This window comes from Alicyclobacillus sendaiensis NBRC 100866 (genome assembly GCF_001552675.1).
In the GTDB taxonomy this organism is placed as follows: domain Bacteria; phylum Bacillota; class Bacilli; order Alicyclobacillales; family Alicyclobacillaceae; genus Alicyclobacillus; species Alicyclobacillus sendaiensis.
This window is the reverse complement of sequence record NZ_BCRQ01000010.1, coordinates 1-52005: the sequence shown is the minus strand read 5'-3', so window position 1 is coordinate 52005 and position 52005 is coordinate 1. Positions and strand designations below refer to the sequence as shown.

Annotated in this window: 46 protein-coding genes and 1 pseudogene; 44 read left to right on the top strand and 3 right to left on the bottom strand. The window is 64.1% G+C overall.

Translation table 11 applies throughout. The annotated features are described in order from the left end of the window. The first annotated feature begins 165 nt into the window (after window positions 1-165). The 11 genes from rpsB (at window position 166) to AS26_RS03545 (ending at window position 12708) form a co-directional block, all read left to right on the top strand. Window positions 166-867 carry a 30S ribosomal protein S2 gene (gene rpsB, locus AS26_RS03595; protein WP_062306196.1) on the top strand — a complete coding sequence of 234 codons (702 nt, stop codon included), beginning with the start codon at window positions 166-168 and terminating at the stop codon, window positions 865-867. A 99-nt stretch (window positions 868-966) separates the two neighbouring features. Beyond that, the gene (tsf, locus tag AS26_RS03590; RefSeq protein ID WP_012810763.1) at window positions 967-1623 is read left to right on the top strand and encodes a translation elongation factor Ts; all 657 of its coding nucleotides are present in this window, start codon (window positions 967-969) and stop codon (window positions 1621-1623) included. Window positions 1624-1705: 82 nt separating this feature from the next. After that, complete coding sequence (gene pyrH / locus AS26_RS03585) at window positions 1706-2440, top strand: UMP kinase (protein ID WP_062306194.1); 735 nt, start codon at window positions 1706-1708, stop codon at window positions 2438-2440. Further along, complete coding sequence (gene frr / locus AS26_RS03580) at window positions 2427-2990, top strand: ribosome recycling factor (protein ID WP_062306192.1); 564 nt, start codon at window positions 2427-2429, stop codon at window positions 2988-2990. The genes pyrH and frr overlap by 14 nt, the downstream gene beginning before the upstream one ends. Window positions 2991-3016: 26 nt before the next feature. Further along, window positions 3017-3790, top strand: coding sequence for an undecaprenyl pyrophosphate synthase (gene uppS, locus AS26_RS03575; protein WP_062306191.1), 774 nt, complete (start codon window positions 3017-3019; stop codon window positions 3788-3790). A gap of 12 nt (window positions 3791-3802) precedes the next feature. Beyond that, the gene (locus AS26_RS03570; RefSeq protein WP_062306190.1) at window positions 3803-4597 is read left to right on the top strand and encodes a phosphatidate cytidylyltransferase; all 795 of its coding nucleotides are present in this window, start codon (window positions 3803-3805) and stop codon (window positions 4595-4597) included. 23 nt (window positions 4598-4620) lie between these two features. Beyond that, window positions 4621-5772 carry a 1-deoxy-D-xylulose-5-phosphate reductoisomerase gene (locus AS26_RS03565; RefSeq protein ID WP_062306188.1) on the top strand — a complete coding sequence of 384 codons (1152 nt, stop codon included), beginning with the start codon at window positions 4621-4623 and terminating at the stop codon, window positions 5770-5772. Between the two features lie 4 nt (window positions 5773-5776). Continuing rightward, the gene (locus AS26_RS03560; protein WP_062306187.1) at window positions 5777-7045 is read left to right on the top strand and encodes a M50 family metallopeptidase; all 1269 of its coding nucleotides are present in this window, start codon (window positions 5777-5779) and stop codon (window positions 7043-7045) included. Window positions 7046-7065: 20 nt separating this feature from the next. Then, complete coding sequence (locus AS26_RS03555) at window positions 7066-11385, top strand: PolC-type DNA polymerase III (RefSeq protein ID WP_062306185.1); 4320 nt, start codon at window positions 7066-7068, stop codon at window positions 11383-11385. Window positions 11386-11399: 14 nt separating this feature from the next. Beyond that, entirely contained in the window at window positions 11400-11789 is a 390-nt protein-coding gene (locus tag AS26_RS03550) for a VOC family protein (protein ID WP_062306184.1), read from the top strand. A 22-nt stretch (window positions 11790-11811) separates the two neighbouring features. Continuing rightward, window positions 11812-12708: a prephenate dehydratase gene (locus tag AS26_RS03545; protein ID WP_062306183.1), complete on the top strand. Its 897-nt coding sequence runs from the start codon at window positions 11812-11814 to the stop codon at window positions 12706-12708. A gap of 15 nt (window positions 12709-12723) precedes the next feature. Here AS26_RS03545 and typA read toward each other — a convergent pair whose 3' ends face one another. Further along, window positions 12724-14553: a translational GTPase TypA gene (gene typA, locus AS26_RS03540; protein WP_062306182.1), complete on the bottom strand. Its 1830-nt coding sequence runs from the start codon at window positions 14551-14553 to the stop codon at window positions 12724-12726. A gap of 238 nt (window positions 14554-14791) precedes the next feature. On the opposite strand from typA, the gene rimP reads away from it, so the two are divergent. The 27 genes from rimP (at window position 14792) to AS26_RS03410 (ending at window position 43646) form a co-directional block, all read left to right on the top strand. Then, window positions 14792-15265, top strand: coding sequence for a ribosome maturation factor RimP (gene rimP / locus AS26_RS03535; RefSeq protein WP_012810774.1), 474 nt, complete (start codon window positions 14792-14794; stop codon window positions 15263-15265). A 43-nt stretch (window positions 15266-15308) separates the two neighbouring features. Next, window positions 15309-16430, top strand: coding sequence for a transcription termination factor NusA (gene nusA / locus AS26_RS03530; protein ID WP_062306181.1), 1122 nt, complete (start codon window positions 15309-15311; stop codon window positions 16428-16430). 16 nt (window positions 16431-16446) lie between these two features. Further along, window positions 16447-16728, top strand: a complete 282-nt coding sequence (gene rnpM / locus AS26_RS03525) for an RNase P modulator RnpM (protein ID WP_062306180.1) — start codon at window positions 16447-16449, stop codon at window positions 16726-16728. Then, a complete protein-coding gene (locus tag AS26_RS13745) occupies window positions 16682-17197 on the top strand; it encodes a L7Ae/L30e/S12e/Gadd45 family ribosomal protein (protein ID WP_306303046.1) in 516 nt (171 codons plus the stop codon). The genes rnpM and AS26_RS13745 overlap by 47 nt, the downstream gene beginning before the upstream one ends. Further along, complete coding sequence (infB, locus tag AS26_RS03520; RefSeq protein WP_245629585.1) at window positions 17082-19643, top strand: translation initiation factor IF-2; 2562 nt, start codon at window positions 17082-17084, stop codon at window positions 19641-19643. The genes AS26_RS13745 and infB overlap by 116 nt, the downstream gene beginning before the upstream one ends. A gap of 27 nt (window positions 19644-19670) precedes the next feature. Then, the gene (gene rbfA, locus AS26_RS03515; protein WP_062306179.1) at window positions 19671-20027 is read left to right on the top strand and encodes a 30S ribosome-binding factor RbfA; all 357 of its coding nucleotides are present in this window, start codon (window positions 19671-19673) and stop codon (window positions 20025-20027) included. Window positions 20028-20048: 21 nt separating this feature from the next. Next, the gene (locus AS26_RS03510; RefSeq protein ID WP_062306177.1) at window positions 20049-21068 is read left to right on the top strand and encodes a DHH family phosphoesterase; all 1020 of its coding nucleotides are present in this window, start codon (window positions 20049-20051) and stop codon (window positions 21066-21068) included. Next, on the top strand, window positions 21056-21964 hold the full coding sequence (gene truB / locus AS26_RS03505) for a tRNA pseudouridine(55) synthase TruB (RefSeq protein WP_062306176.1): 909 nt from the start codon (window positions 21056-21058) through the stop codon (window positions 21962-21964). The genes AS26_RS03510 and truB overlap by 13 nt, the downstream gene beginning before the upstream one ends. 4 nt (window positions 21965-21968) lie before the next feature. After that, window positions 21969-22946 carry a bifunctional riboflavin kinase/FAD synthetase gene (locus AS26_RS03500; RefSeq protein WP_062306174.1) on the top strand — a complete coding sequence of 326 codons (978 nt, stop codon included), beginning with the start codon at window positions 21969-21971 and terminating at the stop codon, window positions 22944-22946. A gap of 194 nt (window positions 22947-23140) precedes the next feature. Then, entirely contained in the window at window positions 23141-23407 is a 267-nt protein-coding gene (gene rpsO, locus AS26_RS03495) for a 30S ribosomal protein S15 (protein ID WP_062306172.1), read from the top strand. A 109-nt stretch (window positions 23408-23516) separates the two neighbouring features. Continuing rightward, window positions 23517-25724 (top strand): polyribonucleotide nucleotidyltransferase, encoded by a 2208-nt coding sequence (locus tag AS26_RS03490; RefSeq protein WP_083515965.1) that lies wholly within the window; start codon window positions 23517-23519, stop codon window positions 25722-25724. A 60-nt stretch (window positions 25725-25784) separates the two neighbouring features. Then, the gene (locus tag AS26_RS03485; protein ID WP_157068437.1) at window positions 25785-26906 is read left to right on the top strand and encodes a polysaccharide deacetylase family protein; all 1122 of its coding nucleotides are present in this window, start codon (window positions 25785-25787) and stop codon (window positions 26904-26906) included. Next, window positions 26797-28062, top strand: a complete 1266-nt coding sequence (locus AS26_RS03480; RefSeq protein ID WP_157068436.1) for a M16 family metallopeptidase — start codon at window positions 26797-26799, stop codon at window positions 28060-28062. Before AS26_RS03485 ends, AS26_RS03480 begins: the two co-directional genes overlap by 110 nt. Window positions 28063-28076: 14 nt before the next feature. Then, a complete protein-coding gene (gene dut / locus AS26_RS03475; RefSeq protein WP_083515967.1) occupies window positions 28077-28526 on the top strand; it encodes a dUTP diphosphatase in 450 nt (149 codons plus the stop codon). A 124-nt stretch (window positions 28527-28650) separates the two neighbouring features. After that, a complete protein-coding gene (gene dpsA, locus AS26_RS03470; protein WP_062306169.1) occupies window positions 28651-29559 on the top strand; it encodes a dipicolinate synthase subunit DpsA in 909 nt (302 codons plus the stop codon). Next, on the top strand, window positions 29550-30152 hold the full coding sequence (locus tag AS26_RS03465) for a dipicolinate synthase subunit B (protein ID WP_062306167.1): 603 nt from the start codon (window positions 29550-29552) through the stop codon (window positions 30150-30152). Before dpsA ends, AS26_RS03465 begins: the two co-directional genes overlap by 10 nt. Window positions 30153-30181: 29 nt before the next feature. After that, complete coding sequence (locus AS26_RS03460) at window positions 30182-31219, top strand: aspartate-semialdehyde dehydrogenase (protein ID WP_062306166.1); 1038 nt, start codon at window positions 30182-30184, stop codon at window positions 31217-31219. A gap of 19 nt (window positions 31220-31238) precedes the next feature. Next, window positions 31239-32456 carry an aspartate kinase gene (dapG, locus tag AS26_RS03455; protein ID WP_062306164.1) on the top strand — a complete coding sequence of 406 codons (1218 nt, stop codon included), beginning with the start codon at window positions 31239-31241 and terminating at the stop codon, window positions 32454-32456. A gap of 15 nt (window positions 32457-32471) precedes the next feature. Then, the gene (gene dapA / locus AS26_RS03450; protein ID WP_062306162.1) at window positions 32472-33362 is read left to right on the top strand and encodes a 4-hydroxy-tetrahydrodipicolinate synthase; all 891 of its coding nucleotides are present in this window, start codon (window positions 32472-32474) and stop codon (window positions 33360-33362) included. A gap of 20 nt (window positions 33363-33382) precedes the next feature. Next, window positions 33383-34624, top strand: coding sequence for a class I SAM-dependent rRNA methyltransferase (locus AS26_RS03445; protein WP_062306160.1), 1242 nt, complete (start codon window positions 33383-33385; stop codon window positions 34622-34624). 176 nt (window positions 34625-34800) lie between these two features. Beyond that, window positions 34801-36537 carry an acyl-CoA dehydrogenase family protein gene (locus AS26_RS03440; protein WP_245629581.1) on the top strand — a complete coding sequence of 579 codons (1737 nt, stop codon included), beginning with the start codon at window positions 34801-34803 and terminating at the stop codon, window positions 36535-36537. A 7-nt stretch (window positions 36538-36544) separates the two neighbouring features. Then, on the top strand, window positions 36545-37435 hold the full coding sequence (locus AS26_RS03435; protein ID WP_062306157.1) for an NAD(P)-dependent oxidoreductase: 891 nt from the start codon (window positions 36545-36547) through the stop codon (window positions 37433-37435). Window positions 37436-37459: 24 nt separating this feature from the next. Next, window positions 37460-38902 (top strand): CoA-acylating methylmalonate-semialdehyde dehydrogenase, encoded by a 1443-nt coding sequence (locus AS26_RS03430; protein WP_062306156.1) that lies wholly within the window; start codon window positions 37460-37462, stop codon window positions 38900-38902. Window positions 38903-38920: 18 nt separating this feature from the next. Next, window positions 38921-40003: an enoyl-CoA hydratase/isomerase family protein gene (locus AS26_RS03425; protein WP_062306154.1), complete on the top strand. Its 1083-nt coding sequence runs from the start codon at window positions 38921-38923 to the stop codon at window positions 40001-40003. 26 nt (window positions 40004-40029) lie between these two features. Next, window positions 40030-41676 carry an acetate--CoA ligase gene (locus AS26_RS03420; RefSeq protein ID WP_062306152.1) on the top strand — a complete coding sequence of 549 codons (1647 nt, stop codon included), beginning with the start codon at window positions 40030-40032 and terminating at the stop codon, window positions 41674-41676. A 4-nt stretch (window positions 41677-41680) separates the two neighbouring features. Next, window positions 41681-42859 carry a thiolase family protein gene (locus tag AS26_RS03415; RefSeq protein WP_062306150.1) on the top strand — a complete coding sequence of 393 codons (1179 nt, stop codon included), beginning with the start codon at window positions 41681-41683 and terminating at the stop codon, window positions 42857-42859. 28 nt (window positions 42860-42887) lie between these two features. Further along, entirely contained in the window at window positions 42888-43646 is a 759-nt protein-coding gene (locus AS26_RS03410; RefSeq protein ID WP_062306149.1) for a 3-hydroxyacyl-CoA dehydrogenase, read from the top strand. Between the two features lie 56 nt (window positions 43647-43702). Here the strand turns inward: AS26_RS03410 and AS26_RS03405 are convergent, their stop codons facing one another. Further along, the gene (locus tag AS26_RS03405; RefSeq protein ID WP_062306147.1) at window positions 43703-44797 is read right to left on the bottom strand and encodes a Glu/Leu/Phe/Val family dehydrogenase; all 1095 of its coding nucleotides are present in this window, start codon (window positions 44795-44797) and stop codon (window positions 43703-43705) included. A gap of 477 nt (window positions 44798-45274) precedes the next feature. Here AS26_RS03405 and AS26_RS03400 point away from each other — a divergent pair, with 477 nt between their 5' ends. The 5 genes from AS26_RS03400 (at window position 45275) to AS26_RS03380 (ending at window position 51229) form a co-directional block, all read left to right on the top strand. Then, the gene (locus AS26_RS03400; protein WP_062306145.1) at window positions 45275-46930 is read left to right on the top strand and encodes a ribonuclease J; all 1656 of its coding nucleotides are present in this window, start codon (window positions 45275-45277) and stop codon (window positions 46928-46930) included. Between the two features lie 177 nt (window positions 46931-47107). Next, window positions 47108-47887 carry a ClpP family protease gene (locus AS26_RS03395; RefSeq protein WP_062306144.1) on the top strand — a complete coding sequence of 260 codons (780 nt, stop codon included), beginning with the start codon at window positions 47108-47110 and terminating at the stop codon, window positions 47885-47887. Continuing rightward, a complete protein-coding gene (locus tag AS26_RS03390) occupies window positions 47887-48090 on the top strand; it encodes a YlzJ-like family protein (protein ID WP_062306142.1) in 204 nt (67 codons plus the stop codon). The genes AS26_RS03395 and AS26_RS03390 overlap by 1 nt, the downstream gene beginning before the upstream one ends. Window positions 48091-48155: 65 nt before the next feature. Continuing rightward, window positions 48156-50585: an FtsK/SpoIIIE family DNA translocase gene (locus AS26_RS03385; protein ID WP_062306141.1), complete on the top strand. Its 2430-nt coding sequence runs from the start codon at window positions 48156-48158 to the stop codon at window positions 50583-50585. Window positions 50586-50647: 62 nt separating this feature from the next. Continuing rightward, window positions 50648-51229 (top strand): hypothetical protein, encoded by a 582-nt coding sequence (locus AS26_RS03380; protein WP_062306139.1) that lies wholly within the window; start codon window positions 50648-50650, stop codon window positions 51227-51229. Between the two features lie 63 nt (window positions 51230-51292). Here the strand turns inward: AS26_RS03380 and AS26_RS03375 are convergent, their stop codons facing one another. After that, the gene (locus AS26_RS03375) at window positions 51293-51634 is read right to left on the bottom strand and encodes a hypothetical protein (RefSeq protein ID WP_245629583.1); all 342 of its coding nucleotides are present in this window, start codon (window positions 51632-51634) and stop codon (window positions 51293-51295) included. 165 nt (window positions 51635-51799) lie between these two features. Here AS26_RS03375 and AS26_RS03370 point away from each other — a divergent pair. Continuing rightward, window positions 51800-52005, top strand: a pseudogene (locus AS26_RS03370) (hypothetical protein); the annotation flags it as partial.

Genomic DNA, 52005 nt, shown 5'->3' with positions numbered 1-52005 from the left:
CTATCGGCTCCAGACGGTTGCTGCCGTTCCTTTCGCTGTGGTATAGTATGGAGCGGTGCGTACCTTTGAGTCGAATACGCACGGATCGGGATGCGGCGTCCGGTGCCCGATGGGTCGGCGCTGCGGATGATCGGTCCGGAGGGAAAACAAAAGGAGGAAATCAGTTTGGCCATTATCTCGATGAAGCAGTTGCTGGAGGCGGGGGTGCACTTCGGGCACCAGACGCGCCGCTGGAATCCGAAGATGGCGCGCTACATTTTCACCGAGCGCAACGGCATCTATATCATCGACCTGCAGAAGACCGTGCGCAAGGTGGAAGAGGCGTACAACTTCGTGCGGGAACTCGCGGCGTCGGGCGGCACCGTCCTGTTTGTCGGCACCAAGAAGCAGGCGCAGGAGGCCGTGAAGGAAGAGGCCGAGCGCTGCGGGATGTTTTACGTGAACCAGCGCTGGCTGGGCGGCACGCTGACGAACTTCAACACCATTCAAAAGCGCATTCGCCGCCTGCAAGAGCTCGAGCAGATGGAGGAAGACGGCACGTTCGAGGTCTTGCCGAAAAAAGAGGTCATTCTTCTCCGCAAGGAACGCGAGCGGTTGGAGAAGTTCTTGGGCGGCATCAAGGGCATGAAGAAGCTTCCGGACGCGCTCTTCATTATTGATCCTCGCAAGGAGCGCATCGCGGTGGCGGAAGCTCGCAAGCTCGGGATTCCCATCGTGGCCATTGTCGACACCAATTGCGATCCCGACGAAATCGACTATGTCATCCCGGGCAACGACGACGCGATCCGCGCCGTGCGCCTTCTGACGAGCAAGATTGCGGACGCTGTGCTGGAAGGCACGCAGGGTGGCGAAGAAACCACCGCGTGAGGTGAAAGGTGGCGGGTGCGTCGCGCTCTCGTCACCTTTTTTGTGCCGTGTGGCGCAAACGTCATCGATGACACACAGACGCTTGAGGAGGAAACCGTCGTGGCTGAGATCACAGCAGCAATGGTCAAAGAGTTGCGCGAGCGCACGGGCGCTGGCATGATGGACTGCAAGAAGGCGCTGACCGAGGCCGGGGGTGACATGGAACAGGCCATCGTCATTCTGCGCGAGAGGGGCCTGGCGCAGGCGGCTAAGAAAGCGGGGCGCATCGCCGCGGAGGGCGTGGTGGAGGCCTACATTCACGGCGGTGGTCGCATCGGCGTGCTCGTGGAGGTCAACTGCGAAACGGACTTTGTGGCGAAGAACGAGGAGTTCCGGGCGTTCGTGAAGGACATCGCCATGCACATCGCGGCCTCGAATCCGCAGTACGTGCGCCGCGAAGAGGTGCCGCAGGACGTCATTGAGCGGGAGCGGGAGATTTTGCGGGCCCAGACCCTGAACGAGGGCAAGCCTGAACACGTGGTCGACAAAATTGTCGAAGGGCGCCTGGAGAAGTTTTTCAAGGAGAATTGCCTGCTCGAGCAACCGTTTGTCAAGGATCCGGACAAGACGGTGGACACGCTGGTCAAGGAGAAGATCGCGACCATTGGCGAAAACATTTCGATCCGCCGGTTTGCTCGGTTTGTGGTAGGCGAAGGAATCGAACGCCAAGAGACGAACTTCGTGGAAGAGGTCATGTCTCAAGTTCGCTTGTCGTAAGGCTGGTGCATGAGGGGACACCGTCGTGTGTTCCCTTTCATGCCATTATGGCCGCCTATTTTCACGCGATGGAGGGGCCTGTGTGACGATTCCAAAATATCGCCGCATCGTTCTGAAGTTGAGCGGAGAGGCACTGGCGGGGCGCAACGGCTTCGGGATCGATCCGGCCGTGATCCGAGGCATCGCGAAGCAGATTGCCGATGTGGCGAAGCTCGACGTCCAGGTCGCGATTGTCGTCGGGGCGGGAAATATCTGGCGGGGTGCGACGGGCAGCCAGATGGGCATGGACCGAGCGACGGCCGACTACATGGGTATGTTGGCGACCGTGATGAACGCGTTGGCACTGCAGGATGCCTTGGAGAAGCTCGGGGTCGCCACGCGCGTGCAGAGTTCCATTCATATGTCGGAGGTCGCGGAACCGTATATTCGCCGCCGGGCCATTCGGCATTTGGAGAAGGGCCGCGTCGTCATCTTTGCGGGCGGGACGGGGAATCCGTTCTTCTCGACAGATACCACGGCCGCGCTTCGAGCCGCCGAGATCGAGGCAGAGGTCATCCTGATGGCGAAAAATGGCGTGGACGGCGTTTACACGGCGGATCCCCAGAAGGATCCCACGGCGACCAAATACGCGGAACTCGATTTCATGGAAGTGTTGAAGCAAGGGCTTGGCGTGATGGATTCCACGGCGGCGAGCTTGTGCAAGGACAACGACATTCCCATTTTGGTGTTCAACATCAATGAAAAGGGGAACATCCTTCGGGCTGTGATGGGTGAAAAGATCGGCACCTTGGTGGGAAAGGGTGATGGGCATGCATGAGGAATTGATCCAAAATCTTCAGGAGCGGATGGACAAGGCCATTCAAAACCTGCGGCGCGAGTTCGCGACCGTCCGCGCGGGACGAGCCGCTCCGTCGATGCTCGATCACGTCATGGTCGAGTATTACGGCGAGCAGATGCCGGTCAACCAGGTGGCGAGCGTGACCTCGCCAGAGCCGCGCCTGCTGGTCATCTCGCCTTGGGATAAGTCCATGCTCGGCGAGATCGAAAAGGCGATTCAAAAGTCGGACCTCGGGTTGAACCCTGCGAACGACGGCAACGTCATTCGATTGACGATACCTGCGCTCACGGAACAGCGCCGTCAAGAGCTGGTCAAACAGGTGCGGAAGATGGCGGAAGAGGCGCGCGTCGCCATTCGGAACATTCGCCGGGACGGCAATGAGGAGATCAAAAAGCTGGAGAAGGCCGGAGATCTCTCGGAGGACGACGTGCGTCGGCTCATGGAACGGGTGCAGCAGTTGACAGACAAGGCCATTGCACAGGTGGACCGCCTGTTGGAAGATAAGGAGAAGGACGTGACGCAGGTCTGAGTTCCAAGGTAGCTGGATTAAGGGGGATGCCAGCCTTGTTCAAGGGTTTTGGGCGTTCGCAGCGTGCCAGTGCGGCGGCGGTCGAGCAGCCAGCGCTCGACGTCAAGCCCCGGCATATCGGTCTCATCATGGACGGAAATGGCCGCTGGGCGCAAAAACGCGGTCTTCCCCGAATCGCGGGTCACCACGCGGGCATGTTGGCCATGAAGGAAGCCATCCGCGCGTGTGACGATTTCGGCATCGAATGCGTCACGCTGTATGCTTTTTCGACCGAGAATTGGAAACGCCCCGCGGCCGAGGTGGATTACCTCATGCGGCTGCCGGAGCAGTTTTTTCGGAGCGAGATCGACGAGTTGGTGAGGCGCAACGTCCGGGTGCGTTTCATCGGCGACACCGCGCGCCTCCCGGCGCATACGCAGGAAACCGTTCGCCGCGCCATTCAGTGCACGCAGCACAACACGGGGATGATTGTCAACTTCGCCCTCAACTACGGGGGGCGAATGGAGATTGTCGCGGCGATGGAGCGTTATGCGCGCGAGGTCATGGAGGGGCGTGCCACGGTGGGGCAGCTCACGGAGGCCACCTGCGATCGGTATCTCGACACGGCCGGGCTTCCGCCGCTCGATCTCGTCATCCGCACGAGCGGCGAAATCCGATTGAGCAACTTCCTGCTGTGGCAGGCGGCTTACGCCGAACTGTGGTTTACGGATGTGTTGTGGCCGGACTTTACACGCGACGATCTCTATCAGGCGATTTGCGATTATGCGAAGCGCAAGCGGAGGTTCGGCGCGATCGAGTAGGTGTCCATTTCCATGCTGAAGCAGCGGGTCGTCACGGCTGTGATCGCAGGGCTCGTGGTCCTGTTCGTGTTGTTATTCGCGGGGCTGACCGGCTGGCGGTGTCTCGTGTGGGTCGCGACGCTGGCTGGCGTTTATGAGTTTTGTCAGATGTTTGGGCAGCGGTGGTTCGACCCGGCTGCGTGGTTCGGGGCTATCGCGATCACGCTCGCAGACTGGTTCCCGAGACAAGCGTTTCACCCGTTCCTCCTGTTCCTGGCTGTGGCGGTGGTGTTCGCCCTGCCGGTGTTCACGCGAAGGCCGAATGACCTGCGCACCTACGCGGTGACGGCGTTTGGTGCGTTCTACCTCGCCGCGGGGGGCGCGTCGCTCATCGGGCTTCGCGCGCTGCCAGAGGGTTGGTTCTGGATCTGGTTGTTTCTGATCTCCGCGTGGATGTCCGACACGGCGGCGTATTTCGTCGGCCGGTTCATCCAGGGGCCCAAGCTGCTCCCCGCCATCAGCCCGAAGAAGACCGTGAGCGGCGCCCTCGGTGGCTTGGCCGGCGCGGTGGTCGGGGCGGTGGTGTTTGGCGAGATCGCCAAACGGGAACCCAACGCCTGGGTGTTGGCGGCCGTGGGGCTCCTCGTGGCGCTCACGGGGCAGGTTGGGGATCTGGTGGAGAGCGCCTACAAGCGCGCGGCCGGTGTGAAAGACTCCGGCCGGATGTTGCCGGGCCACGGAGGAGTTTTGGATCGAATTGACAGCTTGCTGTTCGCAGCGCCCTTTGCCCTGTGGTTCATCTCCGGCGTGTTGAACGGCTGGATGTAGAGGGGCCTGGTGGGGGAGTCGACATGAAGCGCATCGCCATTTTAGGAAGCACAGGCACCATTGGCGTGCAGGCGCTCGAGGTGTTGTCTCAGTTCGATACATACGAAGTCGTCGCGCTTGCGGCTGGGCGCAACGTGGAGCGACTGGCGCAACAGATTCGGCGGTATCGCCCGAAGCTCGTGGCCGTGGCGGACGACGAGGCGCGGCGTGCGCTGCACGCACTTGTCCCGGGCGAGCCGGTGGACATCGTGGTCGGAGACGAGGGGCTCGTCGCGTGTGCCGCGTATCCCTCGGATGTGGTGTTGAATGCGGTCGTGGGGGCGCGGGGCATTCTTCCGGCGCTGGCCGCGGTCGGCCGAGGCGCGCGGCTCGCGCTCGCCAACAAGGAGTGCCTCGTGGCGGCCGGCGATCTCATCCTGCGCGCCATGCGCGATGCGGGCGGCGAAATCGTGCCCGTGGACAGCGAGCACTGTGCGCTCCACCAGTGCCTGCGATCCGGCCGGCCGGAGGAGATTCGGCGGCTCGTTCTCACGGCGTCCGGCGGTCCGTTTCGATTATGGCCGAAAGCGCGCATGGCGGAGGTCACGGTCCGAGATGCGCTGCGCCACCCGAACTGGCACATGGGGCAGAAGATCACCATTGACAGCGCCACAATGATGAACAAGGGGCTCGAGGTGATCGAGGCGCATCATTTGTTCGGGGTGCCATATGATAAGATAGCTGTGCTTGTACATCCGCAGAGCATCGTGCACTCCATGGTGGAGTTCGTGGACGGCTCCGTGATGGCACAGCTCGCGACCGCCGATATGCGGCTGCCGATTCAATACGCCATCACCTACCCGGACCGACTTCCCGCGCCGTGGCCGCGGCTCGATCTCGCGAGCGTAGGGACGCTTCACTTCGAGGAGCCGGATCTCGACAAGTTCCGATGCCTGCGCTTGGCCATCGAGGCAGGGAGGGCGGGTGGCATCGCGCCCTGCGTCTTGAACGCGGCCAATGAGGTGGCGGTCGACGCCTTTTTGCGCGAAGCCATTTCGTTTTTGCGCATCCCTGAGGTGGTCGAAGCCGTGCTCGAACGCATGCCGAACGAAGTGCCTCAGTCGGTTGACGATGTTCTGCGCGCGGACGCCGAAGCGCGGCGTCTGGCCGAACTCTACGTGTCAAAGGGCGGATGATCAGTTGCCAATCTTAGCGCACCTCGAGTTCTATGCAGAGGCGGCCGTCGCCATTGTGCTCGTGTTTGGCGTTTGCGTGACGCTGCACGAGTTTGGCCACTTTTACGTCGCCAAACGGTGCGGCGTCGCGGTGCCTGTGTTTGCCATTGGATTTGGCCCCAAGGTGGTATCCGTGGTGCGGGGCGGGACGGAGTACTCGCTCAGGCTCATCCCGCTTGGCGGATTTGTGCAGTTGGCGGGCGAGGCCCCGCAAGAGTCGTGGTTCCCCGAGGGCCAATCGGTCGCGTACGAACTCGACGAAGCCGGGCGGATTTCCGCGCTCGGCGAGCCCCGCGACTTGCCCAACGCGCGTGTGGGCGTGGTGCGCGAGGTCGATCTGACGGACGAGATGACGATGACGCTCCAGACGGACGAAGGGCTTCAGCGCTTCCGCGTGAAGGAAGGCGCCCGCGTCATGCTGAGCCGCCGCTCGTCGATTCCCATCGTCCCGAAGGAGCAGCAGATGATTGGCAAGCCACTTTGGCAGCGAGCTGCCATCATTCTGGCTGGACCCGTGATGAACCTGATCTTGGCAGGCGTCCTGTTCTCGGCGGTGAACACCTACACCGGCGTTCCCACGACCACCGTGGGCCACGTCGAGCCGGGCACACCCGCGGCGCACGCGGGCCTCGTGCCGGGCGACACCATTGTGGCCGTCGACGGACGGCCAATTCACTCCTGGGCAGGGCTCGTGCGCGCAGTCTCTCTGGAGGGCGCGCGCGATGGCCATCCGGAGCCGCTTGTTCTCGAGGTCAAGACGGGTGGAGGCACGCGATCCATCGTCGTGACGCCTCGCATGGTCAGCGGTGAACCGATGATTGGCATCGACGCCGAGGTTTCTCACAACCCCATTCACACCGTCCCCGCGGGTTTTGCGGCGCTCGTTCGCGACATCGCCGTGACGATTCAAGGCTACGTGGGGCTGTTTGTCCATCATCAATTCCAGTCGCTCTCCGGCCCCGTCGGGATTGCGCACGTCATCACGGAGCAGGTTCGCTTCGGCATCTGGAACGTGATTGCCGTCACGGGCGCGCTCAGCCTTGGCCTTGGCCTGTTCAATCTGCTTCCCATCCCGGCGCTGGATGGCGGGCGGCTTTTGTTCATGGCCATCGAGCTCGTCCGCGGGCGGCGAGTGGATCCTGAAAAAGAGGGATTTGTGCATTTTGTCGGTTTTGCCATTGTCATGCTGTTCGCGGTCGTCATCACGTATCGCGATGTGACGCACTGGTTCTAGAGGGGAGCGCGAGCGAGACCATGGCGATGACCGAGCGCGCCGTCCGGGAACGGGTGCTCTGCAGGGTACGAAGCGTCCGCGTGCGCAGGGCGACCCAAGAGGTCCGCGTCTGTGTGGAGTCGCCCTTCGCCGGCTCGGCGCTTGACGTTGACGGATTCTCCTCTTTCTATCGCGATCTCGTCGAGATTCACGAGCTCTGCGCCTCTACGTTTGCCTCGTGCTCGTGGAGTGTCGAGGTGTTACCTCCCCAGGTCGTGTCTGCTTCGGAGGCGGAGTGCGCCATGCGCGCGCTCGCGGCTGCGTACGAGGCGCGTTCTCACCTGTCCGGCAAATGGCTGTCGCAGGCGAGGCTGACGGTGGAAGCGGTAGACGAGCCGGAGCGGCTTCGCGCTATCGTCCGCGTGCCGAGCCAACCCATTGCCGATCAGCTGAAACAGAAGGGGGTAGCGGCGTGGCTCGCCTCCGAGGCTCGCCGCGCGTTTGCCCTCGATGTCGACGTCGTCGTCGAGGTGGACGAGACGGCCTGTGAAGACGTGCTCGCGGCGGGTGAGAAGTTGAAGCAGGAGGCCGAGGCGCGCTGGCGGCGCCAGCTCGCGGAGGAGGCGAAGTTGGCGCGAGAACAGGCGAAGGAGTCGGACGGACGGGATGAGGCCGGCGCTTCCCAGGGCGCGGAGCCGCTCGTTGTGGGCCAGATGTACGACGAACCGGCGCCCATTTCCCTCCGGGAGATCGTGGATGAAATGCGCCGCGCCACCGTAATCGGCGAGGTCTTCGGCGTCGAGCGGCGGACGCTGCCCAGCGGCCGAACGCTGATTCAATTCGCCGTCACGGACCACACGGACTCGATTTCCGCCAAGATGTTTGTCCAATCCGATCGCGATCTTCAGGCGACCGCGAACCTCGCGGATGGCGCGTGGGTGAAGATTCAGGGACAGGTCCAATTCGATCCGTACGCCAAGGAAATCGTGTTCATGGTCCAGGCCATGCGTCCGCACGATCCGCCTCGCCGCATGGATCGCGCCGAGGTCAAGCGCGTGGAACTGCACGCTCACACCACCATGTCGGCCCTGGACGGCGTGGTCAGCGCCGCCGCACTTGTCAAGCGCGCGGCGGAATGGGGACATGACGCCATCGCCATCACGGATCACGGCGTGTGCCAGGCCTATCCAGAGGCCTATCAGGCCGCGAAGAAACACGGTGTGAAGCTCGTGCTCGGCGTGGAAGCGTACGTGGTCGACGACGGCGGGCTGTTGGTGTATCGGGAGTGCGACCGTCCGCTCGACGACGAGACGGAATTCGTCGTGTTCGACACGGAGACGACCGGGCTCAACGCGCGCGAGGACACGCTCATCGAAATTGCCGCGGTGAAGGTCAGAGGCGGTCAAATCGTGGACACGTACGCGACGCTCATCGACCCCGAGCGACCGCTCGACGCCAAGATCGTCGAGCTGACCGGGATCACAAACGAGATGGTGGCCGGACAGCCGAAACTGGAAGAGGCGCTCGACGGATTCCGCCGTTTCGCCCGCGGCGCGGTGCTGGTGGCCCACAACGCCGAGTTCGACGTGGGCTTCCTGAACCAGTGTGCTGAGCGGCTGGGACTCGATCCATGGGAGGAACCCGTCATCGACACCCTGGCGCTCGCGCGCGTGCTGTATCCGGGCGAGAAGAACTACAAGCTGAAGACGCTCACCCAGAAATTTTCCGTCGAACTCGTCAATCACCACCGGGCGCTGGCCGACAGCGAGGCGACCGCCAAGGTGTTCGTCCACATGCTCAAGGACGCCAAGGCGCGCGGGATCCACAACCTGCTCGATCTGAACCACCTCCGGGGCCAGATTGACATCTCGCGGGTCCGCCCGTTCCACGCCACCGTGCTTGTTCGCAATCGCGAGGGGCTTCGGAATCTGTATCGGCTCGTCTCCATCGCCCATACCAAGTACCTGCACCGCGTGCCGCGCATTCCCAAGAGTGCGCTCGCTCGGCACCGCGAGGGGTTGCTCATTGGCACCGCGTGCCGGCAGGGTGAATTGGTCGAGGCCTTCTTCCGCGGCAAATCCGAGGACGAGATCGACACGCTGCTCGAGTTCTACGATTACCTGGAGATCCAGCCGGTCAGTCACTACGAGCCGCTGGTGCGAGAGGGCGTCGTGGCGTCGTTCGAGCAGGTGCGCGAGCTGCTGCGCCATATCGTGGAGATGGGCAAGCGCCTGAACAAGCCGGTGGTGGCGACCGGCGACGTCCACTATTTGGACGAGCACGACGCCATCTTCAGGGAGATCTTCCTTCAATCTCAGAAACTGGACACCAAACAGCCGCCGCTTCACTTCCGGACGACCGATGAGATGCTGGAAGAGTTCGCATTCTTGGGAGAAGCGGACGCGCGTGCGGTGGTCATCGACAACCCGCGCCGCCTGGTGGCGCTGTGCGACGACGTGAAGCCGATCCCTGATGAGCTTCACACGCCGGTCATCGAAGGGGCGGAGGAGGAAATCCGGCAGCTCGCCTACGACAAGGCGAAGCGCATCTACGGCGATCCGCTGCCCGAGCTGGTCGAAAAGCGCCTGGCTCGCGAGCTCGACGCCATCATTTCGCACGGGTATGCGGTCATCTACCTGATTGCGCACAAATTGGTGACCAAATCGCTGAGCGATGGGTATCTCGTCGGCAGCCGTGGATCGGTGGGTTCGTCGCTCGTCGCCACCATGACGGATATCACCGAGGTCAATCCGCTGCCGCCGCACTACGTGTGCCTGTCGTGCCACTACCATGAGTTTTTCCTGCACGGGGAGTATGGATCCGGCTTCGACTTGCCGGACAAGACGTGCCCAGAATGCGGCGCGAAGCTGCACAAAGATGGTCAGGATATCCCGTTCGAGACGTTCATGGGCTTTGATGGCGACAAGGTGCCGGACATCGACCTCAACTTCTCCGGGGAATATCAGCCGAGGGCGCACCGGTACACGGAGGAGTTGTTCGGCAAGGATCACGTGTTCCGCTCGGGCACCATCTCCGTCGTCGCGGAGAAGACGGCCTACGGCTATGTGAAGAAGTTTGCCGAGGAGCGCGGCCTGGTTCTGCGCAATGCCGAGATCGAGCGGTTGGTGCGAGGGTGCACGGGCGTGAAGCGGACCACCGGGCAACACCCGGGTGGACAGGTCGTGGTGCCGCACTACGTGGAGATCTACGACTTCACGCCGATCCAGTATCCCGCAGACGATACGTCGTCGGAGACGCTCACGACGCACTTCGACTACCATTCGGGGCTCGAGAATTGCCTGCTCAAGCTCGATATCCTCGGCCACGACGATCCGACCGTCATTCGCATGCTGCAAGACCTTACGGGCGTCGATCCGAAGTCCATCCCGCTCGACGATCCAGACGTGCTGGAGCTGTTCCGAAGCACGCGCCCGCTCGGCGTCACCCCGGAGGAGATCCGTTCGACCACGGGTACGTACGCCATTCCGGAGTTTGGCACGCGCTTCGTGCGGCAAATGCTCGAGGACACCCGGCCGACGACGTTCTCCGAGCTCGTGCGCATCTCGGGGCTGTCGCACGGCACGGACGTCTGGCTGAACAATGCGCAGACGCTCATCCGCGAGCAAGTTGCGACGTTGTCCGAGGTCATCTGCGCCCGGGACGACATCATGCTCTACCTCATTCAAAAGGGGCTCGATCCGGCCCGGGCATTCAAGATCATGGAAGGCATCCGCAAGGGGAAGGGCGTCAAGCCGGAGGACGAAGCGTACATGCGGGAGCACGGGGTGCCGGATTGGTACATCGAGTCGGGCAAGAAGATCAAATACATGTTTCCCAAGGCGCACGCGGCGGCCTATGTGCTGATGGCGGTCCGCATTGCGTGGTTCAAAGTGCACCGGCCGCTCGCGTTCTACGCCACGTACTTCACGGTGCGCGCGGACGACTTCGACGTCGCTGTGATGACCGCGGGCAGGGACGCCATTTTGAAGAAGATCGACGAGATTGAGGCGAAGGGCAACGCGGCCTCGGCGAAGGAGAAGAGCTTCCTCACGGTGCTGGAGGTGGCGCTTGAGATGGTGGCGCGCGGGTATCGCTTCCTGCCCGTGGACCTCTACAAGTCGCACGCCACGCAGTTCCTCATCGACGAGGAGGCGCAAGGGCTGCGCCCGCCCTTTGCCGCGATTCCTGGGATTGGGGAGACGGCGGCGCGCAACCTGTATGAGGCCGCGCAGCAGGGCGAATTCCTGTCCCTCGAGGACCTGCAGTCGCGGGCGCGCGCGTCGCGGGCCGTGATCGACCTGCTCATGGAACTCGGCTGCCTCGACGGGCTTCCGGAGACCAATCAGCTTTCCTTGTTCTGAGGAGGAACGGGCGCATGGCGATGATGAAGCTGGAACACGTAGGTATCATCGTGTCGAATCTGGAGCGATCCATCGCTTTCTACACCGACGTGCTCGGCATGGAGCTTTTGGGCACGCTGGATCACAACACGCCGGGAATCCGGCTTGCCTTTCTGTCGTACCCGGGGCAGAATGCGCAGATCGAGCTCATCGAGGGCTACGCAGAACGGCTGCCGGACGAGGGGCAGGTGCATCACGTGGCCATCACGGTGGACGACATCGAAGCTGAGGCGGCTCGGCTTCGTGGCGCGGGCGTGCGCTTTTTGGACGAAGCCATCACCACGCTTCGAAACGGGGCGCGATACATCTTCTTCGCGGGTCCTGACGGCGAGCGGTTGGAGTTGTTCCAGCCGCCGTGCGGATGAAAGCTGAGGGTGAGGTGGCGCCGTGAGCGCGTGGGAACTGATATTTCTCGGACCGGAAGGCACGCACAGCCATGAGGCAGCGGATTGCATTGCGTCATCGCTGTTCGCGGGCCAGCCGGTGGACCAAGTGGCGATGCAGAGCTTTGACGATATCTTCGAGGCGCCGAGATCCGCGCATCGGTTGGCCTGCGTTCCCATTGAGAACAGCATTCAGGGATCCGTTTGGCAAGTGTGGGACGCGCTCACGCGCGAACATCTCCAGGAGGGCGCGCGTCAAATTCTCGCCGCCGTCACGCTGCCCATTCATCACTACGCGATGTATCGAGACGGGATCGATCTCGACCAGGTCGACGAGGTGGTCTCTCATCCCCAGGCGCTCGCGCAGTGCAAGGAACACATCCGGCGCCACTTTCCTGGCGCCCGCGAGGTGGCGGTCTCCAGCACCGCGGAGGCCGCGCGGCAGATCGCGCGAGGCGAGCGAGCTCGGGCAGTGGCCATCGGCAGTCGTCGGGCCGCCCAGTCGTACGGGTTGTCGGTGGCGCCCGAGCCCTTTGAGGACAGGCCGGGGAACGTGACGCGGTTCGCGCTCGTCGGATCGCCCGACGTCGCGTTTGCTCCGCCTTCGTGGCGTCTCACGGATTGGACGGCGTCCTTGTGTCTTCGGGGCGTGCCGCACCGACCGGGGGGATTGGCGCTGGCCCTCCACACGTTTGCGGCGGCCAACCTCAACTTGACTCGCCTCGAGTCCCGCCCGGTCGGCGACGCCATCGGCAACTACGTGTACTACCTGGACGCCTCCGTTTGGCCGTACGCGGATCGCGGGGAGCGAGTGCTCGCAGTGGTTCGCGAGCTGTTGATGCTGCAGGGCGTCGAAGTTCTCACACTCGGGGTGTATCCGGTCTACAGCCCGTCCGCATGACGAAGCGGCGTCAGGTCAAGCCTGGCGCCGCTTTAGCTTTTCTCGCTCGCTCTTGTGAAGGATTTTCTTGCGAAGCCGAACCGACTGGGGTGTCACCTCGCACAGCTCGTCGTCCTCGATGTACGTGATGGCCTCTTCGAGGGACATGAGGCGCGGCGCCTTCAGCTTCACCGTCTCTTCTTTCGTGGAGGAGCGAATGTTTGTCTGATGCTTTTCCTTCGTGACGTTGACGACGAGATCGTTCTCGCGGCTGTGCTCGCCGACAATCATCCCTTCGTACACTGGGGTGCCGGGCGTGATGAACATCACCCCGCGGTCCTCCAGGTTGCCAAGCGCATACGCCGTTGCGATCCCCGTCTCGCTCGCCACCAGCACGCCCTGTCGCCGCGCCTGGATGGGCCCTCGCCACGGCGCGTACGCCTGAAAGCGGTGATGCATGATTCCATAACCGCGGGTCATGGTAAGGAAGAGGGAGCGAAATCCGATGAGCCCTCGGGTCGGCACCTGAAAGACGAGCCTGACCATGCCGCTTTGGCCCACCGGGTGCATGGCGACGAGCTCGCCCTTTCGCAAGCCGACTTCCGCAATCACGCTGCCTGCGGCATCCTCGGGCACGTCGGCGACGAGCTCTTCGATGGGTTCAAGCCGTTCGCCCGCCTCTTCGCGGACAATCACGCGCGGCTTCGACACGGCGAGTTCGTAGCCCTCCCGCCGCAGGGTCTCGATGAGAATCGAGAGGTGCAGTTCCCCGCGGCTCTTGACGAGAAACGCGTCGGCGTCATCGGTGTCCTCGACCTGAAGGCTCACGTCGGACTCCATTGCCAAATGCAGGCGATCCCGGAGTTTGCGGCTCGTCACGTGCTGCCCTTCGCGGCCTGCAAACGGGCTGTCGTTGACGTGGAACGTCATCTCGAGCGTCGGCAGGTCAATCTCGATGACGGGCAGCGCCTCAGGGCGGTCCGGCGACGCGAGCGTGTCGCCGACGGTGATGTCGGCAAAGCCGGCGATGGCGACGATGTCGCCCGCGGATGCGGATTCGACCTCCATCCGGCGCAGGCCCTGGTACACGAAGAGCTTCTGCACGCGCCCTTCGACGGCGCTCTCCGCATTGCGCAGGCGCACCACCGCCTGTCCCTGCCGGATTTCGCCTCGGTGGACGCGCCCGATGCCGATGCGGCCGAGATACTCGTCGTAATCGATGATGGTGGCCTGCCATTGGAACGGGCCTTCGGCGTCGACGCGCGGGCTCGGGATGTGGGCGATGATCGCGTCAAACAACGGCCGCATATCGCGGCCAAGGTCGTTCGGATCCGTCGACGCTTTTCCTTCGAGCGCCGACGCGTAGATCACCGGAAAGTCGAGTTGCTCTTCGGAGGCGCCGAGATCGATGAACAGCTCGAGCACCTCGTCGATCACGGCCGCAGGGCGCGCGTTCGGCCGATCCATCTTGTTGATGACGACAATCGGGACGAGTTGGGCGGACAGCGCCTTGTCGAGGACAAAGCGCGTCTGCGGCATCACGCCTTCGAAGGCGTCCACCACGAGCAGCACGCCGTCCACCATCCGGAGGATGCGCTCGACCTCGCCGCCGAAGTCGGCATGACCGGGGGTGTCCACAATGTGGATGCGGTACGATTCGTACGGGATGGCCGTGGCCTTCGCGAGAATCGTGATCCCGCGTTCGCGCTCAAGGTCGTTGTAGTCCAGCGCCCGCTCCGCGATGGGCTGGTTGTCGCGGAAGAGGCCGGATTGGCGAAGCATTTGATCGACAAGGGTGGTCTTGCCGTGATCGACGTGAGCGACGATCGCAACGTTTCGCAATCGATCGGGCTTGATAGTACGCATGACGTCCTCCTTTGCTCCGCTGCGGTAATCACGATAACACGTCGGTGTGCGCAAGACAACGAAGAGGGGTGCTTCACGTTGCGAAATCCGGACGGGAGTGATATACTGGCTGCGTCAGGCTTCGTATACCGTGTACGGACAAGAGTGGGGCCCCCCCACTCTTTGATTTATGCTCGGCACTTTTTGGCGTACGCGAGGCGAGGAATGGAGACACAAGCGGCATGTGGGAGGATGACGCGTGACGAGAGATCGCGTGACCGAGATTGTTGAACGCTTAGTGCTGCCCATCGTGGAGCGGGAAGCGGTCGAACTGGTGGACATCGAGTACACGAAGGAAGGGAAGAACTGGTACCTTCGCGTGTACATCGACAAGCCGGGCGGCGTCGATATCGACGACTGCAGCCGCGTGAGCGAGCAACTGTCGGAAGAACTCGACCGCGTGGACCCGATTCCCAACGCGTACTTCCTCGAGGTGTCTTCGCCCGGCGCGGAGCGGCCTCTGAAGAGGCCGGCGGATTTCGAGCGCGCCGTGGGCCGGTACGTGCACGTGTCGCTGTACGAGCCGCTTATGGGAGCCAAGACGCACGAAGGGACGCTCGTCTCTTACGACGGGGAACGTTTGATCCTCGAGATCAAGCGCCGCTCGAAGACCGTCACGCTGGCGGTGCCCATGGAGAAGATTGCGCACGCGCGGCTGGCTCTGGAGTGGTGACCCGAACGCGCCTGAGATTTCGCGAAGGGGAGGTTCCCTAGTCATGAATGTGGATTTTCTCGAAGCGCTGGACCAATTGGCGCGTGAAAAAGGAATTGACAAGGAAGTGCTGCTCGAGGCGATTGAGGCGGCGCTCATCGCGAGCTATCGCCGCAACTTCCATTCGGCGGCCAACGTGCGCGTGGAGGTGAAGCGAGACACGGGCGAGGTCCACGTGTACGCGCGCAAGACCGTCGTCGAGGAGCCCAAGGACACGCGCCTCGAGATCTCGCTGGACGCGGCGCGCGACATCAATCCAAGCTATCAAATCGGAGATGTCGTGGAAATTGAGGTCACCCCGCGCGACTTCGGGCGCATCGCCGCGCAGGCCGCGAAACAAGTGGTCATGCAGCGCGTGAAGGAAGCCGAGCGGTCGGTCATCTACAGCAAGTTCGCAGATCGCGAAGAAGAGGTCGTCAGCGGGACCGTCAGCCGGCTCGAACCGCGCGTCGCCTATATTGACCTCGGCGACACGGAGGCGATATTGCCGCAGTCGGAGCAGATGGCGTCCGACAAGTTGCAGGTCGGCAAGCGGCTCAAGGTGTTCATCGCGCGGGTGGAGCGCACGTCCAAAGGCCCGCAGATTGTGGTGTCGCGCACCCATCCCGGGCTTCTGCGCCGACTGTTTGAGCTCGAGGTGCCGGAAATTTACGAAGGCATCGTGGAGATCAAGGCGGTGGCCCGCGAGGCGGGCTCCCGGTCCAAAATCGCGGTTCATTCGCGGAATCCCGAGGTGGATCCCATTGGCGCGTGCGTCGGCGCCCGGGGTTCCCGCGTGCAGGCGATTGTCAACGAACTGAATGGAGAAAAAGTTGACATCGTGGAGTGGAGTGAAGACCCGGCGACGTTCGTGGCGAATGCGCTGTCTCCCGCGAAAGTGATCGACGTGCACATCTACGAGGACGAGCGCGTGGCGCGGACCATCGTGCCGGATTATCAGCTGTCCCTGGCGATTGGGAAGGAGGGACAGAACGCCCGGCTGGCCGCGCGGCTCACGGGCTGGAAGATTGACATCAAGAGCGAATCGCAGATGGCCTCCCATTCGCTGCTCGATCAGCTCGAGGACACGGGCGAGGAGGAGCCCGAGTTTGCCACGCTGTCCGACGACTGGCTGAACGAACCGTAAACGGGGAGGGCGCCGCATGAATCGCGTGAGAAAGGTGCCACTTCGCAAGTGCGTGGGCTGCCAGGAGATGAAGCCGAAGGCGGAACTCACGCGCGTTGTTCGAACGCCAGAAGGAGATATCGTGTTGGACCCGACCGGCAAGCGCAACGGGCGAGGCGCCTATCTGTGTCCGTCTGAAGCGTGCCTCAACGTCGCGGTCAAGCGCAGGGCGCTGGAGCGCGCGCTGAAGGCGGCCATTCCGCAGGAGATCCATGAGTCTCTCCGCCGCCAGTTGGTGGGAGACGGGCATGCGCACTGACAAAGAGCGCATCTTGAGGCTGCTCGGCTTGGCGCGCCGGGCCGGGGCCGTGATCGACGGCCAGAAGCGCGTGTTGGACGCCGTGAGGGCGCGGCGCGCCCAATTGGTGATGATCGCGGTGGACGCGGGAGACAATGGGCGAAAGAAACTGATGGACAAGGCGGCGTCGTACGGCATTCAGGTCGTGTGTTTCGGGACCAAAGCGGAGATCGGCCGAGCCATTGGACGGGATATGTCCGGTGCCGTTGCCGTCGTGGAGCCTGGATTTGCGCGCGAGGTCGTGGCGCGGCTTGGGGAATTCCACGGAGGTGGAGCGTTTGACGAAGTTGAGAGTGTACGAGTACGCGAAGCAGATGAACATGTCGAGCAAGGAGATTCTGACCATCCTCAACCGGCTCGGCGTGCCTGTCGCCAATCACATGAGCGTGATGGACGACGAGATGATCCAGAAGGTGGAGCAGTTCTTTGAAGATGTGAAGCGCCGTGCGGCGGAAAGGCGTGCTCAGGAGATGGAAAAGGAATTGCGGGAGCGCCAGCAGAAGGCGAAGGCTGAGGCGCAGACCGAGCAGGCTCAGAGCCGAGCGCCGGCGGCACAGGCGAGCGGGCGAGATCGCCAAGCACAGGCGGCGAGAGAGGTGGAACACGCGAGCGCGAACGCGCCGGCGCAGCAGCCGAGGGGCCACCACCGCGACGGCGGACGGGATCGGAACGGCGGGCAAGGGCGCGGCCGCGACCGGCGCGAGGGGGCTCCAAACGGAGCCGGGGACGCGCGGTCGAGGTCGGATCGCCCCGCGGGCCAGCGGAATGGCAACGGCGGATACGGGCGCAACGGTGGTCCGGGGCAGGGCGATAGGAATCGGGATCGGGGTGGCTACGGAGGCCGTCCTCAGGGCCAGCAGGGACACGGGGACCGCGCAAACGCGCGCGGCCGGGACGGCCAGCGTCCTCCATCGGGAGGTGGCGGCGGGGCCCGGTTCCCGCGTGCGCCGCGGCCGCCCCAGGTGGTCGCCGCCCAGGCGGCACAGCAGAAGCCGGCGGGGCCCGGATCGCAGCGCAAGGAGAAGGAACGCAAGGAGCGCGAAGGGTATCAGCGCCGCGAGGAATTCAACGAGACGAAGCTCCAGCGGGCGCCGAAGCGGCGCGGGGGCAAGCAGGAGAAGCCGCTGCCGACCGAGGTGACGGTCGAGGGGCCGATGACCGTCGGCGAGTTTGCGAAGCTTCTGCAGCGTGAGCCGGCGGAGATCATCAAGCGCCTGCTGATGCTCGGCGTAATGGCGACCATCAACCAGGACATCGACACCGATACGATGGAACTCATCGGTTCGGACCTCGGCGTCACGGTCAACGTCAAGGAGCCGGTGGACGAGGAGGCGCTCGAGCTCCTGATGGAGCCGGACGATCCGTCCCAGCTCGTGCCGCGGCCGCCTGTGGTCACCATCATGGGCCACGTCGATCACGGCAAGACGACGCTGCTTGATGCCCTGCGCGAGAGCCGCGTGGCAGCGGGCGAGGCCGGCGGCATCACGCAGCACATCGGCGCGTACCAGGTCGAGATCGGCGGGCGTCTCATCACGTTCCTCGACACACCGGGGCACGAGGCGTTCACGACGATGCGCGCCCGGGGCGCCCAGGTGACGGACGTCACCATCCTCGTGGTGGCGGCGGACGACGGCGTCATGCCGCAGACGGTGGAGGCCATCAACCACGCGAAGGCCGCGAACGTGCCCATCATCGTCGCCATCAACAAGATCGACAAGCCAGACGCCAATCCGGAACGCGTCAAGCAGGAGCTCGTGCAGTACGGCCTTGTCCCTGAGGAGTGGGGCGGCGATACCGTGTTCGTCGAGATCTCCGCGCTCAAGCGGCTGAACCTCGACACGCTGCTCGAGATGGTGCTGCTCGTCGCCGACATGCAGGATCTGAAGGCGAACCCGAATGCGCGCCCGCGCGGGACCGTGATTGAGGCGAAGCTCGATCGCGGCCGTGGACCTGTGGCGACGGTGCTCGTGCAAAACGGCACGCTCAAGGTCGGCGACATCGTGATCGCCGGCACGACATACGGCCGCATCCGGGCGATGGTGAACGAAAGCGGCCGGCGCCTGAAAGCCGCACCGCCGTCGACGCCTGTGGAGATCCAGGGCCTCAACGGCGTGCCGCAGGCGGGCGATCTGTTTGTGGTGTACGACGACGAGAAGAGCGCTCGTGCCGTCGTGGAGCGGCGTCTCGAGCGGGAGCGGCAACAGATGCAGGCGACTGCGCGCGTCACGCTGGATGATTTGTACCGCCAGATCCAGGAAGGCAACGTCGCCGAGTTGAACGTGATTGTCAAGGCGGACGTGCAGGGCTCGGTCGAGGCGCTGGTGCAGTCCATCGAGAAGATCAACGTCGAGGGCGTGCGGGTGCGCGTGATTCACAAGGGCGTCGGCGCCATCACGGAGTCCGATGTGCAGCTCGCCTCGGCGTCGAACGCCATCATCATTGGCTTCCACGTGCGCCCGGACGCAAACGCGCGGCGCGTCGCGGAGCAGCAGAAGATCGACATCCGCTTGTACCGCGTGATCTACGACGCCATCGCCGAAATCGAGTCGGCCATGAAGGGCATGCTCGCGCCGGAGTACAAGGAGGTCATCGTCGGCCACGCGGAGGTGCGCGAGACGTTCAACATCTCCAAGGTCGGGACGGTCGCGGGATGCTATGTCACGGATGGGCGGATCCCGCGCGACGCGGAAGTGCGCGTGGTGCGCGATGGCATCGTGATTTACGAGGGCAAACTGTCGTCCCTTCGCCGCTTCAAGGACGACGTGCGCGAGGTGGCGGCCGGCTACGAGTGCGGCATGACCATCGAGAAGTTCAACGACATCAAGGTGGGCGACGTGATCGAGGCGTTCACGATGGAACAGGTCGCGCGAGTGTAAAGCGTACGCCGTGGAGGTGCGTGAACGTTGACGCGGATTCGGGCACAGAAGGTGGCCGAACAGATGAAAAAGGAGCTCGCGGATATCCTTCGGCACGAGCTGAAGGATCCGCGGATTGGGTTTGTGACCATCACGCGCGTGGAGGTCTCGGGCGACCTCCAGCACGCCAAGGTCTACGTGAGCGTCTACGGCCCCGAGGCGGACAAGGAGGCCACGCTCGGCGTCCTGACGAAGGCGGCTGGGTTCATGCGCGGCGAGATCGCGCGCAGGCTGCACATGCGCATGGCGCCGGAGCTCGTGTTTCGGCTGGATGAATCCGGCGAGTACAGCGAGCGGATTGAACAGGTGCTGAAGTCGCTGAAAGAGAACGAAGCGAACGATTGAGCGGCCGAGGGGAGTCAGGGGATGACGAGTTGGCAGCCCGAGCCACGGGACAAGGACGCGATCGCGCGCGTCGCGGAGGCGCTTCGATCCTTCGATGATTGGCTGATTGTCACGCACGAGCGACCCGACGGGGACGCGCTGGGGAGCGCGCTTGCGGTGGCCCATACGTTGGATGCGCTTGGCAAGCGGTACGCGATCGCGGCCGGAGAGGCGCTGCCCCCGCGGTTCCGCTTCCTGCCGATGTACGATCGCATTCAATTTGTCGACGATCTCGCCCCGCGCCAGTTTCAACACATCGTCGCGGTCGACTGCGCGGACGAGCAGCGGTTTGCGCCCGTCGCTCCGCTCATCGCGCCCGACCGGCTTGTCGTGAATATTGACCACCATCAGACGAACCCCCGCTACGGGCGGGTGGCGTGCGTGGATCCGTTGGCGGCCGCGACGTGCGAGGTGTTGTATCACGTGGCGAGGGCGCTCAACGTGCCGCTCTCCGTCGATCTCGCGAAGTGCCTGTACACCGGCATCCTGACGGACACGGGCGGCTTCACCTACCCCAACACCACGCGCGAGGTGCACCAGATTGCCGCGGAACTTTTGGCGAGCGGCGTTCAGCCGTACGACATCGCGGAACCTGCCCTGGAAGCGCGGACGCTCGAGCAGATGAAGCTGCTCCAGGTTGCGCTGCGGGACATGACCATCGCGCCCGACGGACGGTACGCGTTCATTCTCGTCAGCCAGGCGATGCTCGCGTCGTGCCACGCCAGCGAGGACGATGTCGAGGGTCTCGTCGGTTTCGCGCGATCCGTCGAGACGGTCGAGGTGGGCGTGCTTTTGCGCGAGCGACCGGACGGGCTCGTCAAGGCGAGCCTCCGCTCCAAGCGACTCGTGGACGTGGCTGCCATCGCACAGCGATTCGGCGGCGGCGGGCACGCCCGCGCGGCCGGGTGCGTGCTCGAAGGCACGTTGGAACAGGCGAAACAGGCTGTGGAAGCCGCCGTGATCGCAGCCTTGAGGGAAGTGGATGAAGCGTGCAAGCGGTAGACGGCGTCCTGCTCATCGATAAACCGGAGGGGATGACGTCGCACGACGTGGTGCAGGGGGTCCGGCGCAAGCTCGGTGTGCGGCGCGTCGGCCATGCGGGCACGCTCGACCCGATGGCGACGGGACTTTTGATGATCTGCGTGGGCCACGTTACGCGCCTCCTGGAGTACCTCGGCCAAGGCGACAAGGAGTACAGCGGCACCGTGGTGTTCGGCATCGGCACGGACACCGACGACGCGGAGGGCACGGTCGTCGCGCAGGCGTCGGCTTCGGATCTGGATCTGGCCGCGGTGCGGGAGGCCGCGCGGCAACTCACCGGCGAGATTCGCCAGCGCCCCCCTCAGTACTCGGCTGTTCACGTCGACGGTCAGCGAGCGTACCACCTCGCGCGCCAGGGCAAGAAGGTGGAGATTCCCGAGCGGACGGTCCGCGTGGAAAGCTTCACCCTCGACGACTTCCGCCGCGAGGGCGATGTCGCGGTGGCCCGCTTTCACGTCCGCTGTTCCAAGGGGACGTACGTGCGCGCCCTGTGCCGCGATCTCGGCGAACGGCTCGGCGTCCCTGCGCACATGCGCTCGCTGCGCCGGCTCGCCATCGGCAGCGCGCGCGTCGAGGACGCCATTTCCTTCGGCGATTGGATGGCCTCGGAGGACCCCGCTTCGCACCTCAGAGATCCGCTCCTGTACCTGGACAGCTTGCCCATGTGGCAGCCCCCGCGCGAGGTGTTGGAGCGGCTCGCGAACGGCCAGGCGGTCGAGTTGGACGACCGGATGTCGCTTACGCCTGGCGATCTCGTCCTCGTGATTCACGCGGGTGCCGTGGCCGCCGTCGGCGAGGTCGTCGATCGCCACCCGGCCGCGGTGCGGCCGAAGAAGGTGTTTTGGAAGAGGGGATGAGTCCGTGGAATTCACCATCATGGAGGGCCATGCGCTCGCGTCGCCCGCGCCCCAGGTTTTAACCATCGGAAAGTTCGACGGGGTGCACTTGGGCCACCGCGCGATTTTGAACGCTGCGCGAGCGCTCGTGGGCCCCAAGGAGCGCCTGGCCGTGATGAGTTTCGAACCGCATCCGACGTACGCGTTGACGGGCAACCCGGAATACGCTCGCTGGCTCACCCCTCGCCGTGAACGCGTCCGCATCTTCACCGACCTCGGCGTCGACGCGTTCTACGTCGCTCGCTTTGACCGCGCGTTTCAGCAGTTGGAGCCGGCGGCCTTTGTCGACGGGTACCTCGTGCCGCTTCGCGTGCGCCACGTCGTCGTGGGGCCGGATTTCCGCTTCGGGCGCGGCGGGCAAGGGACGGTCGACGTTCTTCGCCATCTCGGCCAGGAGCGGGGCTTCGACGTGACGGTGGTCCAGCCGGTGGAAGAGCACGGCCACAAGGTCTCCAGTTCCCGCATTCGCGAACACTTGCGAGAGGGGCGCGTCGAGGCCGCGCAGGCGTTGCTTGGCAGGCCTTATGTCATCTCCGGCGAGGTGGTCCACGGAGACAAGCGCGGCCGAACGATCGGATTTCCGACGGCGAACTTGGGCGGGATCGACGCGTATGTCCTTCCGAAGGCCGGGGTGTACGCTGTCTTTGTGGAAGTCGAAGACGCGCCTGACACCTGCATCTCGCACGCGTTCGGCGTGCTGAACGCGGGATACCGGCCGACGGTCGACGGGCGTGCGTTTCAACTCGAAGTCCACCTGCTCGACTTCGACGGCGACCTGTACGGGAAGACCCTCCGCGTCTCGTTTCTTCGCCGCATTCGCGACGAGGTGAAGTTCGACGGTCTGGAGGCGTTGAAAACGCAGATCGCGCGCGACTGCGATGCGGCGAGGGCACTCGTCGGCCTGCCGAGCGCCGCGCAGGCGGAGCGGCCGCGTTCCACCTGAAGCTGGGGGGCATAGCCGGCTGCGACGCTGGAGGAGGACGGCGAACCGCGCCGCGGGGGATCGACTCGACTGGCATTCCGCTGGACACTGTGGTATAGTGATGACCGTGTGCGCAACACGATGAACTGCACCGCGGATCAGGAACCTCCGGCCTGTTCTTCGATGCAGCGATTGGACTTTGAAGGAGGATCATCATGCTCGAAGCGGACAAGAAGAAGGAAATCATCGCAAAGTACCAGTTGCACGATTTCGACACGGGTTCTCCGGAAGTGCAGATTGCGCTTCTGACCGAGCGCATCAATTCGCTGACGGAGCATTTCCGCGTGCACAAGAAAGATCATCATTCGCGCCGCGGCCTGTACAAATTGATTGGCCGCCGCCGCAATCTGCTGAACTACCTGCGCAAGAAGGACATCAATCGGTACCGGCAGTTGATTGAATCCCTGGGATTGCGCCACTGACACGAGGCGGGCTTCGGCCCGCTTCTTTTGCATGTGTGGTGGAACCCCGTTCGTACATAGCAAGGTATGCGGCGTTCGGCCGCTTGACATGGTAGGAGGTTAGAGACCCATGGTGGTTCGCCATGAATTCGAAGTGGCGGGCCGGCGTTTTGTCCTGGAGACTGGGAAACTGGCTCGACAGGCGACGGCGGCGGTCCACGTGCAGTACGGAGAGACGGTGGTCTTGGCCACGGTCACCGCGTCCAAAGAGCCGAAGGAACTCGACTTTTTTCCGCTCACCGTGAACTATGAAGAACGACTTTACGCGGTCGGGAAAATTCCCGGCGGTTTCATCAAGCGCGAGGGGCGGCCGAGCGAGCACGCCATTTTGGCTTCGCGCCTCATCGACCGGCCCATTCGGCCGCTCTTTCCGGAAGGATTCCGCAACGATGTCCAGATTGTCGATCTCGTCCTCTCTGTGGATCAGGACTGTGCGCCGGAGATCGCGGCGATGATCGGCACGTCGGCGGCCCTTACCATCTCGGACATCCCGTTCAACGGGCCCATCGGCGGCGTCATCGTGGGGCTCGTCGACGGCCAGTTCGTCATCAACCCCACGGTCGAACAGTCCGAAAAGAGCGATCTTCACCTCGTGGTTGCCGGCACCAAAGACGCGATCGTGATGGTGGAGGCGGGAGCCAACCAGGTTCCCGAAGAAATGGTGCTCGAAGCCATCCTGTATGGTCATCAGGTCATTCAAACCATCTGCGATGAGATCAACGCGTTCGCCGAAAAGGTCGGCGTGAAGAAGCGCGAGGTCGAGCTCCACAAGGTGGATCCCGAACTGGAGGCCGCGGTGCGCGCCTACGCCACGGACAAGGTCAGCGCGGCGGTTCGCAATCCGGACAAGCTGGCGCGCGAGGAGGCGCTCGCGAACCTGAACGCGGAGGTCGTGGAACATTTCAAAGAGGCCTTCCCCGAGAAGGAGGCGGACATCGCCGAGGTCATGCACACCATCCTGAAGGAGCGCGTGCGCGAGGCCATTCTGCGCGAAGGCATCCGGCCCGACGGCCGCCGCCTCGATGAAATTCGCCCCATCTCTTGCGAAGTGGGCCTGTTGCCGAGGACGCACGGGTCGGCGCTCTTCACGCGCGGCCAGACACAGGCGCTGTCCGTATGCACTCTCGGTTCCATGGGCGACGAGCAGTTGCTCGACGGGCTCGAGATTGAGAAGTCCAACCGCTACATGCACCACTACAACTTCCCGCCGTTCAGCGTCGGCGAGGCGAAGCCGCTGCGGGCGCCGAGCCGTCGGGACATCGGCCATGGGGCGCTCGGTGAGCGCGCGCTCGATCCCGTCATTCCCTCGCCCGAGGAGTTTCCGTACGCCATCCGCGTGGTCTCGGAGATCCTCGAGTCGAACGGCTCCACCTCCCAGGCGAGCATCTGCGGCAGCACCATGGCGCTCATGGACGCAGGCGTGCCCATCAAGGCGCCGGTGGCCGGGATCGCGATGGGACTCGTGAAGGAGGGCGACCAGGTCGCCATTCTGAGCGATATCCAGGGCATCGAGGACCACCTTGGCGACATGGACTTCAAAGTGGCCGGCACCGAGCGGGGCGTGACCGCGCTGCAGATGGACATCAAGATCGCAGGCATTGACCGGTCCATCCTCGAGCGGGCGCTGAAGCAGGCGCGCGAGGGCCGGATGTACATCCTGAGCAAGATGATGGAGGCCATTTCGGAGCCTCGCGCTGACCTCTCGAAGTTCGCGCCGAGGGTCATCACCGTAAAGATCCACCCCGATAAGATCCGCGACGTCATCGGCCCCGGCGGGCGCGTGATCAACAAGATCATCGAGGAGACGGGCGTCAAGATCGACATCGAGCAGGATGGCCGCGTCTACATTCACAGCACGGACGCCGAGCAAGCGAACCGAGCCCGGGAGATGGTCGAGAACATCGTTCGGGACGTGGAGGTCGGTGCCACGTACACAGGAAAGGTGACCCGCGTCGAAAAGTACGGGGCGTTCGTCGAGATCCTGCCGGGCAAAGAGGGCCTGGTCCACATCTCGCAGCTCGACTTGAACCGCGTCGCGAAGGTGGAGGACGTCTGTCAGGTGGGCGATACGCTCACCGTGAAAGTCACCGAAATCGACAACCAGGGGCGAATCAACCTGTCGCGCAAAGAGGTGCTGAAGGCCATGCAGCCTCCGGCGACGCCTCCGTCGCCGCGCCCGTCGAGCGGCCCGGGACGCGGTCCGCAGGGCGGACACGGGCGGCGCGATCACGGCCACACCGCCGGGCCGAAGGCCGCGCCCAGAAGGATTTCCCCGTGATTGATCAAGCCCACGGCGAGGCATCCTAATCCGCGTGTGATGCGGATGGAGGGATGCCTGATGAAGCCAAGGCCAGCGGTCCTTGGGCTGGGCGCCGGCCTGTGCGCCTGGTTGCTCGGCAGCATGCTCTGGGTGCGCGCGGACGGGTCGCCTCAATCGGTCCCGTCGCCGTCCGTTGGCGTATGGGAGGAAGTGAGCCGCGCGTGGGCGAGTCCGCCCGTGGACGCGCGGCGAGACCGCGTGTGGCATAACGTGCCGGGCCTCTCCGGCTTTGTCCTCGACGCGGCCGCAAGCGCGCGAGAGACGGCCCGTTTCCACGACGGCGCGCTGCACCTTGTGTGGAAGATGGTGCCGCCTGAGGTGCGGCTTCGCGATCTCCCGCCCGACGTGATTTATCGCGGTCCGCAGGTGGAAAAATCCGTCGCGCTGATGGTGAACGTGTCCTGGGGCGAGGCATACGTCCCGAAGATGCTCGAGATCTTGCGCAATGCGCATGTGAGGGCGACCTTTTTTGTCGACGGCGCTTGGGCGAGGAAGTTTCCCCATCTCGTCCGCGCCATGGCGCAAGACGGGCACGCGGTGGAATCCCACGGCTACGGGCACCCGGACTTTCGGAGGCTGAACGACGCGAAGCTCGCGGCGCAACTCGACGAAACCAACCGAGTGCTCGCGGCCATCACGGGAAGAGCGCCGCGGCTCATCGCTCCGCCTGCCGGTTCGTACGATGCCCGCCTCGCGCCACTCGCCAAATCGCGCGGCATGTACGCCATCCTGTGGACAGCGGACACAATCGATTGGAAAAACCCTCCCCCTGCCGCGGTTGTCGAGCGCGTGCAGCGGGGCGCAGAGCCGGGCGCGCTCGTGCTCATGCACCCGACAGCTTCCACCGTCGAGGCGCTGCCGGCCATCATCCGCTGGCTCGAGGCGCGCGGGTACCGATTGAAGACAGTGGAAGACGTGATTGACGAGCGGCCGGCCGCCGCGCCGCCCGCGACGCTGGCGCGGGAGCCCCTCCGCTCGGCACGGCGAGCGCCGCACGACGGCGCGAACAGCGATGTAGGAGGCCATGCGGTTGACATACCGAACGACATTGCGAAACGGCATTCGCGTGGTGGGGGAAGAGATGTCCTCCATCCGCTCGGTGAGCTTGGGGATCTGGGTAGAGACCGGATCTCGTTATGAATCGCAGAGCGAGAATGGCATCAGCCACTTTCTTGAACACATGTTCTTCAAGGGTACGTCGCGCCACTCCGCCAAGGAACTGGCGCATTTGTTTGACGATCTCGGCGGCCAGGTGAACGCCTTCACTTCTAAGGAATTCACGTGCTTTTACGCGCGCGTGCTGGATGAGCATTTCTCCGTGGCGCTTGAAACCTTGGCCGAGATGCTCACGGACTCGCGCTTTGCGCCCGAGGAGATGGAGAAGGAAAAGCGCGTCGTGATTGAGGAAATCCGGATGTACGAGGACACGCCGGACGAGCTCGTCATGGACCTGATTGCACGCGGCGTCTACGGAGAGCACCCCCTCGGGTACACCATCCTCGGCCGCGACGAAAACCTACTCAGGTTCACGCGCGAGGACCTCGTGCGGTATGTGAACCGACACTACCGGCCGGAGCGCATGGTGGTCTCCGTCGCCGGCCATGTGCCCGAGGATGTGGTGATCCGGGAGGTCGAGCGGGTCTTTGGCGGATTGCCGAAGGGGGAACTCGGCGCGCCGGCGCTGGTCCCGCCGCCTTTCCACAAGACCATCACCACGGAAGTCAAGGACATCGAGCAGGTGCACATCTGCCTCGCGGCGCCCGGCTACCCGGCCGGATCGCGCGAGCTGTATCCGCTGCTTCTGTTGAACAACGTGCTCGGAGGTACGCAATCCTCCCGCTTGTTTCAGGAAATTCGCGAGGAGCGCGGGATGGCGTATTCGGTGTACTCGTTTCACACTGGCTACCGCGACGCAGGCATGTTTGGCATCTACGTGGGCACGTCGCCGGAGACGGCCGAAGAAGTGTTGGCGCTCGTGCAGCAGGTCACGGCCCGCATGTGGCAAGAGCCCATTGCCCGCGATGAACTCGAAAAGGCGAAGCGGCAGGTCAAAGGCGCGCTCATGTTGGGCCTCGAGAGCTCGGGCAGCCGGATGAGCCGGCTGGCGAAAAACGAGATTCTGCTCGGCCGCGAGGTGCCGCTTGAGGAGACGATCGCCGGCATCGACGCCGTGGCGCCGGCAGACATCCAGCGCGTCGCCGAGGACGTCTTGAGCCACGGGTTCGCGCTCGCGGCCGTCGGCCCCCTCGCCGAATTCGCGTTCGATCGCGCCGCGAAGGTGTGTGTTTCGTCGTGATGGGCAGTTGGGAGATGGAGATCCAAGTCCAAATCGTCTCGCCGCTGATCACCGCCGACGACTTGCCCCAGTACGCCACGCAGGGTGCCGCTGGCATGGATCTTCGCGCGTGCCTGGAGTCGCCCCGGGTTGTGCGCCCTGGCGAGATCGTGCCCGTGCCGACGGGCCTGGCGATCCAACTGCCCCGGCGAGACGCGGTCGCGCTCGTGTACGCGAGGAGCGGGCTCGCGGCCAAATACGGCATCGCACTCGCGAACGGCGTCGGGGTCATTGACAGCGACTACACGGGCGAGATCGTCGTGCCGCTTCACCACTTCGGCACGCAGGAATTCGTCCTTCAGCCGAAGGAGCGCATCGCCCAGCTTGTGATTGCGCCCATCTATGTGGCGCGCCTCGTGCCGGTGGCGCGCCTCGGCGAAACGGCCAGAGGCTCAGGCGGGTTTGGGTCCACGGGGCGGGTGTAATCGGGTATCACTGGCTTTGGCCAGGCGCGAGGCCCAGGTGTTCGTACGAGCACCTGGGCTTTTTTGCACCCCTCGTGGGCGGCCGTCATAAGCTATGGCGCATGCCAATGGCGAGGTGACCTCGATGCTCACTGGAAAACACCTGGTCTTCGTCGGCGGAGACAGGCGTCAAGTGGAAGTTATTGCGCAAATCACGGACAACGACGCAAGTGCCACGCTCATCGGCTTCTCGGAGCTCAGGCGTTCGTTCAGCGACACGACCTTCGCCGAGCCGAGCGAAGCGGTGTTCGCGCAGGCGGACGCGCTCGTGCTGCCTGTCGCGGGCATGGAGGACGACGGGCGCGTCGACACCTCGTTTGCGCCGCAGCCCGTGGAATTGAAGGAGTCCCATTTCCAGGCCATGCGGCCCGGGACCTTCGTCTTCACGGGCATCGCGCACCGCGTGCTCGCGGAGTGGTGCGAACGGTACTCCCTCCGCCTCGTGAAGCTGATGGAGCTCGACGACGTGGCCATTCTGAATTCGATTCCCACCGCCGAGGGCGCAATTGCCATCGCGATGCAGGAGACGGACATCACATTGCACGGCGCGAAAACGGTTGTGCTCGGCTTCGGGCGGTGCGGCCAGACGCTCGCGCACAAGCTTCACGCGATGGGCGCCGTCGTCCACGTGTGCGCTTCCGACCCGCGCGATCTCGCCCGCATCCATGAGCAGTCGCTCATCCCCGTGCCGCTGAAACACATTGAACACGCCGTGCACGACGCGGACATCGTGTTCAACACCATCCCCGCCATGGTGTTGCCGGCCGCGGTGCTCAGGCGAATGCGGCGGGACGCCGTGATCATCGACATCGCCTCCAAGCCCGGCGGAACGGACTTTCGATACGCAGAACGCCGGGGGATCAAGGCGATTCTCACGCCAAGCCTCCCAGGGATTGTCGCGCCGAGGACGGCCGGTCGCATCATCGCAGCGTCCATCACCCGCATGTTGGCAGACGACGAGCCGGAGTTCGAGGAGGAAGAGCTATGGACCTGAGCGGAAAGACCATCGGCTTTGGGGTCACGGGGAGCCACTGCACCTATGAGGAAATCTTCCCAGAGGTCAAGCGCCTTTGCGATCTCGGCGCGCGCGTCGTGCCGGTCTTTTCCCACCACGTGATGCACACGGACACGCGGTTTGGCAAGGCGGGGGAGTGGGCCCAGAAAATCGAGGAGGTGACAGGCACGAAGGCCATCACCACCATTCCGGAAGCGGAGCCCCTCGGCCCGTCGAAGGCCCTCGACGCCTTCGTCATTGCGCCTTGCACGGCCAGCACGCTGAGCAGACTCGCGCACGCCAACACCGACTCCCCCGTGCTGATGGCCGCCAAGGCCACGCTTCGCAACGGCCGCCCTGTGGTGGTTGCCATCTCCACCAACGATGGGCTAGGCTTGAGCTTGTACAACATCGCCACGCTCATGAACGCGAAGAACATCTATTTTGTGCCGTTTGGCCAGGATGCGCCGCATGTTAAAATGAATTCGCTTGTTGCGCTCATGCGGTTGATTCCTGATACCGTCGCGGCCGCGCTCGAAGGGCGCCAGCTTCAGCCGGTGCTGATCGAGCGCTGGCGCGAAGATGGGCCTTGAGCGCGGATTCTGGGAGAAGGAGCTTGGGGATGGAGAGAAAAGATCGGTATTCGTTTGCCGTGCTCGGCGCGACGGGCGCGGTGGGCAGGCGGATGTTGTCCACGCTCGAACGCCGCGGCGTGCCGGTGGGTGAGGTTCGGTTGCTCGCGTCGCCTCGGTCGGCGGGGACGCGCCTCCCATTTCGAGGCGAGGAGCTCGTCGTCGAGGCCGTTCGACCCGAATCGTTCGACGGCGTGGACATCGCGCTGTTCAGCGCCGGCGCGGCCGCGAGCGAAGAATGGGCGCCCGTGGCCGTGGAGCGAGGCGCCGTCGTGATCGACAACTCGTCGGCGTTCCGCATGCACGACGACGTGCCGCTCGTCGTGCCCGAGGTCAATCCGCACGCGCTTGCGCACCATCGCGGCATCATTGCGAATCCAAACTGTTCTACCATTCAACTGGTCGTGGTGCTGCACGCGCTGCGCGAGTTTGGCCTCGAACATGTGACCATCTCGACGTATCAGGCCGTGAGCGGCATGGGGCAGCGCGCGGTGGACGCGCTTCTCGAGGAGGTCCGTCGAGCGGAGGCGGGTGAGCGCGACGTGACCACAGTGTTCCCGGTGGTCAAGCAGGATCGCCACGTGCCGATGGCGTTCAACGTCATCCCGCAGTGCGACATCTTCCTCGACAACGGCTACACCAAAGAGGAGATGAAGCTGGTCAACGAGTCGAGGAAGATTTTGGAGATCCCGTCCCTGCGCGTGACGCCCACGGCCGTGCGGGTGCCTGTGTTGTACGGTCACGCCGAGTCGGTCGCGGTCCGCTTCCGAGACCCGGTCGGAGTCGCCGAGGTAAGGGACCGCCTCGCGAAGGCGGAAAACGTCGTGCTGGTCGACGATCCGGCATCCGCTCTGTACCCTCACCCTCGCATGGCGGAGGATCGGGGGGAGACCTTTGTCGGCCGGATTCGTCAAGATTTGGAAGATCCGCACACGATTCTGTTCTTCATCGTCGCCGACAACCTGCTGAAGGGCGCGGCGTGGAACGCGGTGCAAATTGCGGAGAAGCTCATGGAGATGGCGCGTTGAGCGAAGGAGTCGAGCGGTTGTGAAAGTTGTCGTGCAGAAGTTTGGCGGCACGTCCGTGGCGACGCCGGAGACGAGGCGGGCGGCCTACCGCCACGTCGAACGCGCCCTGGACGAGGGATATCGAGTCGCGGTGGTGGTCTCCGCCATGGGGAGGCGCGGAGACCCGTACGCGACGGACACGCTTCTTAGCCTGCTCGATTCAGGGGATGGGGCGGGGCGCGAACCGGATCCGCGCGATCGCGACCTCCTGATGAGCTGCGGCGAGATCATTTCGGCGGTGGTCTTTGCGCACGAGCTTCGCAGCCGAGGCCACCGGGTGCGCGTGTTCACGGGGGCGCAGGCCGGGATCGTCACCTCGGAGGACTTTGGCAATGCGCGCATCCTGGACGTGCGGACGGATGGGCTCAAGGCTGCGCTCGAGGCGGGCGAAATCGCGGTGGTGACGGGGTTCCAGGGCTGCACGGAGTCTGGGGACGTGACCACGCTCGGGCGCGGTGGCAGCGACACGACGGCCACGGCCCTTGGCGTGGCGCTCGGGGCGGAAGTGGTGGACATCTTCACCGACGTCTCCGGGATCATGACGGCCGATCCCCGCATTGTCAAGGATGCGCGTCAGCTGCGCCAGGTGACGTATACTGAAATCTGTAACATGGCGTACCAGGGTGCGAAGGTGATTCACCCGCGGGCCGTCGAGCTTGCGATGCAGGGCAACGTGCCCATCCGGGTGCGAAGCACCCTTTCCGACGATCCCGGCACGCTCGTCACGCAGGCCGCGGCGCATTTAGAGCACGGCCGCGTGATGGATCGATACGTCACGGGCATTGCGCACACGCCAAACGTCACGCAGATCCGCGTGCGCGGCGAAGGCATCGGGGCGTCGTCCATCTTCCGCCTGATGGCGGAGCACCGCATCTCTATCGACTTCATCTCGGTGACGCCTTCGGAGGTGGCGTTCACGGTGCCGGACGATCTCGCGGATGCCGCCTGTCACCACCTGTCTCAGCTCGGCTACCGGGTCGAGACGCGGCCCGGATGTGCGAAGGTGTCGGCGGTCGGCGCGGGAATGATGGGCGTTCCCGGCGTGATGGCTCGAATCGTGGACGCCTTGGCTGAGGCCGGGATCGAAATCTTGCAGTCCGCGGATTCGCACACGACCATCTGGGTGCTCGTCGATGGCAGCCAGATGGAAGACGCGGTTCGCGCCCTTCACCGCGCTTTTCAGCTTTCGGGAACCTGAACAGGGGAGATGCGTATGGATTTTGGAAGCCTGATCACGGCGATGGTCACGCCCTTTGACGCCACGGGTGCGCTCGACGAAGGCCGTCTGCGCCGGCTGGTGGATCACCTCATCGACACGGGCACGACCGCGATCGTGGTGTGCGGGACCACGGGAGAATCCCCGACGCTGAGCCACGCGGAAAAGCTGCGCCTGTTTGACGCCACGCTGCGGGCGGTGGACGGCCGAATCCCGGTGATTGCTGGAACGGGCACCAATTCGACCAAGGATTCCATTGAGCTCACGCTCGAGGCCGCGCGCCTCGGCGTGCAAGCCGTGATGCTGGTGACGCCGTACTACAACCGCCCGTCTCAAGAGGGGCTTTACATGCATTTCGCCCGCATCGCGGAGTCGACCACGTTGCCGGTCATGTTGTACAACGTGCCGGGGCGGACAGGGGTCAATCTGCAACCGCAGACTGCGCTTCAGCTCGCGGCGATCCCGAACATCGTCGCGCTGAAGGAGGCGAGCGGCGACTTTTCGCAGATCCTCCGCATCGCTGCCGAGAAACCGGACGATTTCCTGCTCTACAGCGGAGATGACAAGTTCACGCTGCCGATGCTGGCCATCGGCGCGGCGGGCGTCGTGAGCGTCGCCGGCCACGTCGTCGGCCGGCAGATCCGCACGATGATGGACCTGTTCTGGCAGGGACAGGTGGACGAGGCGGCTTATTGGAGCGCGCGGTTGTTGCCCATCTTCGAGGCCATGTTCATGGAGGCAAGCCCGGCGCCGGTGAAGGAGGCGCTGTCGATCGTCGGCATCGACGTCGGTTCCGTGCGCGCGCCGCTTGTCCCGGCCTCCAAGGCGCTCCGCGAGCACCTGTACACCCTTCTGAACGCGCTCGGCGTCATCGAGCCAAGCGCATGACGGAGAGGAGAGACTGGCTGTTGCCAACGCGTCTCGTCCTGCGCCGCGATCGAAGGCGGCGCTTGGAACAAGGTCATCCCTGGATCTATCGCTCGGAGGTCGAGCGGGTGGAAGGGCCGCTCGCTCCGGGCGATCTCGTTGACATCGTGAACCACCAGGGCGCCTTTTTGGCCCGGGGTTACGCGAATCCCCGGTCGCAGATTTTCGCGCGCGTCCTGACGTACCGGCAAGGGGAATCGATTGATGTCAACTTCTTCGTCCGGCGCTTCGAGCAGGCATTGGAATACCGGCGCAGATTTCACCCGCAGGCGCTTGCCTATGGCCGCGCCGTGTATGGCGAGGCGGATTTTGTGCCTGGGCTCGTGGTGGACCGGTTCGGCGAGGTACTCGTCGTGCAGGTCTTGACGGCGGGCATGGAGCGCCTGTTTCCGGAGGCGCTCAAAGCGCTCGTCGAAGTGTACAAGCCCGCCGGGATTCTGGCGCGAAACGACGTGCCCGTGCGAGCGCTGGAGGGGCTGCCTCTCGTGGTCGAGGCGGTGTACGGCGAGGTACCGGACGTGGTCGACGTGATCGACAATGGGCTCAGGTTCTCGGTGGACCTGCGCGAGGGGCAAAAGACGGGCTACTTTTGGGATCAGTCGGAGAACCGGGCCGCGATTCGGCCGCTCATGACGGGCTGGGGGGCCCGGCGCGCGCTGTTTGGCGGAGACCCGGGCCCGCACGACGGCGCCCACGTGCTCGACTGCTTCTGCCACACGGGCGCGTTTGCCGTCCACGCGCTTCACTATGGGGCGGCGCACGTCACCGCCGTGGACATCTCCGCGGACGCCGTCGAGCTTGCGCGCCAGAACGCTCGCCGAAACGGCGTGTCGGATCGGGCCGAGTTCGTCGTGGCCAACGCATTTGATTACTTGCGCGAACGGGATGCGGAGGGCGCGCGTTACGACGTGGTGATTCTCGATCCTCCGGCGTTTGCGAAATCGAGGCAATCCATCGAGAGCGCGGCTCGAGGTTACAAGGAGATCAATTTGCGCGCGATGCGCATCCTGCGCGACGGAGGTTTCCTCGTCACCGCAAGCTGTTCGTATCACATGTCGCCCGACCGGTTTCGAGAAACGGTCCTGGACGCGGCCGTCGATGCGCACAAGGTGCTGAGGGTCGTTCGGGACGCGCGCGCGGCGAGCGATCACCCGCAAATTGCCGGCGCTCCGGAGCAGCACTACCTGAAGTTTCTCATCTACGAGGTGCGCAGTCGGCGGTGACCCGGCTGCGCAGAACCCTTGCGCTTGAGGTCGACCTCGGAGTATAGTGAATCTATACAATGATTGCATAATGTTGTGCGCGAGCCAACCGAAGCGGGTACCGCACGCGCAGGAGAGCGCACGCGCGTTTGAAATCGCTTGCAGGACTGGCTCGGCGAAAGGGGATGCGTCGCACGGTGGATGTCATCCAGGAATCCCACCCCGCGTTGAACGACGCGCTCACGCCGGAGCGCCGAAGCGACGAGCACCGCCTGATTGAGGAGACGGCGCGTTCCTTTGCGGAACGAGACGTCCTTCCGCGCATGGAGGCACTGGAGTCGGGCGACGTCGCTGTGCTGAAAGCGCTTTATCGAAAGGCCGGGGAATTGGGCCTCATCGGCGTGGATCTGCCAGAGGCGTACGGGGGACTGGCGCTGGATCCCCTTGCGTCCTCGTTGGTGTCCGAGGCGCTCGGAGAGACGGCAGGGTTTGGCGTGTCCATCAACATTCACAGCGGCGTCGCGCTTCACCCGATTCTGTACTTTGGCGACGAAGCGCAGCGCGCTGCGTATCTGCCGCGGCTTGCCGCCGGAGAAATGATTGCGTCGTACGCGCTCACGGAACCGGATGCAGGCTCGGATGCGCTCCACGGCAAAACCAGCGCCCGGCGAGACGAAGCGCGCGGATGCTACGTGTTGTCTGGACAAAAACAGTGGATCTCGAACGCGCGCGTCGCCGGCGTGTACGTGGTGTTTGCCCAGCTTTTCGGTCGCGGCATGACCGCTTTCGTCGTGGATCGAGACCGGCCGGGGCTTTCCGTGGGCAAGGAGGAGCGCAAGGTCGGCATTCACGCGAGCCCGACGGCTTCGCTCATCCTCGATGACGTGGACGTTCCGGAATCCGCCTTGCTTGGGGCGCCTGGTCATGGACACCGGATTGCCCTCTCCGTTCTCAATTTGGCGAGGCACAAGATGGCGCTCTACGCCCTGGGCCAGACGAGGCGAGCCATCCGGCTGGCCGCGGCGTACGCCAAGGAGCGGCGTCAATTCGGCGTGCCTATCGCCTCCTTCGGCATGATCCGGGAAAAGCTCGGCTATATGGCGGCGCGCTACTTTGTGGCGCGGAGTGCAGCCTATCGGACGGCGGGCGAACTTGCTCCCGGAAAAAAGCGGGCGCTTGAACTCGCGCTCCGGTCGGATCTGGATCCCGAAGCGAAAGTGCGGGGCGTGGCATCGGCCCTGTCGTCGTGCATCGCGGCCTGCTCGCTGAACAAGGTGCTCGCCACCGAAGTTCAGGCCTTCGTCATCGACGAGGCCGTCCAGATCCACGGCGGCTATGGCTACATGGAGGATTACGAAATCGCGCGGATGTACCGAGACGCCCGCATTACGCGCATCTTTGAAGGAACGAACGAGATCAACCGGCTGGCGGCCGTGAGGGACCTGCTCCATGTTCGCGCTCAGGAAGCAAGCGCTTGTTCACTTGGGGGTCCGTCGTCGCCTACCGCGGCGCCCTCCACGGCCACTCGCCTTCCCGCCGGACGCTTGCGCGCCACGCTTGAGGGCGCCGAAGGCGCCCTGCGCGCCATGCGGGCGCTCTTCGACGCGGTCCTCGAGGCCGCACTCGCCCGCGACGGAGAGCAACTCGTCGAACAGCAGATGCTCGTCCGACGCCTGGCGGATGCGAACATGTGGCTGTACGCGTTGGAGTCCGCGCTCGCCCGCATCGCCCTGGGCGCCGACGCGAAAGGACCCGCGCGCGATCTCGGCGCGGAGCTGGCCGCCGTCGCCTGGGCGGACGCCGTTCGACACGGTTTCGCGCCGCTCGCCGAGGTCGCGCGCCACGTGGGCGTGCCGTTTGACCCCCTGACGGTCCCGGACGAGATCGGCCAACTGGAGACCATCGCAGAGTATGTATTGGATCGGGTGAGGTGAGCGGTTCATGGAGAAACCAGTGATTGGCTTTTTGGGCCTCGGCAAGATGGGACTGCCGATGAGCCTGAACTTGGTGCGCGGCGGGTACGAGGTGCATGGCTACGACGTCGCGCAGCACGCGGTGGAGGCGTTTGCGCGCGAGGGGGGCAAGGCGTGCGCGTCGGTGCATGAGGTGGTGCGCGCGGCGGACGTGTTGTGTGCGAGTCTGCCGGGCCCTGCTGAGGTGACGGAGGTGTTCGGCGGAGTCGTGGCGCAAGAAGGGCACAGCGGCCAGTTGGTCATCGACTTCAGCACCGTGTCGCCTCAGGTCAACCATCGAGTGGCGGAGACGCTCGCAACCCGCGGTATTGACTACCTCGGTGTGCCGGTGTCAGGCGGGGTGGAACGCGCGGTGGACGGGTCGCTCACGGTGATGGTGGGAGGGCCCAAAGCGGCATTTGAGCGGGCGAAGCCGATGCTCGACCTCATCGGCCAAAACGTGTTTCACATCAGCGAGGACGTCGGGGCCGGATCGGTCGTGAAGCTCGTCAACAACTATTTCATCGGCTATTACACGCTCGCGGTGGCTGAGGCGCTCACGCTCGCGGGAGAGATGGGGATGGACCTCGAGCAGCTGTTCTCCATCCTGAACGTGAGCTACGGGCAGAGCCGCATTTACGAGCGCAACTGGAAATTGTTCATCTCGAAGGACTTCTACGAGCCGGGCTTCACGACGCGGCTGTTGATTAAAGATCTGCACCTCGCCAAGGACATGGCCGCCGCGAAAGGACTCGAGTTGCCGATGACGGACGTGCTCATCGGCATGTACGAGAAGGCGGCTGAACATGGATATGCCGATCTCGACATGGCCGCCATGTACCGCTACATCCAGGACATCAAGAACGACGAGCGGGCGTGATCGCCTGGAGAGAGGGGAATCTGCATGCGCCGACTGCAGAACTATGTCGATGGAAGTTGGGTGGAGATTCAGTGCGAAGGCGCTGTACCGGTGTACAATCCCGCGACCGGAGAGGTCATCGCCGAGACACCGCTTTCGACGCACGCCGACGTGGCGCGGGCGGTGGAAGGCGCCAAGCGCGCGTTCGCGTCGTGGAGCCGGGTGCCGGTCGTCAAGCGGGCCCGAGTGGTGTTTGACTTCCTGGCGACATTGAAGGCGGAGCGGGACCATATCGCCAGGATGATCACGACGGAGCACGGCAAGAGTTACGCGGACGCGCAGGCCGAGGTGGATCGCGGCATCGAGGGCATCGAACACGCGCTGTCCGCGCCGACCTTGATGATGGGCGAATCGCTTGCCGAGGTGTCCGAAGGGCTTGAGCAGACGTACTACCGGTATCCCTTGGGCGTCGTCGCCAGCATCACGCCGTTCAACTTCCCGGCCATGATCCCGCTGTGGGTCATGGGCTGGGCGGTGGTGACCGGCAACGCGCTGATTCTGAAACCGTCCGAGCAGACGCCCACGACCACGCTTCGCCTGGTCGAGATGTTCCACGAAGCGGGACTGCCCCCGGGCGTGCTGCAGGCAGTGAACGGCGGCAAGGAGGCCGTGGACGCCATCCTGTCCCACCCCGACATTGTCGCCGTGAACTTCACCGGCTCGACGAAAACGGCCGCCTACGTGTACGAGACCGCGGCGCGCCACCACAAGCGGGTGCAGGCGTTCGCGGGGGCGAAGAATCACGCGATTGTACTGGAGGACGCGGTGCTCGAGCCGACCGTCGACGGTATACTGCGCGCGGCGTTTCACAACGGCGGCCAGCGCTGCATGGCCACCTCGGTCGTCGTGGCCGTGGGTTCCATCGCGGACGAGGTGGTGGAGCGGCTGGCCGAGGGCGCGCGGCGCATGAAAATTGGCCACGGCTTCGAGGAGGGCGTGGACGTCACGCCGCTCATCCGCAGGGAACATCGCGATCGCGTCCGCGCCTATGTCGACGAGGCGGCGATGTCCGCCCGGCTGGTGGTGGACGGACGCCCAGCCATCGAGGAACACCCGGAGGGCTTTTACCTCGGCCCGTGCCTGCTCGACGGCGTGACCCCCGAGATGCGCGTCTGGCAGGAGGAGTTGTTCGGTCCAGTGCTTTCCGTCGTGCGGGCGCGCGATCTCGACGAGGCCATCGCCATCGCCAACCGTTCGCGCTACGCCAACGGCGCCATCCTGTACACGCAGAGCGGCAAGGCGGCTCAGGTCTTCCGGGATCGCATCGACGCGGGCATGGTCGGCATCAACGTCAACGTGCCGCTTCCCGTGGCCTTCTTCCCGTTTGGCGGGCACAAGGACTCCTTCTACGGCGTGACGGGCGAGAACGGCAAGGAGCTCGTCCAGTTTTTCACGCGGAAGAAGGTCGTCTCGACGCGTTGGTTTTGAGGGAGAGCGAGGTGGAGTATGGAGAGCGTCTTGTTTCGACAGACCGGCACGGTGGCTTGGCTCGGGCTCAATCGGCCGAAGCAGCTGAACGCCCTGAGCCTCGAGATGATTCGGCTCCTTCGCCGCCATTTGGACGAGGTGGCGCAGGATCCGTCGGTCGAGATCGTCGTGCTGTACGGCGAAGGGGATCGCGCCTTCTGCGCCGGCGGCGACATTCGAGCGCTGTACGACGCGAAGGATGAGCCCAACCTCGAGACCGCGTCCGCCTTTTTCTCCGAGGAGTACGCGCTCGACGATCGCGTCGCGCGGTTTCCAAAGCCAGTGGTCGCCCTGTGGGACGGCATCGTGATGGGTGGCGGGGTCGGGCTCACCTACGGCGCCGTGTGGAAGATCGCGACGGATCGCACGCGGTTCGCGATGCCTGAGACCGGCATCGGCTTCTTCCCTGACGTCGGCATGTGTCACGCGCTCAGCCGGATGGAAGGGGGCTTAGGGGTCTACCTCGCGCTCACCGGCGAGTCCGTGGGCGCCGACGTGCTGCTCGCGGCGGGCCTGGCCAACGGCTGGCTCCCGGGCGGCGAGCGGCCGTCGTTTACGGCGGAGCTCGCGCGGCGGGGCGAACAGGGCGAGACGGCGGAGGACATCCAGCGGTTTCTGGGCGCAAGGCTCGCCGCTCATCGCCAGCCGTCGTCGGAGGAGGTGGCCGACTTTCTCCGGCGCGTGAAGGACTATTTCGACGCCCCGTCGCTCGCTGACATCCTGGCGCGCTTGCGAGAGGGTGCCTCGGGCGATCCGTTCGCGGCACAGTCGCTCGAGATCCTGCGCCAGCGCTCGCCGCTCTCCTTGGCGGTGACCTTCGAGGCGCTCCGCCGCGCGCGAAGCGCGACGTACCGCGAGGTGCTGGAGACGGATCTCGTCCTCGCCCTGCAGTTCATTCGCCAGGGTGACTTTCTCGAGGGCGTTCGCGCCCAGCTCGTCGACAAGGACCGGCGCCCCAAATGGCGCCACGCCGATCTGGCGAGCGTTGCGCCCGAAGAAGTGGAGGCGTTTTTCGAACCCATTGCCCGTCCTTCCATCCCGTTTGCCGATTCGCGCCCGTAGAGCTTCCTGGAGAGGAGCGTGGTGAGATGGAGCCATCCCAGACCGCGGCATTTGCCGACCTTTTGGCACCGGACGTGTTCAACATCGCGAGCGCCATTTTGGATCGAGACGCGTCGAGGCGTGCGCTCGTGTGGCGCTCGGAAGCAGGTGCGAAGCGCACGTTGACGTACGGCGAGCTGCGCCGCGAGTCCCTTCGCTTGGCGCAGTCCCTTCACGATCTCGGCCTGCAGAAGGGCGACCGGGTGCTTGTGTTGATGCCCCGCCGGCCGGAGACCTACGCCGTGTATCTTGCTCTTCTCTCGCTCGGCGCCGTCGTTCTGCCCGGGTCCGAGTTGCTCATGCCCAACGACATCGCCTATCGCCTGAGGCACGCGGAGGCGAAGGGCGTGATCGCCCACGCGGCGCTCGCTGAGCGCGCCGAGGCGGCCATGGCCGAGGCGCCGTCGGTAGCCATGCGCGTCGTGGTCGAGGGCTCGCGAGAAGGCTGGCTGGCGTACGACGACCTCGTGCGCGGCGCGGCAGGCGAGTGGGAGGTGGTTCCGACTCGCCGGGACGATCTCGCCTTCCTGTCGTACACCTCCGGGACGACGGGCTATCCCAAAGGCGTGATGCACGTGCACGGCTGGGCGCACGCGCACTGGCACATCGCCGCGAAGCGCTGGCTCGGCATCGAGCCGGACGACGTCGTCTGGGCCACCGCAGGGCCCGGATGGGCGAAGTGGATCTGGAGCCCGTTTGTGGCCACGCTGATGTCGGGGGCAACCGGTTTTCACTACAGCGGCCGATTCGACGCGGAGACGTTCCTTGCGCTCATCGACGATGAACAGGTGAACGTGCTCTGTGCGACGCCGACGGAGTACCGCATGATGGCCAAGGTGGACGGTTTGGAACGGTTTCGCCTTTCGTCGCTTCGCCAGGCGGTGAGCGCGGGCGAGCCGCTCAATCGCGAGGTCATCGACACGTTCCGCCGCTATTTCCAGATCACCGTTCGCGACGGGTATGGGCAGACGGAGAACACGCTGCTTATCGCGACGTGCGTGGACACGGAGGTGCGCCCCGGTTCGATGGGGCTGCCGACGGTCGAAGGGGCCGTGGACGTGGTCGACGAAGAGGGCCGGCCGCTTCCGCCGGGCCAGGTTGGCGACATCGCGGTCAGGCGCGACTTTCCGGCGCTCTTCCGAGGTTATTACAAGGACGACGAGCGAACCCAGGCGCAGTTTCGGGGCGCGTGGTACATCACGGGCGATCGCGCCGAGAAGGACGCGGACGGCTACCTTTGGTTCAGCGGCCGCGCGGACGACATCATCATCAGCGCTGGATACACCATCGGGCCGTTTGAAGTGGAGGACGCGCTCGTGAAGCATCCGCTGGTGCGGGAGTGCGCGGCGGTGTCGAGCCCCGACGAGGTGCGGGGCGCCATCGTGAAGGCGTTCGTCGTCTTAAAGGATCCCGAACTCCACCGAACGCTCGCCCACGACGGCGAGCGGCGCGAGGCGCTGGTGCGCGAACTTCAGGAGCACGTGAAGCAGATCACCGCGCCCTACAAGTATCCGCGCGCCATCGAATTCGTGGAGGATTTGCCGAAGACGACGTCGGGCAAGATCCGCCGCGTCGAGCTCCGGGAGCGGGAGTGGAAGCGGCACCGCAACGCGCACGAGGGGCAGGGAGGCTGACTTCATGTACGAGGCTGTCATTGTCGACACCGTCCGCACGCCTATTGGGCGTAGGAACGGCGCGCTGAAGGACGTGCACCCGGTGGATCTGTTGGGGCACGTCCTGCGCTCCATCGTCGAGCGCAACCAGCTGCCTCCCGAGGCGGTGGACGACGTGATCGCAGGGTGCCTGACGCAGATTGGCGACCAGGCGGTCAACATCGCTCGCAACGCGTGGCTCGCGGCCGGGCTGCCGGAGTCCGTGCCGGGATGCACCATCGATCGCCAGTGCGGGTCGAGCCTGCAGGCGCTTCACTTCGCCGCGCAGGGCGTGATGAGCGGGGCGTACGAGATTGCCATCGCCTGCGGCGTCGAGGCGATGTCGCGCGTGCCTATGATGTCTTCCATCGGCGTCTATGGCACGCCGATGACGGAATCGCTGGAAGCGCGCTATCACATGCGCCAGTACAATCGCTCCTTTTTCGATCAGGCGCTCGGTGCGGAGCTGCTTGCCAAAGAGTGGGGGTTCTCGCGGGAGGATCTCGATCAGTTCGGCCTGAGGAGCCACCAGTTGGCGGCCAAGGCCCGAGGCGAAGGGAAGTTTCGGCGCGAAATCGTGCCGGTGCCGCTCGCGCTTGCCAAACGGTCGGGGTGGTTCGAGCAGGACGAGGGCATTCGGACCGATACGTCGCTCGAGAAGATGTTGTCCCTGAAGCCGGCCTTCCCAGACTTAGAGCTCATCACGGCGGGCAACGCGAGCCAGATCTCGGATGGCGCGAGCGCCGCACTGGTGATGCGCCGGGAGACGGCCGAAAAGTTGGCATTGCGGCCGCGCGCTCGGTTTGTCGCGTTCAGTGTCGTCGGCGTGAACCCGGTGACCATGTTGACCGGGCCCATCCCGGCGACGCAAAAGGTGCTGCAAAACGCCGGGCTCAAGGTCGAGGACATCGACCTGTTCGAAGTGAACGAGGCGTTTGCGCCCGTGGTCCTGGGCTGGCAAAAGGAGATTGGCGCGCCGTGGGACCGCGTGAACGTCCACGGCGGCGCCATCGCGCTCGGACATCCGCTCGGCGCGACGGGGACTCGCATTGCGGCGACGTTGTTGAACGCGCTCGAGGATCGCGGCGGGCGGTTTGGGCTCATCGCCATCTGCGAGGGGGCGGGCATGGCGAACGCGACCGTGATCGAGCGGATCGAAGCATGAGTCTAGCGTGTCACGTGGAGGTTGAGCGATGAAACTTGAAGGTGTGGCGTTCATTGTGACGGGCGGCGGATCCGGGCTCGGTGAAGCCACAGCGCGGGCATTCGCGGAGGCCGGCGCGCAGGTCGCCATCTTTGACGTGCAGGAGGAACGCGGTAAGCGGGTGGCCGAGGAGATTGACGGCTCATATTTCCGGGTCGACGTGACGGATGAGGACGCGGTGCGCGCGGCGGTGGAGGAAGTCGCGCGGGGCGGCGCGCTCCGCGGCGCGGTGAATTGCGCCGGCATCGCCACGGCGGAAAAGATCCTGTCCAAGCGCGGCGTTCACTCGCTGGACAGCTTCGCGCGCGTGATTCAGGTGAATCTCGTCGGCACGTTCAACGTGATGCGCTTCGTGGCCGCGCGCGTTGCCGAGGCGCCGGCTCTCGAAGACGGCGAACGCGGCGTGATCATCAACACCGCGTCCATCGCCGCTTACGAGGGTCAGATCGGCCAGGCGGCGTACGCGGCGTCCAAGGGCGGCATCGTGGGGCTCACGCTGCCTGCAGCGCGCGAACTGGCCGCCTACGGGATTCGGGTGGTGAGTATCGCGCCAGGCATCTTCGAGACGCCGCTTCTCATGGGCCTGCCCGAGGCCGCGCGCCAGTCGCTCGGACAGCAGGTTCCGTTCCCCCAGCGGCTCGGGCGTCCGCGCGAATACGCGCTCCTCGCGCGCCACATCGTGGAGAACCCGATGTTGAACGGAGAGGTGATTCGCCTCGACGGAGCGCTGCGCATGCAGCCGAGGTAAATGCGCGGATGCGAAAAGGCGCGGGGGAGGAGCCCCGCGCCTTTCCCATGTGCGGATCAGCGTCCGCGCCGCACCGGTTCATGATGACCCAGGTAACTGCTTCGCACCTGTCGCAGGGTCTCAATCCGCTTCATCGCCATCTCGTCCGCGGCCCGGTACGTCGGGATATTGCGCTCCGACGACAGCTTGTACAGGTTCAGCATGATGTCGTAGATCCGCTCCACCTTCGACCGCGCGCGTTCCGGGTGGTACCCTTCGAGCTCGTCGGCCACGTTGATGAGTCCACCTGCGTTGATGACGTAGTCAGGCGCGTACAAAATGCCTCGCTCGTGGAGCAGATCTCCGTGTCGCTCTTCGGCTAGCTGGTTGTTCGCGGAACCCGCGATGATCTGGGCCCGAATCCGCGGGATGGTTTCGTCATTCAAGACTGCTCCGAGCGCGCAGGGCGCCAGAATCTCACATTCGGCGCTCAGGATGTCTTGAGGAGACAACGCCTGCGCTCCAAATTCACTGACTGCGCGCTCCACCTGCAAGGGGTTGACGTCGGCGACCAGCAGCTCGGCTCCGGCGCCGTGCAGGAGGCGAGCCAGTTCGTATCCGACGCTTCCAAGCCCCTGAACCGCGACGCGGCGCCCGGCGAGATCGTCCGTGCCGTACAGGTACTTGGCGCTCGCCTGAATCCCGCGGAACACGCCGAGGGCCGTCATGCCGCTTGGGTTGCCGCTCGAACCGTAGCTTGGCGAAATGCCGCACACGTACGGCGTCTCGAGGTGAATGAGGTCCATATCCTGGACGGTTGTGCCCACGTCTTCGGCGGTGATGTATCGCCCGCCCAAGCTGTGGATGTACCGCCCCAAGGCGCGAAACAGGGCCTCGCTCTTGTCCTTTCGCGGATCTCCCATGATGACCGTCTTGCCGCCGCCGAGATTCAGCCCGGCCGCAGCCGCCTTGTAGGTCATGCCGCGCGCCAAGCGGAGCGCGTCGACCACCGCGTCCTCTTCAGAGGCGTACGTCCACATCCGGCATCCGCCGAGCGCGGGGCCGAGCGTCGTGTCGTGGATGGCGATCACGGCGCGCAGGCCGGAGGCGTTGTCGTAGCAGAAGATCACCTGCTCGTAATCGAATTGGACCATGCGAGTAAAAAGTTCCATGTCCTTCGAGACCTCCCCACGGAGTATGCCGTTCCGGCGGTCCTACCAGAACGATAGGGCGGCGCTCGTTTGCAAGCGCTTTCAATCAACCTCAATTGTAGCATGTTTTCTGATGGAATACTACATCTCTGGGCAGGATCGAGGCGTGACGCACGCCGGCGCGCTGCAAAGGCTCTGGTCAGCAAGGACGGATTGATGGTTGTGTCAGGATCCGAACGGGAGTATAATGACACTGATAGTGACATGTGCGGCTTATTCGCGCGAGGATGTGCGAGCCCTGGCGCGGAGACAACGAATGGCGTGAAAGCGGATGGAACGGGTCGGGTGGTCCGTTTGAGCGCGTTCGATGCACAGAAAGACACGGCCTTGGTCTGAGCGGGCTTTTTTTTGCATGTCGAGGGAACTGCGAAAGGAGACCGGGAGGGCTGGTCGTGATCGTGTCGCTGAATTCCTTGGGTATGGTAACGGAGGTGCAAAATGCCAAAATCGAAGTCGAGACTTTCGATCATCCCGCTCGGTGGAGTCGGGGAGATCGGAAAGAACATGACGCTGTACTGGTACGGGCAGGACATGATCGTCGTCGATGCGGGGCTCAAGTTTCCTGATGAAGATATGCTCGGCATCGACATCGTGATTCCGGATATCACGTTTTTGGTCGAGAATCGCGAGAAAATTCGCGGCATCTTTCTCACGCACGGACACGAAGACCACATCGGCGGACTTCCGTACGTGCTTCGCGAGATCAACGTGCCGGTGTACGGAACGCGTTTGACGCTCGGCCTGGTGGAGAACAAGTTGCGCGAGGCGGGCGTGCATGACGTGAAGCTCGTCACCATGGATGGAAAGTCGCGCGTCCAACTCGGCCAGTTCGCGGTGTCCCCGTTCTACGTGAACCACAGTATTCCGGACACGGTCGGCTTTGCCATCGAAACGCCGGAAGGTGTCGTCATTCATACGGGCGACTACAAATTCGACCAGACGCCGATTGACGGGCGGCGCGCGGATATCCACAAACTGGCACAGTGGGGAGCGCGAGGCGTGCTGGCCCTCGTCGGCGACAGCACGAACGCGGAACGGCCGGGTTATACGCCGTCGGAGATGACGGTCGGCATCCGGATCGACGAGATCATCAGTCAAGCTCCCGGGCGCGTGATTCTGTCCACCTTTGCGTCAAACATCCACCGCCTGCAGCTCATGATCCGGGCGGCGGAGCGCCATGGCCGCAAAGTCGCCATCGTCGGCCGCAGCATGGTCAACAACGTTCAGACGTCGCTGCAGCTGGGATACCTGGAGGCGCAGCCGGACACGCTGATCGATCCGGACGAGGTGAATAAGCTGCCGCCCGAGAAGGTTGTCATCCTCTCCACGGGCAGCCAAGGGGAGCCGATGTCCGCGCTCACCCGCATGGCTCGCGCAGCGCATCGCAAAATCGAAATTGTGCCGGGCGACACCGTCGTGTTGGCGAGTTCGCCGATTCCCGGCAACGAAAAGTTCGTGGCAAGGACCATCGATCAGCTGTTCCGCGCGGGCGCTCACGTGATTTACCGCGGCGTCCACGCTTCGGGGCACGGGAGTCAGGAAGAACTCAAGTGGATGCTTCAGCTCGTGCGCCCGAAATACTTCCTCCCGGTGCACGGCGAGTTTCGCATGCAGCGGATCCACGCCGATCTCGCCGTCCAGCTCGGCATTCAGCCAGACCACATCTTCATCACGGAGATTGGAGACGTGGTGGAGTTTGAGGACGGCCGAGCGCGCCTCGGCGGTAAGGTGCCGGCCGGATCTGTGATGATCGATGGGCTTGGCGTCGGCGACGTCGGCAACATCGTGTTGCGCGATCGCAAATTGTTGTCGCAGGACGGGATCTTGGTCGTGGTGGTCACGCTCTCCAAGACGACGGGGCACATCCTGTCGGGTCCCGACATCATCTCGCGCGGTTTTGTCTACGTGCGCGAGTCGGAGGCGCTGTTGGATGAGGCCAATCGCCTCGTGGAGAGCACGCTCAGCAAGCTGGTCTCGGATAACGTGAGCGAGTGGTCTTCGCTGAAGACGGCTGTCCGGGATACGTTGGGGCGGTACCTGTACGAACAGACGCGGCGCCGCCCGATGATCCTGCCCATCATCATGGAGGCGTGATCGGCCGGGCGTCTTCTTCCGCAACGCGAGAGCTATTCCCGGTCCGCGAGGGGCGCGGTGAGCGGGGATAGCTCTCGTTGTTTTTGCGAGCATGCATCTCGGCAACTCGGCCCAAACGGCTTGCGTATGGACGTGCATCCCTTTGCCGATACTGGGACGGCAGGAGGCGGATGAAACATGGAGACGAGTTCAGCCTACGACGCCGTCATGAAGGCTGGAGCGGCAGGCGGCGGGGATGCGCAGGAGGCGAAGGAATCCTCTTCGCCCGTGGAGTCGCTTGGTGCGGGCGAACCCGCGGCCGTGGTGACGGGGGACATCTACTGCTTGACGGTCATCGGCCAGATTGAGGGGCACATGGTGCTGCCGCCTCAGAACAAGACGACCAAGTACGAACACGTCATCCCACAGCTCGTCGCGGTGGAGGAGAGCGATAAGATCGACGGGCTGCTCATCATCCTCAACACGGTGGGGGGTGACGTCGAGGCGGGCCTTGCCATTGCGGAACTGGTGGCCTCGATGTCCAAGCCTAAGGTGTCCGTCGTGCTCGGCGGAGGCCACTCCATCGGCGTGCCCATCGCCGTCGCGGCGGATTACACGTTCATCGCGGAGTCGGCCAGCATGACCATCCATCCCATTCGCTTGAATGGCCTTGTGATTGGCGTGCAGCAGTCGTTCGAGTACCTCGAGAAGATGCAGGATCGGGTGATTCGCTTCGTCGTCGAACACTCGCGCATCTCGGAAGACATGTTTCGCCACCTGATGCTCAACACGGGTGAAATGGCGAAGGACATTGGGACGACCGTGGTGGGGCGGGACGCCGTCAAGTACGGCCTGTGCGACGAGGTGGGCGGCCTCGGACAGGCGATGAAGAAGCTGAAGGACCTCATTCGGGAACGCAAGGAGATCCGACCGAGCTCCGCGCTCGCACGCGTCCCTCAGCCGGGGGTGATTCAGTGATGCTGTGGACGACGTTGTCCGAGAGCGAGATTTACAGCGGATGGTGGGGCACGGAGATCCGATTTGAGGAGTGGAAGGACGGACATCGGACGCTCATCGTCGCGCGGGACGAAACCGGCACGCCGAGACTTGTGCGGTTGATCAGTCCCATCGCGAGTGACTATCTGCGGCCTGAGTGGCAGCCGGGCGCGCCGCTTCGCTGAGGGCCGCAGGCAGGAGTTTGAGCGCCCGGGTCGAATCATCAGTCTAAGGAAGGGACTGGTGAGGATTGGCTCGCAAGCAGCAACAAAAAAATGTGCTGAAATACGAAGTCACCGGTCTGGCGATGCTCACGGCCTGCGCGCTGGCGCTGGGGCGCTTGGGGCTGGTGGGCCAGTTCCTGGCCGTCGTGAGCATCTATCTCGCGGGGAGTTGGTATTTTCTGATCCCTATTTTGGTGGGCTATGCGGCCGTGTACATGATGGTGCGCAGGAGTCGCTTCGTGTGGGACGGCCGCCATCTTGGCCTGTTGATCCTCCTTCTCTGCATGCTTGCCCTCATTGAGATGAATTTTTATTCCAATCTCGCCGACCAGGGGCTTCAGTCGTATTTTTGGTCGAGCGAGTGGAACGCGCTGCAAGCGCTGCGCGCGTACGTGTTTCATCCAACCTCCGGGTCGCCCCCGAGCGCCGGAGGAGGGCTCATTGGCTTTTTCGTCTTTCAGCTCTTGCATCTTTTGTTCAATTCGCCGCAGACCTACGAACTCGGGCCGCGCCTCGTGATTGTCGCAGGAGGACTGATTGGCATCGCCCTCGTGTTCCAGGTGTCGCTCGTGAGCGTGGTGCGCCGTGGTTCCCGCTACACGGAGCAGGCGTTGGATCGCATGTGGTCCAACATTCGCCAACAAGCGGGCCAGGTGTTCAGGAGGGAGAAAGATCCTGAGCCGGAGGTGGTGGAGGACGCGCCTCGGGCCACGCGGCCGGCGGTCGTAATCGACGGCGATGTCTTGGAAGACGTGGCCCCTGAGGCTTCGCAGGTCGAGGCGGAGCCCGTCATCCACGATTTTGCGGCTCGCGCCAGCCGGCCGGAGCAGACAGGCGACGTTCCCCCGTGGGCGGAGGACGACGAACCTGTGGTCGAGACGGATGCGAAGGGCCTCGTGGTCCGATTTCCCTCGCGAAGCGAGCGGAAAAGGCCGTCGACGGCGCGCGAGGAAGATCGGGGCGCTGCCGTCGTGCCCGAGTACGAGGTGGGGCCGATGGTCCACGACGAATCGTATCAGCTTCCTCCGATCACACTGTTTGACCCACCTTCGGGCAAGCACGCGCCGCTCGCCACGGCCAATGTGCAGGAGAACGCGCAGAAACTGCAGTCCACCCTTCAGTCGTTCAACGTGCAGGCTCGCGTGGTCGAGATTCATCGAGGGCCCACGGTGACGCGCTACGAAATTCAACCCGCGGCCGGCGTGAAGGTCGCGCGCGTCCTGTCGCTGCAGGACGACATCGCCCTCGCGCTCGCGGCCAGGGATATTCGCATCGAGGCGCCGGTGCCCGGAAAATCCGTCATCGGCATCGAGATTCCCAACGACGAGATCGCCGTGGTCACGCTGCGTGAGGTGCTGGAGTCGCCCGAATTTCAGAACAATCCCGCGAAGCTGGCGCTCGCGCTGGGCCGAGACATCACCGGCGCGCCGATTGTGGGCGATCTCCAGAAGATGCCCCATCTCCTCGTGGCGGGCGCCACGGGTTCGGGCAAGAGCGTGTGCATCAACGGGATGATCGCGTCTTTGCTCGTGCGCGCCAAGCCCCACGAGGTTAAGCTGATGATGATTGATCCGAAGATGGTGGAACTGAGCATCTACAACGGCATTCCGCACCTGCTGACGCCCGTCGTGACCGACGCCAGGCTGGCGGCCGGCGCGCTGAAGAAAATCGTGCAGGAGATGGAGAACCGCTATCGGCTGATGGCGGAGCGGGGCGCCAGGGACGTCGATCGGTTCAACGAAATCATGCGCGAAGAGGGTCTCGAGCCGCTGCCATACATCGTCGTGATCGTCGATGAATTGGCGGATTTGATGATGGTGGCGCCGCATGACGTGGAGGACGCCATCTGCCGATTGGCCCAGATGGCCCGCGCGGCCGGCATCCACCTCATCGTCGCGACGCAGCGGCCGTCCGTCGACGTCATCACCGGCCTCATTAAGGCGAACATCCCGAGCCGGATTGCGTTCGCCGTTTCGTCCATGGCGGATTCGCGCACGATTCTCGACATGGGCGGCGCCGAGAAGCTGCTCGGCCGGGGCGACATGCTCTACTATCCGGTGGGCGCGGCCAAACCGACGCGCGTGCAGGGGGCCTATGTGTCGGAGCGAGAAATTGAGCGGCTGGTGGAGTACGTGAAAAACCAGCAGCACGCGGTCTACACGATGGATTTGAGCACCGCCATCGAGGAGGAACCGGAGGACGAGGAGGGGCCGGAGCTCGACAGCCTGTTCATGGACGCGGTCGATCTCGTCGTGGAGATGGGTCAGGCCTCTGTGTCGCTGTTGCAGCGAAGGTTTCGCATTGGATACTCGCGCGCCGCGCGCATCGTCGATCAGATGGAGCAGAGTGGCATCGTGGGGCCGTACGAAGGCAGCAAGCCTCGGGAGGTCCTCATCACGAAGGAGCAGTGGCTGCAAGCCAAATCCTCGTTCATGCGCCAGCACCAGGCCGAATGAGGCATACGCCCCGGCGTCGTTCCGTATACATGTCCTAGTCCAACACAAGGAGAGGACGCCGGGTGGTACGCGAGAAATTGTCCATCGCAGTCATGGCAGTCGCCTTTGTGGCGCTGTGCGGGTATATGGGCTTGGAACATCGTCTCTCGGATCGCGGCGTCGGGCGCGCGCCGGCAGGGGTCCAGCGCGCCGGCGGGGCCATTCAGACCACCCAAGCCGCTCCCTCGAACGCGGAGATCGAGGCCATCGCCGCGAGTCTTGCCGATGTTCCCGGCCTCTACGACCTGGCGGTTTTGCCCGACGATCGCGGCGATGGCCAGTTCGTGGTGTCGGCCATGGTGGAAGTGGAGACGCCCTCCGGTCAGGCGCCGAATCCAACGGTGGCGTTTCGCGATATGCGCGCCGCCACGGACGCCTATATGAGCGACCTGTACTTGCTGAAAGAGCCGATTGCGGAGGCGGAGATCACTTTCACAGAGGGGGGGACCATCGTGGGCACAGCCGGGCTCGGGCGGACCGCCTACAAGCAATTGGCGTCCCGGGCGGCAGGGGAAGATCTGGCTGGCGCGATGGAGCAAGCGCACCAGGACGACACGGGCGTGGATCAAGCGTGTTGGATCGAACTGAAACCGCTCGCGAACTGAAGCGATTCTGCTTTCAAGGGGAAGGCATACAGAAGACCACACGAGAGAAGACAAAAGGGGCGCCTACGGGCGCCCCTTTTGTCGGCTTGCGCCGTCGATAAACCGCTGCGTAACGGAGATCTGCTCGCGGCGAAACGACCGCATGAGCGCTCGAACCACGGGTTCGTGGCCGGTGCGCAGGAGCGCATCCACGATGGTCTGCAGTGTAAAATGCTCGTCGAGCGACTCGCGCACATGCGGGTGATCGTCGAGATGATCGAGCCAGGTCTCGTCGTAGTACTTCCCGCGCAGCTCTCGATAGGCCTCCTCATAGAGGTCGTAAATGTCGAACGGCGCGTCGATCTGCTCGAGATAAAAGTCCAGCTGATACAGCGCTTTGGCTACGGACACGTGGTCTCCGCCCATCTCTCCCACGGCGCCATCATCCTTTCGTATACCCTTATCATGTGAGAGAGACGCGTGAAAGGCAAGCGCGGAGTTCTGCCTGGGTGAGACAAGCCGGCAGGGAAGGTTTACAATAGGGTGAAGCGATGTTCGCAAAGCCCGCGAAGAGGGAGTGGATTGTCGACGGTGAGAAGGAAGTGGCGGCTTGCGGTGGCCCTCTGCGCCGCCGCGGCCAGCGTCGCGGGCTGCGGTGCGCCGGACCTCGCGTCCATGCGCCCGACCGTTCACAAGCCCGCTGTGCTGGTGGAGATTGTGGGTTCACCCCCATTTGCGCCGTCTGAGGCCGAGCTCGGAACGGCGGGAGCCACAGCGGTTGAAGTCGTGCGCGTGTC

Bases quoted from the DNA above. Each gene is read 5' to 3' on its own strand.
- dpsA (WP_062306169.1), top strand. From the start codon at position 28,651: ATGCTCACTGGAAAACACCTGGTCTTCGTCGGCGGAGACAGGCGTCAA.
- uppS (WP_062306191.1), top strand. From the start codon at position 3,017: ATGCCAGCCTTGTTCAAGGGTTTTGGGCGTTCGCAGCGTGCCAGTGCG.
- AS26_RS03420 (WP_062306152.1), top strand. From the start codon at position 40,030: ATGGAGCCATCCCAGACCGCGGCATTTGCCGACCTTTTGGCACCGGAC.
- infB (WP_245629585.1), top strand. From the start codon at position 17,082: ATGAACATGTCGAGCAAGGAGATTCTGACCATCCTCAACCGGCTCGGC.
- AS26_RS03565 (WP_062306188.1), top strand. From the start codon at position 4,621: ATGAAGCGCATCGCCATTTTAGGAAGCACAGGCACCATTGGCGTGCAG.
- dut (WP_083515967.1), top strand. From the start codon at position 28,077: ATGGAGATCCAAGTCCAAATCGTCTCGCCGCTGATCACCGCCGACGAC.
- AS26_RS03510 (WP_062306177.1), top strand. From the start codon at position 20,049: ATGACGAGTTGGCAGCCCGAGCCACGGGACAAGGACGCGATCGCGCGC.
- AS26_RS03490 (WP_083515965.1), top strand. From the start codon at position 23,517: ATGGTGGTTCGCCATGAATTCGAAGTGGCGGGCCGGCGTTTTGTCCTG.
- AS26_RS03430 (WP_062306156.1), top strand. From the start codon at position 37,460: ATGCGCCGACTGCAGAACTATGTCGATGGAAGTTGGGTGGAGATTCAG.
- AS26_RS03390 (WP_062306142.1), top strand. From the start codon at position 47,887: ATGCTGTGGACGACGTTGTCCGAGAGCGAGATTTACAGCGGATGGTGG.
- AS26_RS03485 (WP_157068437.1), top strand. From the start codon at position 25,785: ATGAAGCCAAGGCCAGCGGTCCTTGGGCTGGGCGCCGGCCTGTGCGCC.
- AS26_RS03555 (WP_062306185.1), top strand. From the start codon at position 7,066: ATGGCGATGACCGAGCGCGCCGTCCGGGAACGGGTGCTCTGCAGGGTA.
- AS26_RS03405 (WP_062306147.1), bottom strand. From the start codon at position 44,797: ATGGAACTTTTTACTCGCATGGTCCAATTCGATTACGAGCAGGTGATC.
- AS26_RS13745 (WP_306303046.1), top strand. From the start codon at position 16,682: ATGAGTCTCTCCGCCGCCAGTTGGTGGGAGACGGGCATGCGCACTGAC.
- rpsO (WP_062306172.1), top strand. From the start codon at position 23,141: ATGCTCGAAGCGGACAAGAAGAAGGAAATCATCGCAAAGTACCAGTTG.
- AS26_RS03415 (WP_062306150.1), top strand. From the start codon at position 41,681: ATGTACGAGGCTGTCATTGTCGACACCGTCCGCACGCCTATTGGGCGT.
- nusA (WP_062306181.1), top strand. From the start codon at position 15,309: ATGAATGTGGATTTTCTCGAAGCGCTGGACCAATTGGCGCGTGAAAAA.
- AS26_RS03410 (WP_062306149.1), top strand. From the start codon at position 42,888: ATGAAACTTGAAGGTGTGGCGTTCATTGTGACGGGCGGCGGATCCGGG.
- AS26_RS03550 (WP_062306184.1), top strand. From the start codon at position 11,400: ATGGCGATGATGAAGCTGGAACACGTAGGTATCATCGTGTCGAATCTG.
- AS26_RS03570 (WP_062306190.1), top strand. From the start codon at position 3,803: ATGCTGAAGCAGCGGGTCGTCACGGCTGTGATCGCAGGGCTCGTGGTC.
- AS26_RS03460 (WP_062306166.1), top strand. From the start codon at position 30,182: ATGGAGAGAAAAGATCGGTATTCGTTTGCCGTGCTCGGCGCGACGGGC.
- AS26_RS03465 (WP_062306167.1), top strand. From the start codon at position 29,550: ATGGACCTGAGCGGAAAGACCATCGGCTTTGGGGTCACGGGGAGCCAC.
- AS26_RS03425 (WP_062306154.1), top strand. From the start codon at position 38,921: ATGGAGAGCGTCTTGTTTCGACAGACCGGCACGGTGGCTTGGCTCGGG.
- dapA (WP_062306162.1), top strand. From the start codon at position 32,472: ATGGATTTTGGAAGCCTGATCACGGCGATGGTCACGCCCTTTGACGCC.
- AS26_RS03435 (WP_062306157.1), top strand. From the start codon at position 36,545: ATGGAGAAACCAGTGATTGGCTTTTTGGGCCTCGGCAAGATGGGACTG.
- AS26_RS03375 (WP_245629583.1), bottom strand. From the start codon at position 51,634: ATGGGCGGAGACCACGTGTCCGTAGCCAAAGCGCTGTATCAGCTGGAC.
- AS26_RS03395 (WP_062306144.1), top strand. From the start codon at position 47,108: ATGGAGACGAGTTCAGCCTACGACGCCGTCATGAAGGCTGGAGCGGCA.
- frr (WP_062306192.1), top strand. From the start codon at position 2,427: ATGGGCATGCATGAGGAATTGATCCAAAATCTTCAGGAGCGGATGGAC.
- rnpM (WP_062306180.1), top strand. From the start codon at position 16,447: ATGAATCGCGTGAGAAAGGTGCCACTTCGCAAGTGCGTGGGCTGCCAG.
- typA (WP_062306182.1), bottom strand. From the start codon at position 14,553: ATGCGTACTATCAAGCCCGATCGATTGCGAAACGTTGCGATCGTCGCT.
- AS26_RS03400 (WP_062306145.1), top strand. From the start codon at position 45,275: ATGCCAAAATCGAAGTCGAGACTTTCGATCATCCCGCTCGGTGGAGTC.